The sequence below is a fragment of the Citrobacter sp. S39 genome (assembly GCF_009495675.1).
In the GTDB taxonomy this organism is placed as follows: Bacteria; Pseudomonadota; Gammaproteobacteria; order Enterobacterales; family Enterobacteriaceae; genus Citrobacter; species Citrobacter freundii.
Genome location: NZ_CP045555.1, coordinates 1,952,883 through 2,010,553, shown reverse-complemented (window position 1 = coordinate 2,010,553; position 57,671 = coordinate 1,952,883). Strand labels below are relative to the sequence as shown.

Here is a 57,671-nt window from a genome sequence, read left to right as displayed (position 1 = left end):
CTCACCAGCTTTATTTAAATGTGCACTTCTTACCGCAACCATCGTCCTCTCCTTAAGGGGCATGGCCTGTCGAAGTCGACAAGCCGAACCCATTGTCTTTCACACAGCATTACAAGGCGAAATCCAATGGGTATTAAGTTCATTACAAACGCTCAAACAGGACCATTGATTCCAGGTGTCCAGTGTGCGGGAACATATCGAGCATCGCCAGCCGCCGGATGGCATATCCCGCATTGAGCAAAGCATCGCTGTCACGAGCCAGCGTTGCCGGGTTACAGGATACATAAACAACGCGTATAGGTTCTAATTTTATAATATGTTGCATCACACCAGCAGCCCCCGCACGCGCAGGATCGAGCAAAACTTTGTCGAATCCGTTTTTCGCCCACGGCTGCCGGGTAACATCTTCCTCAAGGTTCTCATGAAAGAATGTCACATTGTGTAATCCGTTATTCAGCGCATTCTCCCGACCTTTTCCAACCAGCGCCGGAACACCTTCCACGCCAACCACGCTTGCTGCTCGAGTTGCCAGCGGCAGGGTAAAATTACCCATTCCACAGAACAGATCGAGTACGCGATCTTCAGGTTGCACATCGAGCCATTCCAGCGCACGGGCCACCATTTGTTGGTTTACCCCTTCGTTAACCTGAATAAAATCGCGCGGGCTGAAGGTTAACCGTAGTCCATTTGAGTCATACCAGGGCGATTCTTCTGATATTGATTCCAGTATCTCGCTTTGCGGGGCCAGAAACAAAGACAGCCCCTGAGAATGCGAAAAGCATTCCAGTTTTTCTTTATCCGCTGCACTTAATGGCGCCGTGTGGCGCAAAATCATCAGGGTTCCGCTCCCTGCCTGCACCAGTTCAACATGTCCAAGGTGGCGTAACCCTTGAAGACTTTCCAGACACGCCCTGAGATGGGGCAATAACGCTTCAAGCTGGGGCACCAAAACAGGGCATTGTTTGACATCGATAATGTCGCTGGAGCCTGATTTGCGAAACCCCATCTGCAATTTGTGTTCTTTTGGCCGATAGTTCAGGCTCAATCGGGCACGACGACGATAGCCCCACGGCGTATCAGCTATAACATCCGACACGTCACATTTCATTAAACGCGACAACGCCGCGCTTTTACTACGCTGCTGTAACGAGATGCTGGCATGCTGCTGCTGGCAACCGCCGCATACGCCAAAATGCGGGCAACGTGGCACTTCACGCTCAGGGCTGTTGTTCAAACGTCGTTTTACTTGCGCGCGGGCGAACTGTTTTTTATCTTCGGTAATCACCACCTCGGCGCTTTCCTTGGGTAGCAATTCCGGTATAAACAACGCTTTTCCGTTATGGCGAGCGACGCCCTGACCAAAAGGATCGAGGTCATTGACGGTAACGGTTATGATCTGACGCGTCGTCACGCGTCGTTTTGCAGAGTAGAATTGCGCCATCGACGAGATATTTCTCTATTTAACAGTGTGACCCTAATTGTCCCATAACGGAACTCCATGACCAACTACAGCCTGCGCGCACGCATGATGATTCTGATCCTGGCCCCGACCGTCCTGATAGGTTTGTTGCTCAGTATCTTTTTTGTTGTGCATCGCTATAACGACTTGCAGCGTCAACTGGAAGATGCTGGTGCCAGCATCATAGAACCACTCGCGGTCTCCAGCGAATATGGCATGAACCTGCAAAACAGGGAATCCATCGGCCAGCTTATCAGCGTGCTGCATCGTCGCCATTCCGATATCGTGCGGGCAATTTCTGTTTATGACGAAAATAACCGACTGTTCGTCACCTCTAATTTTCATCTCGATCCGTCTGAAATGCAGTTGGCGACAGGTTCACCGTTTCCCCGTAAGCTGAGCGTCACCCGGCACGGGGATATCATGATCCTGCGTACCCCGATTATATCGGAAAGCTATTCACCAGATGAATCCGCCGTAAGCGATGCGAAAAACACCAAAAATATGCTGGGGTATGTGGCGCTTGAGCTGGATCTTAAGTCCGTGCGATTGCAGCAGTACAAAGAGATCTTTATCTCCAGCGTAATGATGCTGTTTTGTATTGGTATTGCGTTAATTTTTGGCTGGCGTCTGATGCGCGACGTAACCGGCCCGATTCGCAATATGGTGAATACCGTTGACCGAATACGTAGAGGACAGCTCGACAGCCGCGTGGAAGGTTTCATGCTGGGCGAGCTGGATATGCTCAAAAATGGTATCAACTCGATGGCGATGTCACTTGCGGCTTACCATGAAGAGATGCAGCACAACATCGATCAGGCCACCTCTGACCTGCGTGAAACGCTGGAGCAGATGGAAATCCAGAACGTCGAACTGGATCTGGCGAAGAAACGCGCCCAGGAAGCGGCGCGTATTAAGTCTGAGTTTCTGGCTAACATGTCGCACGAACTGCGAACACCGCTGAATGGCGTGATTGGCTTCACCCGTCTTACGCTAAAAACCGAGCTCAACACCACGCAGCGCGATCACCTGAATACCATTGAACGCTCGGCTAACAATCTGCTGGCTATCATCAATGATGTACTCGACTTCTCCAAACTTGAGGCGGGCAAGCTGATTCTGGAAAGCATTCCCTTCCCGCTGCGCAGCACGCTGGATGACGTCGTTACGCTGTTAGCGCATTCATCCCATGATAAAGGGCTTGAGCTGACGCTAAATATTAAGAATGACGTGCCGGACAACGTCATCGGCGATCCGCTGCGCTTACAGCAGGTAATCACTAATCTGGTTGGCAATGCCATCAAATTTACCGAAGGCGGCAATATCGACATTCTGGTCGAGAAGCGCGCCCTTAGTAATACGAAAGTGCAGATTGAAGTACAAATCCGCGATACCGGAATTGGTATTCCTGAGCGCGATCAGTCACGCTTGTTCCAGGCCTTCCGCCAGGCGGATGCCAGTATTTCCCGCCGCCACGGCGGTACCGGACTGGGCCTGGTCATTACGCAAAAACTGGTCAACGAAATGGGCGGGGATATCTCCTTCCATAGTCAACCGAACCGGGGTTCCACGTTCTGGTTCCATATCAGCCTCGATCTTAACCCTAACGTTCTCATTGACCGCTCAACCACGCTCTGCCTGGCCGGTAAACGACTGGCCTACGTCGAACCGAACGCCACTGCCGCACAGTGCACGTTAGATATCTTGAGCGAAACGCCGTTGGAGGTGATTTACAGCCCTTCATTCTCTGGGCTGCCGAAGGATCACTACGATATTCTGCTGCTCGGCATTCCGGTCACTTTACGCGAACCGCTCACCATGCAGCATGAGCGGCTGGCAAACGCTGCGGCGATGACCGACTTTTTGTTACTGGCCCTGCCTTGCCATGCGCAGATTAACGCCGAGAAGTTAAAACAGGGCGGCGCGGCGGCGTGTCTGTTGAAACCTCTCACCTCAACTCGCTTACTGCCTGCGCTGACAGAGTATTGTCAGTTAAATCACAGCGCGGATCCGCTGCTGTTAGACGATAGCAAAATCGCGATGACCGTTATGGCGGTAGACGACAACCCTGCGAACCTCAAGCTGATTGGCGCACTGTTGGAAGATAAGGTGCAGCACGTCGTGCTCTGCGACAGTGGGCATCAAGCGGTGGATCGCGCCAGACAAATGCAATTTGATCTGATCCTGATGGATATTCAGATGCCAGACATGGACGGCATTCGCGCTTGTGAACTAATCCACCAGCTTCCTCATCAACAGCAGACACCGGTCATTGCGGTCACCGCACACGCCATGGCCGGGCAGAAAGAGAAGCTGCTCAGCGCCGGGATGAACGATTACCTGGCGAAGCCTATCGAGGAAGATAAGCTGCATAATCTGCTGTTACGCTACAAACCCGGCGCAAGCACAGCGCTTAGGGCGATCGCCGTTGAACCCGTTGAGCCGGTCGTCAATCCGAATACAACGCTCGACTGGCAACTGGCATTAAGGCAAGCTGCGGGTAAGAACGATTTGGCGCGGGATATGCTGCAAATGCTGCTCGATTTTCTGCCCGAAGTACGTAACAAAATTGAAGAACAGCTGGTCGGTGAAAACCCTGAAGGGCTGGTGGATATGATCCACAAGCTGCACGGCAGCTGCGGTTATAGCGGCGTTCCCCGCATGAAAAACCTGTGTCAGCTTATTGAGCAGCAATTACGTAGCGGGACCAAGGAAGAAGAGCTGGAGCCTGAGTTTTTAGAGCTTCTGGATGAAATGGACAACGTTGCGCGCGAAGCGAAGAAGTTGTTGGGGTAATATTCGCAGGAAGGCGGCGTGACCGCCTTATCCAACCTACAACTCAGCGTAATTGCTGCCCGGCTTTAAGCGTTGCGGCCACGTTTCGCGCCGTCATTCGTACGTTGTCGCTCGCGTTCTTTAGCGCCTCATCCAGGGTACAGATGGTATAGATGACACTGAAAACCGCATCCAGCCCATGCTCGTGGACCACACCGACATCCGCCGTCAGGCTACCGGCAATGCCGATAACCGGTTTGTTGTAACGCTTTGCGACCTTCGCCACGCCAACCGGAACCTTACCGTGAATGGTCTGACTATCAATGCGCCCTTCACCCGTTACCACTAAATCCGCATCCGCAACGCAGGCGTCAAGGTGCAACGCATCCGTTACTATCTCAATACCGCAGCGCAACTGTGCGCCGCAAAACGCATATAGCGCCGCCCCCATACCACCAGCGGCGCCACCGCCGGCCAGATCCAGCACGTTGACGTCCAGATCGCGGACAATGAGTTGCGCATAGTGCGTGAGTGCCCGATCCAGGCGGGAAATCATCTCCGGCGTCGCCCCTTTTTGCGGGCCAAAAACCGCAGAAGCGCCCTCTTCACCGGTCAACGGATTAGTCACGTCGCAAGCCACTTCAATACGACACGCAGCAAGTCGCTGGTCTAACTGAGAAATATCAATCCGAGCGAGCGATTCGAGGCCAGCCCCGCCATGGGCAATATCGTTATTTTGCGTATCCAGCAATTTTGCTCCCAGCGCTTGCACCATCCCGGCACCGCCATCATTGGTGGCACTTCCGCCAATTCCAATGATGATATGCTCAACGCCAGCGTCCAACGCATGACGGATTAACTCCCCGGTTCCCCAGGATGTCGTTTTCAGCGGATCGCGTAACCCCGCAGGAACCTGTTCCAGTCCGCTGGCGGCCGCCATTTCGATAAACGCCGAGCGCTCATCACCGGATAAACCATAAAATGCCTGAATTGTGTTGCCCAAAGGGCCGGTAACATCAACATGCACAAGGTGACCTTGCGTTGCGGCAACCATCGCTTCGACCGTTCCTTCACCGCCATCTGCAACCGGAATCTTCACGTAATCCGCATCAGGCCAGATCTCACGAAACCCCTGCTCAATAGCCGTTGCCACTTCAAGCGCACTCAAACTTTCCTTATAGGAATCCGGTGCGATTACTATTTTCATAAAGCATCCTTACGCATGTTGACTGTGTTAAGCATATACCAGGATAAAAACCGCCCCTCAATGGGAGCGGTCCCAGTTCACTTAGCGTACCATGCACGGACGCTTATTATCAAACGTCCAGTTCGGGATCAGATACTGCATTCCCATCGCATCATCACGCGCCCCCAGTCCATGTTGCTGGTACAGCTCATGCGCTTTCATGACCTGATCCATATCCAGCTCCACGCCCAGACCCGGTTTTGCCGGAACCTGCACCATGCCGCCTTTGATTTCAAATGGCTCTTTGGTCAGGCGTTGATTACCTTCCTGCCAGATCCAGTGGGTGTCAATCGCGGTAATTTTGCCCGGAGCCGCTGCCGCGACATGCGTAAACATCGCCAGCGAAATATCAAAGTGGTTGTTAGAGTGCGATCCCCAGGTCAACCCAAACTCATGGCACATTTGCGCCACGCGGACAGAACCCTGCATGGTCCAGAAGTGCGGGTCCGCCAGTGGGATATCCACGGACTGCAGCGACAGCGTATGCCCCATCTGACGCCAGTCGGTGGCGATCATGTTGGTGGCGGTCGGCAGACCGGTAGCGCGGCGGAATTCCGCCATCACTTCACGACCAGAGAAGCCCTGCTCGGCGCCACACGGATCTTCCGCATAGGCCAGAGAACCCTTCAGATATTTGCCGATCTTAATCGCTTCATTTAGTGACCACGCGCCGTTCGGATCCAGCGTGACGCGGGCCTGCGGGAAACGCTTCGCCAGCGCAACGATAGATTCCGCTTCCTCTTCCCCGGCCAGCACGCCGCCTTTCAGTTTAAAGTCGTTGAAACCATACTTCTCATACGCAGCTTCCGCCAGGCGCACTACCGCATCCGGGGTCATCGCCTCTTCATGACGCAGACGATACCAGTCGCACTTCTCATCCGGCTGACTCTGGTACGGCAGCGGCGTTGCCTTACGGTTACCGACAAAGAACAGGTAACCCAACATTTCAACTTCGCTACGCTGCTGTCCATCACCCAGCAGAGAGGCGACGTTTACGCCCAGATGCTGACCTAACAGATCCAACATGGCCGCTTCGATCCCAGTAACCACATGAATAGTGGTACGTAAATCAAACGTCTGCAAACCGCGACCGCCCGCATCACGATCGGCAAAAGTATTGCGTACCGCATTCAGCACGTTTTTGTATTCACCTAACGTTTTGCCTACCACCAGCGGGATCGCATCTTCCAGCGTTTTGCGGATTTTTTCTCCGCCGGGAATTTCACCCACGCCGGTATGACCGGAGTTATCTTTAATAATCACAATATTGCGCGTGAAGAATGGAGCATGTGCGCCGCTCAGGTTCATCAGCATACTGTCATGACCCGCAACCGGAATAACCTGCATAGAGGTAACCAATGGGGTAGAAAATTGTGCGCTCATAATTAAGTCCTTATTCAAAATTAGTGGCGGCCGAAAACGGGACGTTTACGGTCAAAAGTCCATCCGGGGATCAGATACTGCATTGGGCCTGCGTCATTACGCGCGCCGCCGGGCAGTCTCTTGTAGGCTTCATGAGCCTTGTTAACCTGATCCCAGTCCAGCTCTACGCCCAGTCCAGGCGCGTCAGGAACAGCAATTTTCCCGTTCTTAATCTCCAGCGGATTTTTGGTCAGACGGCAATCGCCCTCCTGCCAGATCCAGTGGGTGTCGATAGCCGTCGGGTTGCCCGGCGCAGCGGCGCCAACGTGGGTGAACATCGCCAGCGAAATATCAAAATGATTGTTAGAATGGCAGCCCCAGGTCAGGCCCCAGTCATCGCATAACTGTGCCACGCGTACCGCGCCGGAAAGGGTCCAGAAGTGCGGATCGGCCAGCGGAATATCTACTGAGTTCAGCATCACCGCATGGCCCATTTCACGCCAGTTGGTGGCTATCATGTTCGTTGCTACCGGTAGACCGGTTGCACGGCGGAACTCGGCCATCACTTCGCGGCCAGAAAAACCCTGTTCAGCGCCGCATGGATCTTCGGCGTAGGTCAGAACATCGTTCAGCCCTTTACACAGGGAGATGGCTTCATCCAGCAACCAGGCACCGTTGGGATCAACCGTAATACGCGCATCCGGGAAGCATTTTTTCAGCGCACGAGCGGTGTCGATTTCCTGCTCGCCAGGCAGTACACCACCTTTGAGTTTGAAATCTTTAAAGCCGTAGCGATCCTGCGAAGCCTGAGCCAGACGTACCACCGCCTCACTGTTCATCGCTTGCTGGTGACGCAGGTGATACCACTCATGGTTTCCCGGCGTGCTTTCCAGATACGGTAAATCGGTCTTTGTGCGATCGCCCACGTAGAACAGATAGCCGAGTACGGTGACCGCATCGCGCTGCTTGCCCGGCCCTAACAGTTCACAAACCGGCACGTTCAGCGCCTTACCCAGCAGGTCGAGCAGCGCCGCTTCCAGCGCCGCTACCGCATTGACCCGCAGTTCAAAGGTCCAGGCACCTTTGCCGAAGGTGTCAAAATCAGCGGCCTGGTTGCCTTTATGCACCTGCTGTACCACCTTATTCAGGCGCGCAACCTCCTGACCCAATACCATCGGGATAGCGTCAACCAGCGTCTGATAAATCACTTCGCCGCCCGGCGCTTCACCGACGCCGGTATTGCCGCCGTTATCGGTAAGAACCACAATATTGCGGGTGAAATATGCATTGTGCGCACCGCCAATATTGAGCAGCATGCTGTCATGACCGGCCACCGGGATGACCTTCATATCGGTAATAACGGGACTCGATTGTGTTGTCATCATCATTGTCCTGCGACAGGTTTCAGTTCGATACGTTTAATATCCCCCACCAGTACCAGATAGCTCACCACCGCAATCAACGCATGCACCCCGACGTAAATCAACGCGCCGTTAAACGAGCCGGTGGTCCCTACGATGTAGCCGATAGCAATTGGCGTGACGATGCCGGAGATGTTGCCAAACATGTTGAACAAACCGCCGCTCAGACCGCTGATCTCTTTAGGTGCAGTATCAGCCATCACCGCCCATCCCAACGCACCGATACCTTTGCCGAAGAAGGCCAGCGCCATAAAGCCGATGATCATCCACTCCACGTTGACGTAGTTACAGAACACCATCACCATCGACAGCAGCATGCCGAGTACGATTGGCGTTTTACGGGCGATATTTAGCGAACCGGTACGGCGCATCAGCCAGTCGGAAATAATGCCGCCGAGCACGCCGCCGGCGAATCCGCAAATGGCCGGGACCGAAGCGACAAAACCTGCTTTCAAAATCGACATACCGCGAGCCTGCACCAGATAAACCGGGAACCAGGTGATAAAGAAGTAGGTCAGCGCGTTAATGCAGTATTGCCCGATGTAAATACCGATCATCATCCGTGAGCCCAGCAGCTGTTTGATTTGCCCCCACTTCACGCTGAACGGCACTTTAGCTTTGGCGGCCGCCTGATCCATATTGATCAGCGCCCCGCCTTCAGCAATGTACTCCAGCTCTTTTTGGTTTACGCCCGGGTGCTGGTTTGGTTCATGAATCACCTTCAGCCAGATAAAGCTGATAACAATCCCGAGGCCGCCCATAAAGAAGAACACATGCGACCAGCCCACTTCGTGGGTCAGCCACCCCATGATTGGCGCAAAAATAACGGTGGCAAAGTACTGCGCAGAGTTAAAGATTGCGACCGCCGTGCCCCTCTCCTGTGCCGGGAACCATGCCGCAACTATACGACTATTGCCGGGGAAGGAAGGTGCTTCAGCTAAACCGACAAGGAATCGCAACGTAAACAGCGCAACGATAATGCCGAAGCCGCTAAAGATATCGACGAAGCCCTGCAGCAGGGTAAACATGGACCAAATAAAGATGGACCAGAAATAAACACGTTTTGAACCGAAGCGGTCGAGCAACCAGCCGCCAGGGATCTGGCCGATAACATAGGCCCATGAGAAAGCGGAGAATACATAACCCATCCCTACCGCATCCAGACCAATGTCTTTGGCCATCTCCGAACCGGCAATGGATAAGGTGGCGCGATCGCCGTAGTTGAAGGATGTGACGATAAACAACATCACCACTATCCAGTAGCGAGCGTTAGTGCGTTTTTCCGCGCTGCTCGCCGCCTGACTTAATGAACTCATTGTTGCACTCCTGAATCTTGGCTGTCGCCAGTTCATTCTGTACAGCACCTGTAGGGTGATCAGAATGAGAGGTTAGTGTGTGGCAGTTTTGGTACAGCTCAGGGCCGTTTTATTCTGACTCGCTGCCTTTTCGGGAACTGACGGGAAAAGTATATGAAGGAGTGCCACTTACCCTCACCGTGCAAAAACACAACATTGCGAGAGGTGAATGAGGTTGTTTATGGCATAAGCCTAATGGAATGGAAGATGCTTCACGAAATTGGCGTTTGGTGGGCGTTTTGTTGCCGCGTGGCGGCAACATCTAACCGGCGGTACCCATCTGGGTTTAAAGCGCTACTGCTTATGATGACTAACAGTTTGGGAAGCTGATCTCTTAGATTGCGCGCCAACTCCTAACGTGAACTCAAATTTTTTTAGTGGGTTATCACCTGCCACTACTTATGATGAGATTGTTGTTCAGGAATATGGAGCATTGAAATAAAAAAGGACTCTAGTTTATTCGAGCCACTATTAACATTCAGTTTCTCAGAAAAAATAATAAAGGATCGCCAAAAAAGCCAGAACAATAAATTCAACAAACCAGAACGCCGCTTCAACTTTAAACCCCGTGGTTAACTCTTTGGGTAAGGAACGAATAAAATGATATGCCTCAATACTCATATCATTATTAAAAACCCTATTATAGGGAAAAATCAGACTAGACATAATGAAATCTATCTTTGCAAAGTAGATACCGGGAGTACCAATTAAACTTGCTGTTCTCGCCAAACTTGCAGTGATAGGAAGACGACCAAGTTTGCCCTCGTATAATATTACTATTTTTTTATACTTCTCATCATTTATCACATAAGACATAAGTATTAAAATCAACGTTATAATAACCAGCATTATGCCAAGTCTAATATTAATGACATCTAGATTATCTGTTAAAAACTTTTTCATATATTAGAATACCTGCTGCTTCATTAAATGAATCTGGGTCATATAGTTTGAATTCTGAATTATCAAGTTCGTCATTCACTAATCCACCAAACCTATCACCTAGTTTCTCACCCACTTTTTCAAAATATATACCTCCTGCAATACTTGAAGCAATGCCACTTACCAGACATACACTTGCGCCAATACCTCCAGCTTCTGATGTAATCAATCCCAAAACCCATGTACAAGCGGCTCTTCCCATAATTCCCCTGGCAGCTCCGCCAGCAATACTTGCTGTTTGTTTGAGGCCGAATTTACTGTACTCCGTTATTGCTGCCTTTCTACATTCGCTTTCACGTCCTTTTGCGCAAGCCTCATAAACGTTAGTGGTATAACTCGTAAAATCAAGACCAATACCTATATAGCCTGTTGTTCTCATTATTTTTATCAGTTTCGCTGATGTTTCTATGTAGCTTGCATACCCCTCAATATCCTTTACACCTGTTTGATCCCAGTTATGCATAATCGATTTGGTTGATAAACCTAATGCCTTCTTTTATCTCACTTATTCATCTCATTAATTCATTCACAAAATCCAGTTTTTTGAGCCTGTTTTTTATTAAAACATGATAACTGGGTTATTTGTTTGTGCTTTTGATCTCATAAATGATAAAAAACCAGAATTTAATTTTTATAAATTAGTGTTACAAATAAGACCATGCAATTATATTTATAATACAGATAAATTAAAGCAAATTTTCCTTATTGATCACTTCATGTCCATCATTTGTTACAGGTCCGTACAAGCAAAACACCACCAGGCGAGAGATTATTTAAGCAAGGTTCCCTAGTTTATACCGAAGTCGCCAAAGACATTGACGAAGCCCTGCAGTAGGGTAGATCATAGCCAGATAATGTGTAGCAGTTTTGGTACACCTGGATTGTTGATTAAATACATGGCGAATTGAAATAAAAGTAAAGAAGGAACTCTACAAGAATCCCTTCTTTATTTTTACACTATATTCTCCATGAAAATCAAGCAAGATATTAAGATAATCAATATGAACCAAACAACCGCTTCCACCCTAAATCCTGTAATCAGATAACCAGGTAAACTCCGGATAAAATTATACCCTTCGACACTCATATCATTATTTGTAATGCGATTATATGGAAATATGAGACTACCCATTATAAACCCAATTTTCGCATGATATGCAGCCGGCGAACTAATTAAACTTGCCCCCTTTGCCATACGTGCTGTTTGCGGTAGACGATCAAATTTCTTCTCATATAATTTTACTATTTGTTCATAATTGCATTTATTAATCACATATGAAATAAAAATCAAGATAACAAATCCAAACATAATAGCTATTATTAATAAAAATTTTAAATCATGGTAATTTTCTATCAAAAAGTTTTTCATAAATTAATAGACCTGATTCTTCATTAAACGTATCGGGATAATGGGTTAATTTATCTGGATTATTTTCAATAACATCATTAATAGCTTCTCCTAAGAATCCCCCCCATCCTTCACCTTCTTTCTCGGCTACTTTTCCCGCTACAATTCCTGTACTGATTCCAGTTGCCAGGCACAACCCCGCTCCAACTGCACCAATCTCTGATGTGAGAAGACCCAAAGCCCACATGCAAACTGCTCTTGCTGCTGGTCCAGCGACACCTCCCACAGTAATACCCACTGCTTGTTTACCACCAAATTTACTGTACTCCGTTATCGCTGCCTTTCTACATTCGCTTTCACGTCCTTTTGCGCAAGCCTCATAAACGTTAGTGGTATAACTCGTAAAATCAAGACCAATACCTATATAGCCTGTTGTTCTCATTATTTTTATCAGTTTCGCTGATGTTTCTATGTAGCTTGCATACCCCTCAATATCCTTTACACCTGTTTGATCCCACTTATGCATAATCGATTTGGTTGATAAACCTAATGCCTGCTTTATATCTTCATATTGTTTTAAATTTAGCCGTTCTTTTGAGAATTTATTCAAAATACCGTCTAATTTTTTAAATAGCCGTTCTCGTTGACCAAAAAACTCCTCTCCAGAAATACGACCAGAATTACTACTATATGTTTTCTTATAAAGCTCCTGTATTTCATTGAGTGTTTTATTTATTTCTTCATAATATCCACCACCAGCATCCTTTATGTAACCTAAGATATCCCCACTTTGTCCTAAAGCATCACTGTATAGTTGTGAAGAAAAAATATCCACGGAAGCTCTGTTTTCGTGTAACACACGGGCTTCTGGCAGTGTTAATGGTGCAAGCGCTTTATCAATTCTATCACGCGCTTTTTGCAATGTTTCAATCTGTTGCTGATCTTGCTTTTCAGGATCAACTACAAGCAGAATTGAACCCGGTTGTTTTTTTATATCTGGATTGAGCTTGTGATATAACTCACGTGTACCATCCGGAGGATTAATAAAAAACCTGGATTCGAAAGATGACGGTGTGGCCTCATAGGGCAGTACGCAAAATCCCGCATCTACAGGTTCACGGGACGATTTATCCTCTTCAACCGGACATGAAGGCCCTGGTACTACGGTAAGAGGTTTTAGTGTGGGTGCAATATAACCTGGTGCGCCATACTCAATCTTTTGAGTAGGTCTGGGTTTTCTCCCCTGCTCCCTGTCGAGCGTTTCCTGATAAGCTCTCCTTACGCTCTCTTCGAAGATGCTGTCGAATATATCGGGCATAAATGGTTCATAAACTAACTCTCCGTCCTCATCAAAATAAAAAGGATTTCTGTCCCAGGACCAATGCTCACCACAATCAATCGCTATTATCCCGCCCACATATAATTTGTGTTGTATCTCATCATAAATGGGATTACATCTACCAATGGGGGGTCTTTCATACGCAACGGAAGAATATCGGTTTACATTCCATTTTCTCTGTGGCAGGCCAACTATAGCTGAGCGCTGATTTTTATTATCATCAAGTTCATAATATATCCTTGCTAACCTAAGACCTTCTTTAGGTGACACTATTTTTTCAAAGACCTCTAATCTGGCACTTTGGCTAAAATCCCGAGTGTTATATAAAGTAAACAAGTTCCCCTCCTTAGCTTAATAATTTCCGTTATTATCATTTTATCTCATTTATTCATCTCATTAATTCATTCATAACTCTCAGTTGTTTGAGTCTGCTTTTTATTAAAACATGATGACTGGGTTACTTGTTTGTGCTTTTGATCTCATAAATAATAAAAAACCCGAATTTAATTTATATAAATTCGGGTTACAAATAAAACCATGCGATTGTATTTATAATACAGATAAATTAAAGCAATTTTTCCTTATTTATAATCAGATTGTTCTCTCCATGTCCATCATTTGTTACAGGCCCGTGCTAGCAAATCGCCGCCGGGCGAGAGATTATTTGAGCAAGGTTCCCCAGTTTTCTACCCAGGGGTTGGATTCGCTTTCTGGTTCAGGATGTTCGCTGGCGTCAATCAGCAACATTTCACCCACGCGCTGTGCGCTTTGCTCCTGTAACAGCGCATCAAACTGTTTGCCACCATTGCAGAAATTAACGTAGCTGCTGTCGCCCAGCGCAATTACCCCATAATGCAGATTTGGCTGGAAACCGAGATTATCTTTGATCCCCTGAAACAGCGGCACAATGCTATCGGGCAGATCGCCCTGCCCGGTCGTTGAGGTCACCACCAGCACATATTTATCCTGATATGCCTGCCAGTCGCTGAGCTCCGGATCTTCAAACACCGTGGCTTTATGACCCTGTGCCGTCAAAATGGCCTCGGCCTCTTCAGCAACCAGCAGTGCGTTTCCGTACATCGTGCCGACAAAAATTCCAATTTCCGCCATAACCGTAATCTCCTGGGACTTAAGAATCTATCTGCTCATCCTGACCTGACCGCTCGACGAACTCAACCCTTTCATTCTCAGGGAGAAGTCCACGCCAGCCAAATTGTGACAATGCCTGCATCCAGACGTCATCCAGCCCGGCGCGAATAACCAGCGGCTCACCGGTGAATGGATGCGTCAGCGCAAGCTGGCTGGCATGCAGCATCAACCGCTGACAGCCAAAATGCTCTGCGGCGCTGCGGTTTTGCCGTAAATCACCGTGCTTGCTGTCGCCAATTATCGGATGGCGTAAGTGGGCCAGATGGCGCCTGAGCTGGTGTTTCCGACCGGTTTTAGGATCCAGCTCCACCAGCCCGTAACGGGTGGTCGGATAACGTCCGGTCGCTACCGGCATTTCTACCGTTGCCAGGCCGCGATAATGGGTGACGGCAGGCTGCGGGCCTTTATCATCGCGGGCAAACTTATCGGCAATCTTATCCAGCTCTTCGACCAACGGGTAATCCAGCACGGTATCATCCATCAGCCAGCCACGCACAATCGCATGATAGCGTTTCTGAATTTGATGATGTTCAAACTGCTGAGACAACAAACGCCCGGCTTCGCTGGACAGTCCCATCAGCAGCACACCGGAGGTTGGTCTGTCGAGTCGATGGGCGGTAAAAACGTGCTGACCAATTTGGTCTCGCACCGTTTGCATCACCACCACTTTCTCATCCCGGTCGAGCCAACTGCGGTGAACCAACCAGCCCGAAGGTTTATTGACGGCAACCAGCCATTCGTCCTGATAAAGAATTTCCAGCATCAGGCGTTATCACTGGTAAACAGCGCATCCAGCTCCTGCAATGCCGCCAGGAGAATGTCGCGTTGCGGATGATCGGCTGCTAGCGCCATTTCGTAATACGGTGCAACGGCAAAAGCCTGCGGAAGCGGCTGCGCGTTATCGAGTAGCGTATGCATGCGGGGAATCAACACCCACTGCAGCCACTCGACCGGCTCCATGGTATCCATACAAAAAGGCTGCGTACTGGTAAACAGATGCTCTGCTGGCTCATCCATCCGCCAGTGATTATGTTCACGCAGTAGCGCTTCAAGTGCGTGTAACTGCTGGCGCACACGGTCATGAGTCGTCATGAAATAAACCTCAATGATGAAAAATCTGGCGCGAAGAATAGCACTAGTGGAAGGAAATAAAAAAAGGGAGCACTGTAAAAAAAACAGTGCTCCCGGTTCGTTTCGCAGCATTCCAGCTACTTTTAGTGCTCCCTGCTCATCCGTGACAACTTTTCCTGTGATCTTGCGACCTTGTTCATCCTGAACTTTTGCATCCTGCTCACATCACCCCGATGTGAAAACTTCATCCTGAAGTATCCTGGCCATCCTGACCCGCCGAACATCCTGACCGGCTCTCATTCTCCGTCCTGGAGGTGTCCTTTAACGCATCCAGCGTCTTCCTCTTTGCTTCGTCCTGAAGCCTGTCCTTGCAACACCATCCTGGTGTGTCCAAGTGAAGAGCCATCATCCTGATGTTCTCTTCGTTGTGCGACTCCTTGTCGACAGATATAGAATCGCCTGTTTCGCTTTGTCTTACAAGATGCTTACAGGCTTACCCTTACGATTATTTTCGTATGAAAGTTGACAATAAAAGACTAACCAATTGAATAATAATAAATTATTATTTTATTAATTCATTAAGTCTTTACTTATCACCTGGCAATGTCCTACAGGGTTTGTAAGAGATCTCTCACAAGATTCAGGGCAAACAGGATTACAGAACTGGCTTAAGTTGAGTGAGGAATTCCGCAAGTGAGGCCGCCAGCACCGTTCGTTTACGGGTTCCCAGCGTTTCTTTGCACACTTCACCGGACAGATTGCACACCGAAATGACGTCAAGCTCATTATCTTGTGTGGCAATAAAAAGCGTAGGCGAAAGCTTAAGTCGCTTTTGCGTAACCAAGTGACCAATCAGGTTTTCCTGAACGCGCCTGAAGTCATCTTCACTCCAGGTCTGCAGCAGCGTCAGCTTTTCATCCGCAAACTGCGCGTGCATATCCCCGGCAAACTGGGTGGTGTAAAAAGCGTGAACGGCAGGTTGTATCACAATATCAAATGCCCGTTCAACCGCATTGAGGTTTTTTTCGCCGACAAAAGGTTGAGGCTGCCAAAATACCGCATCGTCTGTGGAAGAAATGATGCACGGAGAAGGTACGCCATACAGCTCTTCACTGAGTGGCCAACTGTTGTTTTTTTCATGCCATGCGTCGCAATAACGCGTCGTAAAGGCTACCAACGCCTGCGCTGTCAATTCGTCCACTGATTTCTCTCTTCACAAAAGCCAGGATACACTTGTCGCATAGTGTATCTGGTTTATGACGGTGAAACATGTCCTCTTATGAAAATCATCAGGCGCTTGACGGCCTGACTCTAGGTAAATCAACGGATTACCGAGACAATTACGATGCAAGTCTGTTGCAGGGTGTTCCGCGCAGCCTGAACCGCGATCCGCTGGATTTAAAGGCCGATACCCTGCCTTTTCACGGTGCAGATATCTGGACGCTGTATGAACTGTCGTGGCTGAATACCAACGGCTTACCGCAGGTCGCAGTCGGTCACGTGGAACTGGATTACACCAGCGTAAATCTGATTGAATCGAAAAGCTTTAAGCTTTACCTGAACAGTTTTAATCAGACGCGTTTTGATTCCTGGGATGCGGTACGTCAGACACTGGAAAACGATCTTCGCGCCTGCGCTCAGGGCGATGTCAGCGTGGCGCTGTACCGCCTTGACGAACTGGAAGGGCAGCCGATAGCCCACTTTAACGGCACCTGTATCGACAATCAGGATATCGTCATCGATAACTACCAGTTCAGCACTGCGTATCTGGAAAATGCCGTGAGCGGTGAAAAGGCAGTGGAAGAGACACTGGTCAGTCATCTACTGAAATCCAACTGTCTGATTACCCATCAGCCCGACTGGGGCTCCATACAAATTCAGTATCGCGGACGGAAAATCGACAGGGAGAAGCTGCTGCGTTATCTGGTCTCCTTCCGCCACCATAATGAATTTCACGAGCAGTGTGTGGAACGCATTTTCAATGACATTCTGCGCTTCTGCCAGCCGGAGAAACTGAGCGTTTACGCACGCTACACGCGACGTGGTGGCCTGGACATTAACCCATGGCGCACCAACACCGATTTCACTCCGGCAACCGGTCGTCTGGTGCGTCAGTAATCTTTTTTCTCAATTTTGCGTGTCGGATTCCGCGCACAAGGTTGTGAAAGGTCATAAGCCAGGGCTATTGTAATCACAGGGAATGACGTGTTGCGTCCCATAAGGAGTTTACTTGATTACACATATTAGCCCGCTTGGCTCAATGGACATGTTGTCGCAGCTGGAAGTCGATATGCTTAAACGCACGGCCAGCAGCGACCTGTATCAACTGTTTCGTAACTGTTCGCTTGCCGTTCTGAACTCCGGCAGTTTGACCGACAACAGTAAAGAACTGCTGTCACGCTTTGAAAGTTTCGATATTAACGTACTGCGCCGCGAACGGGGCGTGAAGCTGGAACTGATCAACCCACCTGAAGATGCGTTTGTTGATGGACGCATTATTCGTGCGCTACAGGCTAACCTGTTTGCCGTGCTGCGCGACATTCTGTTCGTCAATGGCCAGATCCATAACGCCGGTCGTTTTCAGCATCTGGATCTCGAAAGCTCGGTCCATATCACCAACCTGGTATTCTCGATCCTGCGTAATGCCCGGGCGCTGCACGTCGGTGAAGCGCCGAACATGGTCGTCTGCTGGGGCGGTCACTCAATCAACGAAAATGAGTACCTGTACGCCCGTCGCGTCGGCACCCAGTTGGGCCTGCGCGAACTGAACATCTGTACCGGCTGCGGTCCAGGGGCGATGGAAGCGCCAATGAAAGGCGCTGCGGTAGGCCACGCCCAGCAGCGATACAAAGACAGCCGCTTTATTGGCATGACCGAACCGTCAATCATCGCCGCTGAACCGCCTAACCCGCTGGTAAACGAACTGATCATCATGCCGGACATTGAAAAACGTCTGGAAGCGTTCGTGCGTATCGCCCACGGTATTATCATCTTCCCGGGTGGCGTAGGGACAGCAGAAGAGCTGCTGTATCTGCTGGGGATCCTGATGAATCCGGCCAACAAAGATCAGGTACTACCACTGATCCTGACCGGACCAAAAGAGAGTGCGGATTACTTCCGCGTGCTGGACGAATTTATCGTGCACACGCTGGGGGAAGATGCGCGTCGCCACTATCGCATTATCATTGACGATGCAGCGGAAGTGGCGCGTCTGATGAAAAAAGCGATGCCGCTGGTGAAAGAAAACCGTCGCGACACAGGTGATGCTTACAGCTTTAACTGGTCGATTCGTATCGCGCCCGATCTGCAGATGCCGTTCGAACCGTCCCATGAAAACATGGCCAACCTGAAGCTGTACCCGGATCAACCCGTTGAAGTACTGGCGGCCGATCTACGTCGCGCATTCTCCGGTATTGTGGCTGGTAACGTGAAGGAAGTCGGCATCCGCGCTATTGAAGAGTTTGGCCCGTACAAAATCCACGGTGACCGCGAAATGATGCGCCGTATGGACGATCTCCTGCAGGGCTTTGTTGCACAACATCGTATGAAGTTACCGGGCACTGCGTATATCCCTTGTTACGAGATCTGCGCCTAACCTTCTACACCCGCTAGCAGCACTATAGCGGTGACAGTTTTGTCCATACCAAAGCCGGGTTTGGCGCATGCGCCTCCCGGCTTTTTTTAGTGATACCAGTCACATAGCCCTGACAATCACATAAATACCAGTGATGATTCATTAAAAACAGCGTGCCACGCAAACGATTACCTTGAAAAACCAACCGTGATTTATCTTAGTAAATTATTATTAGTCGCCGAAATCATCTAAAAACAACAGTTTTTACAGCTGAACACGCCTATCTTCGCGCCTTCGCTTTCATGAGATATGTCGTTAATGTTAGCCTTCGCGCCCGTAAATTCGCTTTGACTATTTTTTAACAGATTAATGGCCCAAATTTATCCACATAAAAGGTGGATTATTGCATTTGGGATCCCGATCACTGATACATTCATTACTAAAATGTATCTTTCCGCCCGAAAATTATTACGGCGAAAAATTATATAAAAATCGCTCAACGAATTTCGATTTACAGCCGGGTACTTTCTCATTGGATTGACCTCAAACCCGGCTTTTTAAGCTTCCTCCAGGAGAAATAGATGGAAAACACTCAAACCAGCACTATCGTTACGGGCCAGACCCGCAGCGCATGGCGCAAGACAGACACCATGTGGATGCTGGGCCTTTACGGCACGGCGATTGGCGCGGGTGTATTGTTCCTGCCGATCAACGCAGGCGTAGGCGGTATGATCCCGCTGATCATCATGGCGATCCTTGCCTTCCCAATGACCTTCTTTGCACACCGCGGTCTGACTCGCTTTGTGCTGTCCGGTAAAAATCCGGGTGAAGACATCACCGAAGTTGTAGAAGAACACTTCGGCGTTGGCGCAGGTAAACTGATTACCCTGCTCTACTTCTTCGCTATCTACCCGATTCTGTTGGTTTACAGCGTAGCAATCACCAATACCGTTGAAAGCTTCCTGACCCATCAGCTGGCGATTACTCCTCCGCCGCGTGCAATCCTGTCTCTGATCCTGATTGTCGGCATGATGACCATCGTGCGCTTCGGTGAGCAGATGATCGTTAAGGCGATGAGCATCCTGGTATTCCCGTTCGTTGCGGCTCTGATGCTGCTGGCGCTGTATCTGATCCCTCAGTGGAGCGGTGCGATTCTGGAAACCATGTCTTTTGACTCTGCGGCAACCACCGGGAACGGCCTGCTGTTGACCCTGTGGCTGGCGATTCCGGTAATGGTGTTCTCCTTCAACCACTCCCCGATCATCTCCTCCTTCGCCGTGGCGAAGCGTGAAGAGTACGGTGATGAAGCTGAGAAGAAATGCTCCAAGATTCTGGCATTCGCTCACATCATGATGGTACTGACCGTTATGTTCTTCGTCTTCAGCTGTGTATTCAGCCTGACCCCGGCGGACCTGGCAGCAGCAAAAGAGCAGAACATCTCGATTCTGTCTTACCTGGCGAACCACTTTAACGCGCCGATTATTGCCTGGATGGCACCGATCATCGCGATTATCGCTATCACCAAATCCTTCCTCGGCCACTACCTGGGCGCACGTGAAGGCTTCAACGGGATGGTGATTAAGTCTCTGCGCGGCAAAGGCAAATCCATCGAAATCAACAAACTGAACAAAATCACTGCACTGTTCATGCTGGTAACCACCTGGATTGTGGCGACACTGAACCCGAGCATCCTCGGTATGATTGAGACCCTGGGTGGCCCAATCATCGCGATGATTCTGTTCCTGATGCCGATGTATGCCATCCAGAAAGTACCGGCAATGCGTAAGTACAGCGGCCATATCAGCAACGTCTTCGTTGTGATTATGGGCCTGATCGCTATCTCCGCTATTTTCTACTCTCTGTTCAGTTAATTCCCCTGCGCCGCTCTTCGGGGCGGCGCATCTCGATACACAATGGACGCCTCATGATTAGCGTATTCGATATTTTCAAAATCGGCATTGGCCCTTCCAGCTCCCACACTGTTGGCCCGATGAAAGCAGGCAAACAATTCACGGATGACCTGATTGCACGCGGAATTCTCACTGACGTAACCCGCGTAGTGGTTGATGTCTATGGCTCCTTGTCTCTGACGGGGAAAGGTCACCATACCGACATCGCGATTATTATGGGCCTGGCGGGTAATCTGCCGGATACCGTAGACATTGATGCCATCCCTTCCTTTATCCAGGATGTGAATACTCATGGGCGTTTGCTGCTGGCAGACGGTCAACATGAGGTCGAGTTCCCGGTCGACAAGTGCATGAATTTCCATGCGGACAATCTGTCCCTGCACGAAAACGGGATGCGTATTACCGCACTGGCGGGCGAAAAAGCCATTTACAGCCAGACTTACTATTCCATTGGCGGTGGGTTCATCGTTGATGAAGAACATTTTGGTTTACCGAACAACTCTCCGGTAAACGTGCCGTATCCGTATAAATCCGCAGCTGATTTGCAACGTCATTGCCAGGAAACCGGCCTGTCACTTTCCGGTCTGATGATGCAAAACGAACTGGCCCTGCACAGTAAAGAAGAGCTGGAACAGCACTTTGCTAACGTCTGGGAAGTGATGCGTAGCGGGATTGAGCGCGGCATCACCACCGAAGGTGTATTGCCGGGCAAACTGCGCGTTCCGCGTCGTGCTGCTGCGCTGCGTCGTATGTTGGTCAGCAGCGACAAAACCACCACTGACCCGATGGCGGTTGTTGACTGGATCAACATGTTCGCGCTGGCCGTGAACGAAGAAAACGCAGCAGGTGGACGTGTAGTTACCGCGCCAACCAACGGTGCATGCGGGATTGTTCCTGCCGTACTGGCGTATTACGACAAGTTTATCCGTGAAGTGAACGCTAACTCTCTGGCACGCTATATGTTGGTCGCGAGCGCCATTGGTTCACTGTATAAGATGAACGCCTCTATCTCTGGTGCCGAAGTCGGCTGTCAGGGTGAAGTTGGCGTGGCCTGCTCCATGGCAGCGGCTGGTCTGGCTGAACTGCTGGGTGGTAGTCCAATGCAGGTGTGCATCGCAGCGGAAATCGGTATGGAACATAACCTGGGTCTGACCTGCGATCCGGTTGCCGGCCAGGTACAAGTACCGTGCATTGAACGTAACGCGATCGCGTCCGTGAAAGCGGTGAACGCCGCACGTATGGCGCTGCGCCGTACCAGTGAGCCACGCGTGTGCCTCGATAAAGTTATCGAGACCATGTACGAAACCGGTAAAGACATGAATGCCAAATACCGCGAAACATCTCGCGGCGGTTTGGCAATGAAAATTGTCACCTGCGATTAAGTCCCACCCCATTGCCGGATGGCGCAAGCTTATCCGGCCTACAGTGCCGTATTCATTTGTAGGCCGGATAAGGCTTCAGCCGCCATCCGGCAAAATGTTGTATCAGATCTTCGCCTCCACTCGCCGTGAATGTTACCCTACAGACTGATTTGTTAGGGAGAACACCGTGGCCGTCCATCTGCTCATTGTCGATGCACTGAATCTTATCCGCCGAATTCACGCCGTACAGGGCTCACCCTGCGTGGAGACGTGCCAGCACGCGCTCGATCAGTTGATTGTGCACAGTCAGCCCACACACGCCGTGGCGGTATTTGATGACGAAGCGCGCAACAGCGGCTGGCGTCACCAACGCTTACCTGACTACAAAGCCGGTCGCCCGCCAATGCCTGACGATTTACACAAGGAAATGCCCGCCTTACGCGCCGCTTTTGAACAGCGCGGTGTCTGCTGCTGGGAATCCAGCGGGAATGAAGCCGATGATTTAGCCGCAACTCTGGCGGTGAAAGTTAGCCAGGCCGGACATCAGGCAACCATCGTCTCAACCGATAAAGGCTATTGTCAGCTACTCTCCCCAACGCTGCGTATTCGCGATTATTTCCAGAAACGCTGGCTGGATGCGCCATTTATCGAGAAAGAGTTCGGCGTACTGCCGCAACAGTTGCCTGATTACTGGGGACTGGCAGGGATCAGCAGTTCTAAGATACCTGGGGTTGCCGGTATTGGTCCTAAAAGCGCCACACAATTGCTGACGCAGTTTCCAACGCTGGAAGCACTGTATGAACATCTGGATGACGTACCGGAGAAATGGCGTAAGAAACTCGAAGAACATCGGGAGATGGCGTTTTTGTGCCGCGATATCGCGCGGCTGCAAACGAACTTACATATCGACGGAAACCTACAGCAGCTACGGCTGGCACGGTAGTCTTATTTTCGGATGGCGCTGCGCTTATCCGGCCTACTTAACGTATAACCCTGTAGGCCAGATAAACGCCAGGTGATTACCAGGCAGTATGGTACAGCTCGACGATATCCCCAAGGCTCGCTTCACGCGGATTTCCCCCGGTACAAACATCGTCAAATGCGGCTTGCGCCAATGCAGGAATATCCTCTTTACGGACGCCAACATCGCGTAAGTGCAGTGGGATCCCTACATCGCGATTAAGGGCGAAGACAGCATCCACTGCCGCTTTGCGTGCTTGCGCCAACGTCAGTCCTTCAACCTTAACCCCCATTACCCGGGCAATATCGCGGAATTTTTCCCCAGTGAATTCGGCGTTATAGTGCATCACGTGCGGCAGCAAAATGGCATTCGCGATGCCGTGCGGCGTGTTGTAGAACGCGCCTAACGGGTGTGCCATGCCATGCACTAATCCCAGACCAACGTTGGAGAAGCCCATCCCGGCAACGTACTGGCCCAGGGCCATCGCTTCACCCGCCTGGCTGTCACCCGCAACGGAACCGCGCAATGACCCGGCAATAATTTCGATGGCTTTAATGTGCAGCGCATCGGTAAGCGCCCACGCTGCCCGGGTGATGTAACCTTCAATGGCATGAGTCAGTGCATCTACCCCAGTAGCCGCTTTTAATGCAGCAGGCATGCCGTCCATCATATCCGCATCGATGAACGCCACCTGCGGGATGTCATGTGGATCGACACAAACAAACTTACGCCGATTCTCTTCGTCAGTGATCACGTAGTTAATGGTCACTTCCGCCGCTGTTCCCGCGGTGGTTGGGATAGCCATAACCGGCACGCTCGGGAAGCGTGTCGGCGATAACCCTTCAAGGCTACGTACATCCGCAAACTCCGGGTTATTATTGATAATGCCAATCGCTTTACAAGTATCCTGCGGGGAGCCTCCGCCGATGGCTATCAGATAGTCTGCGCCGCTTTGCTGAAAGACACTCAATCCCTCCTGCACTACCGCAATGGTTGGATTAGGAATAACGCCTGAATAGATTTCCCATGCCAGACCTGCAGCATCCATTCGGGATGTCACTTTCTCAACAACGCCGCACTGCACCAGATTTTTATCAGTCACAATCAACGCCTTGCGATAACCGCGACGAATAACTTCATCGGTTAATGCGCCAACAGCCCCCCGGCCAAACCATGCCGTTTCATTCAGAATCATTCTGTTCGCCATTGTATTTCTCCTTTTCGCTATGCGAAATTACTCTTCAATGCGTAATCCGTAAGATTTGAATTTCTCCAGCACAATAGCGATCTCCTCGTCATCCAGCACCGGCACCGGGTCAACAATCGCCAGCGTGCTCAGGTACAGACGGGCCAGAACTTCCACTTCATGCGCCAACCACAGTGCTTTTTCCAAATTCGCTTCGCAAGCAATCAACCCATGGTGCTGTAAAAGCGTTGCCTTACGGTTTTTCAGGGCGACGCTCACATGCTCTGACAGCTCTCGTGTACCAAACGTCGCATAAGGCGCACACGGAATAGAGTTCCCCCCCGCCGCTGCAATCATGTAGTGAATTGCCGGGATAGGGCGATTAAGAATTGAAACGGCCGTGCAGTGTACGGCATGGTTATGGACAACCGCATTGGCATCCGGACGCGTCTGGTATGCCGCCAGGTGAAAACGCCATTCACTGGAGGGTAATTGTCCTTTATCATATTTCCCGTCGTTATCTACATACACGATCATGTTTTCAGTAAGTCTTTCGTAAGGAATACCGCTGGGCGTGATCAGCATCCCGTTTTCATAACGCGCACTCACATTTCCCGCCGTCCCCTGATTCAATCCAAGGCTGGTCATTTCCAGACAGGTTTCAATGATTTCTCGCGACAAACGCATTCTTTCCATAATGATTCTCCGGGTACAGTTTCCCCTCGTCTTTATTGCGAAAAATACAGCCGCAGAATAAGACGGGTCAGGTTTCAGGTACAGGCAGCCACTGAACGTATTTATTCAGATTCAGTTGGCCGATTTATTTATAGCGACATATTAAGGCTGTCTTACGCGCTTAATAAGTTTCATCTCAACTTTTACAGTTTCTTTAATTGGGTGATCATCAATAGCACTCATCATCATATCGAATGCTTTTTCCGCCCAGACATTTTCATCCTGTTGCATTGACCAGACATTATTGGCGAGGAATCCCAGCATTGGGTGTTCATCGAATGTCCCAATATTAATTTCCGGTGGAATTGTGCCCAAACGATTACGAATAGCGTTAATGGCCCCTTCCAGTACCGGTAATGATGAGGCGATAAACGCCTGCGGACAGCCCTGTTCGCCGATCAACTCATCCATCAGTCGATAACCACCTTCAGGAGTGTTGTCCGGACCTTCACGCACCCAATCTCTATGTGAAATGCCATTATTGTTCAATGCATTAAGATAACCTTGCAAACGATCACCAATGCTGGGTAATCCGGTATCCCCCACTAAAAACCAGATTGGCGACTTTCCAGCGTCAAACAGACTCTGCGTCAATTTCTCGCCGCCCAAGATGTTATGACTTTCTACCAGTGCGTTATCGGTATACTTAAAATCACGGTCAAGTAACACCATCGGTTTTCTGACCTGACGTAAATGGTGTTGCTGATTCTCTAACGTTGAGGGAACAATAAAAAGGCCATCGACATTACGGGCGATTAACGCTTTGGTCAGTTTATTTTCGTAATCAACATCGTCATAGGTACAGCTAATCGTTAACTGATAACCTGAACGACGACAGCGTTGCTCAAGTTTTTCTGCGAGTGTGGCAAAAAAGACGTTGGAAATATTGGGTACAATCAATCCCAAAGTATCCGTTTTATTTAATTTCAGGCTACGTGCTGAATGGTTAATGACGTAACCATAGCGCTCGACATATTCATTAATACGCGTTTGGGTTTTGACACTGATTCGATATTGCTCTGCTTTCCCGTTCAGCACCAGTCGTACGGTCGTAACCGATAAATTCAGATCGCTGGCTATCTGTTCTACTGTTTTAGCCATCTATATGCCCCAGTCCACATCCAAAAACGTCAATCTACAATCATAAAAGTATTTTAAACTTTTGTCTTACTGCATAAGTTGGTTAATCGCCTGCTGCTGATCCCACAGCATCAGATAAGCCTGGTATTTGCGATCATAGAAGTTCCGCCGCGCCGGGTTCGCCTTAATCACCTCGCCCGATCGAACCATCGCCTGACATGCGGATGGAATAGTTGCCCACGCGCCGCATGCTACCGCGCCAGTGATAGCCGCACCTAACGTCACCGCATCCTCTTCCTGAATAAGATGAATATCGCATCCGGTAGCATCGGCATATTCTCTCATCCACAGTGGGTTATGCGTTGCGCCGCCGCACAGCGTCAGTCGGGAAATGGTGTGACCGTTTTCACGCATCACTTCCATAATATGCCGCGTACCGCAGGCGATCGCCTGTAATGTCGCCAGGTACAGACGAGCTACCTGCATCTCACCTCGTTCCAGCGTCAAACCACAGATGCTGCCTCGAGCATCGGGCCGTGCGCGCGGCGAACGATTACCGTGGTGATCGGCAAGCACATGCAGATAACGACCAGGCTCAGACTCCTGCTCCTCAAGTGCGGCAACCCATTCATTAACTAAAACAATGGGATGGCAGCCCCGGGCCTCAGCTTTGTGAAACAGCTCAGCACTGGCTCCTGATTCCTGAAGCGTCCAGTCGACTAACGCCCCAGCAGCACTCTGCCCTCCTTCCGTCAGCCAGTAGCCTGGCAGCATGGCTGACCAATAAGGCCCCCAAACACCTGGCGTATGAATTTCCTGCTCGCTGCACAGCATATGGCAATTTGACGTTCCGCTAATCAGCGCCAACGTCCCCTCAGGCTCAACCCCGGCAAGCGCAACTCCGCCAGCATGGGCATCAATCATACCGCTGGCGACGACCACTGCAGTCGTCAGCCCCAGCGCCTGGGCCGAATCGCTGCTAAGCGTTCCAACGCCAGCGCCTGGCGGAAGAATACGCGACGGGATTTTGCCCAACAAATCCGTTAATTCAACGGCGTCTAGCAGGGAGTGGCTAAAGCGTTGTTCATGTGCCAGATAGTTCCATTTACAGGTCAGCGTGCACAAACCGGCAACATCAGTGGCGGTAGCTTTAGAGACCAGAAAGTCCGCAAGATCATAGAAACGATGTGCACTCTGCCACGTTGCGGGAAAATGATTTTTCAGCCACAGCACCTTGGGAAGTTCCATCTCTACGCTGACTTCGCCGCCGACATAGCGCAGAGCCGGATCTTGCGTGGCATTAATGCGTTTGGCCTCATCTACCGCGCGATGATCCATCCACATGATGATGTTATGGTCTGGCGATTCACCAGGCGAAACCGCCAGTCCCTGCCCGTGTTCATCGAGGGCAACTAAGGAGCAGGTGGCATCAAATCCCAGTGAACGAATCTCCTCGACGGGAACCCCCGCTGACGACACAGCTTCTCTCACCGCATGGCAAACCTGCTGCCAGATTTCTGCAGATGACTGCTCAACCCGCTCAGGACCGGGTCGAAACTGCGAGATGGGGCGTGTCGCAAAAGCCAGCCGTGTGCCACTGGCATCAAAGACACCAGCCCTGACGCTGGCGGAACCGACATCCACACCGAGGAAATATCCACTGCCCATAGTAACTCCCTGACGCTGGCTAATGATGGGGCGAGCACCTCGCCCCAACGGTCTTATTTTTTACCGAATGGGTGTAACAATTTGTCAATTTCTGGGGTATCAATGTTCTTCGCACTGACAAATTTCACCGGAATATCAATCTCTTTCGGTACAGACTGACCCGATACCGCTGCATTCAGCGTCTTGATACCCTGGTAGCCAATCTGATAAGCGTCCTGCACCACAAATCCCTGAATCACTCCGGACTTCAGGAAGGCAATGATTGCCTCTGTGCTATCAAAACCAATCACCTTCACTTTGCCTTTCAGATTTTGGCTATCAATAGCGTTTGCTACGCCAAGCGTTGAGCCTTCATTTGTGCCATAAATTCCTGCAATATCCGGGTTGGCCTGGATCATATCGATGGTTTTATCCATCGCTTTTTGCGGATCGCCATCACTGTACTGGACCGGTAGCACCTGAATATCCGGATATTTCTCCTTCATACGGGCAATAAACCCTTCCGAACGTTCAATCGCAGAAGAGGTCCCCGCTACGTGCGCAATAATGCCCACTTTCCCTTTACTGCCCACTTCCGCTGCCAGCGCGTCTGCGGCTTCAGCACCGGCTTTACGGTTATTCGTGGCGACAAAGCTCACCGGGATATCAGAATTCACGCCGGAGTCAAACGTCACAACTTTAATACCGCGTGAATTTGCGGTCTCAACTAATGGCGCAAGCGCGTTGGCATCTAACGCAGCCAGTAATAATCCATTGGGTTTTTGCGCCATCGCGTTTTCAACCAACTGAATCTGCTCGGCAATCTGAGTTTCATCCGCCGGGCCAACATAGCTGGTTTTATCGCCCAACTCTTTTGCTGCTGCTTCCGTCCCCATTTTTACGGTTTGCCAGAATTCATGCTGGAAACCTTTACTGACCACCGGAAGGTTCATATCTTTAGCCAATACGCTGGATGTCATACAGGCCAGCAGGGATAACGCATAGACAAAATTCCTGGTTCTCATTGTTTTACTCCGTTCTGAGTGAGTCACCCTAAACGTCAGGGTTATGATGCCCCGTGACTTCCGGGAGCGTAAATCAACGAATTTTTTTGCGTAATGTATCGAGATAAACCGCGGCAATGACCACCACGCCCATGGCTACCATTTGCCAGAACTGGGAAACGCCCATCAGGTTCAGACCATTCTTCAGCACGCTCATAATGAATGCGCCGATGATCGTGCCGCCGATGGTACCAATTCCGCCCATCAAGCTTGTACCGCCAATAACAACCGCTGCAATGGCTTCCAGCTCATACCCCACGCCGACCGTTGGTTGTCCTGAGTTCAAGCGAGAGGCCAGAATCACCCCGGCAATCCCAGTCAGCAGACCACAAAAGGCGTAGACGAAAATTTTGACGCGCTGAACTTTAATACCGGAAAGATGTGCGGCTACCTCATTGCTACCCACGGCGTAAACATAGCGACCAATCACCGTTTTCTTCAGGATGTAGGCGGCAATTAACGCCACCACCACCAGGTAAAAAACGGGATAAGGCAGCACATCAAACAAACGTCCCTGGGCCAGCATTTTGAAGGTGGGGTAATCAGCGAAATAAATCGCACGACCATCGGTCATCACCATATTGATGCCTCTGACTGACATCATCAGGCCCAGCGTGGCGATAAAAGGCGGGATAGTCATTTTGGTGACCAGAAGGCCGTTGATATAGCCGCATAATCCCCCGGCCAGCACCCCCGCCAGAATACATACAGGCAGAGGCAATCCCAGCGTGGCGCTGATGCCTACCGCAACACCAGAAAAGGCCACTACCGAGCCAAGAGAAAGATCGATTCCTGAAGTGATAATGACAAAGGTAACGCCAATTGCCATGATGCCAATCACTGACGTTTGCAAGGCAATTGTCATGATGTTTTCAGTGTTAAAGAAAAATGGCGAACCAAAACTAAAAAATATTACTAAAATAATCAGACTCAAAAGCGGCGCAAGGCGCATTAAAAGTTCTTTGTTAATTTTTATTTTCTTATTATTGCTGTCTGAAGAGGTTACAGAGATAGTCATAAATTAGTCCTCTAACGTCGCGTATTGCATGATTTTTTCTTGTGTGGCGTCATCAGAAGCTAACTCCCCGGTAATACGTCCATTACGCATCACTAAAATGCGGTCGCACATACCCAGCACTTCCGGTAATTCAGAGGAAATCATGATAATTGACTTCCCTTTTGCCACCAATCGATTCATTAATTCATAAATTTCAAGTTTAGCCCCCACATCAATACCGCGAGTGGGTTCGTCAAAGATGAGAATATCGGTATCTTTACATACCCATCTGGCAATAATAATTTTCTGCTGATTACCGCCACTTAAATTCAGTGCCGCCTGCTCTAAATGTGGTGTTTTAATCCGTAGGGCTTTAACCTGTTCCTCGCTGGTTTTCTGACAACGTTTGCTGTCCACATTGCCATAGCGGTCGGAATATTCAGGATAATTGCCCAACATAATATTACGCTCAACGGACAGTCCTAATGCCAGCCCCTCTTTTTTTCTGTCCTCGGTTAAATAGCTGATACCCTGTTGGATAGCATCAGGAATATCTTTAATTACCGTCACTTTTCCGTTTAGCTTGAGGGTACCGCCATCAATGGGATCCGCGCCAAAAATCGCCCGCGCCAGCTCGGTACGCCCTGCGCCCATCAGACCAGCGAAACCCAATATTTCGCCCTGATACAGGGTGAAATCAATGTTGTTCAGTACACCATTGCGAGTCAGACCGCTGACTTCCAACACCGGCTTACGTTGAGCCAAAGGTCCACGACGAGGATAGATATTGCCGAGGTCCCACCCAACCATCATGGCAATCAGGTCGCTAATTTTAACCGCATCATAATCTACAGTGGCAATAAACTGACCATCACGCATCACCGTCGCACGATCGGCTATCAGCGCCAGTTCCTCCAGCCTGTGCGAGATATAAACAATGCCCGTCCCCTGTTCTTTCAGCAAACGGGTTACCTGAAATAAACTGTCGATTTCCGTTTCCGTCAGTGCCGCCGTCGGTTCATCCATAATAAGGATCTTAGCATTCACCGATATCGCTTTAGCAATCTCAACCATTTGTTGTTGCGCGACGGTCAGATCGGCCACCAGCGTTTCTGGGGAGATATTCAGGTTTAATTTTTGCAAAATATCGATAGCAGCCTGTCGCTGTTGTTTTTCATCCAGACGCCAGCGGTTATTTTTGCAAAACTCCCTGCCAATAAAAATATTTTCTTCTACCGTGAGTTCAGGGAAAAGATTAAATTCCTGGTGAATAATCGTGATACCTGCGCTTTGTGCGCTCAACGGGTTCGCAAAAGAAACAGATTGCCCTTCAAAAATAATATCTCCTTCATCAGGCTGATAAACACCGGATAAAATCTTCATCAACGTAGACTTTCCTGCGCCATTCTCACCCAGCAGCGCATGAACCTCGCCTTTGCGTAAAGCAAAATCCACATTACTCAACGCTAATACGCCGGGAAAACGTTTCGTAATATGACTCATCTGTAAAAATGTTTCAGACATTGCTGCTTTCCTCAATATACAGAAACTGCAATCAGTGAATCAGGCGAAAAAACGTTGCCAGGAAGCCATCGTCACCGTTAATGCGAATACTACCTATACGTTCATATGCGTTTTATCAATCATGCTAACTCGAGTTAGCGAAGTGCCTTTTAAAGCTATTTTAGCTACTCAAATTAGCCAAATCATTTGGTTTAAATCTGTGACGCTGAACAAACATTTTATTGCAAATACTTAATTTAAAAGGATTTATACAAAAATATGCGTTCTGGTTTATTTGACGCAGATCGAATTTTAACCACTTCTCGTGAAGCCTCTCACAGTTCCACAACAAAAAAGTTGTGCAAAAAACTCTCTAATACCTAAGCTAACTCGAGTTAGCAAAAATGAGTTATTCAGCCAACTGCGACGGTGGTGTTCAACATCCGCTTTTGCAGCACGGCATAAAGTGAGATGAGGAACCTCGAATGAAAAAAAATAGCTTACCGAAGATTGGCATTCGTCCGGTGATAGATGGGCGCCGTATGGGTGTTCGTGAATCGCTCGAAGAGCAAACCATGAATATGGCTAAAGCCACCGCTGCGCTGATCGCTGAGAAACTTCGTCACGCCTGCGGAGCGCAAATTGAATGTGTCATTGCCGACACCTGTATCGCCGGGATGGCGGAATCTGCCGCCTGCGAAGAAAAATTCAGCAGCCTGAATGTGGGCGTGACCATCACCGTGACCCCATGCTGGTGCTACGGTAGCGAAACCATCGACATGGATCCAATGCGGCCGAAAGCTATCTGGGGTTTCAACGGTACAGAACGTCCGGGGGCCGTTTATCTGGCTGCCGCGCTGGCTGCGCATAATCAAAAAGGACTTCCTGCCTTCTCTATTTACGGCCATGACGTACAGGACGCCGGCGACACCACGATCCCTGCCGATGTGGAAGAAAAATTGCTGCGCTTTGCCCGCGCGGGCTTAGCCGTCGCCGGTATGAAAGGCAAAACCTACCTGTCCGTAGGCGGCGTTTCAATGGGCATTGCTGGCTCTATTGTCGATCATAACTTCTTTGAATCCTGGCTGGGAATGAAAGTTCAACCCGTTGATATGACCGAACTGCGTCGTCGCATCGACCAAAAAATCTATGACGAAGCTGAGCTGGAAATGGCGCTGGCGTGGGCGGACAAAAACTTCCGCTACGGCGAGGATCAGAACGCGCAGCAATATAAGCGCAACGCAGAGCAAAGCCGTGCGGTGCTGAAAGAGAGCCTGCTGATGGCCATGTGCATTCGCGACATGATGCAGGGTAACCAGAAGCTGGCCGACAAAGGTCGGGTTGAAGAGTCGCTGGGATACAACGCGATTGCCGCAGGCTTCCAGGGCCAGCGTCACTGGACCGATCAATATCCGAATGGTGATACCGCCGAAGCGCTGCTCAACAGCTCCTTTGACTGGAATGGCATACGCGAACCGTTCGTTGTCGCCACCGAAAACGACAGCCTGAACGGCGTGGCGATGCTGTTTGGTCATCAACTTACCGGCACGGCGCAGGTCTTTGCCGATGTGCGCACCTACTGGTCGCCAGAGGCGGTGGAGCGTGTCACGGGTAAACCGCTGACCGGGCTTGCTGAGCACGGCATTATTCACCTGATCAACTCGGGATCGGCTGCACTGGATGGTTCCTGCAAACAGCGCGACGACGCAGGGAAACCGACCATGAAACCGCACTGGGAAATCTCGCAAAAAGAGGTCGATGATTGCCTGGCGGCAACCGAATGGTGTCCGGCTATTCACGAATACTTCCGCGGCGGCGGCTACTCCTCTCGCTTCCTGACCGAGGGCGGCGTGCCGTTCACCATGACTCGCATCAACATCATCAAGGGCCTGGGGCCGGTACTGCAAATCGCAGAAGGCTGGAGCGTGGAATTACCGGAAGATATGCATGACCAGCTCGATGCGCGCACCAACTCTACCTGGCCGACTACCTGGTTTGCCCCGCGCTTAACCGGTAAAGGCCCGTTCAGCGATGTCTATTCGGTTATGGCTAACTGGGGTGCAAACCACGGAGTGCTGACGATTGGTCACGTGGGCGCAGACTTTATCACTCTGGCCGCCATGCTGCGTATCCCGGTTTGCATGCACAACGTGGAAGACGAGAAAATTTACCGTCCTTCAGCCTGGGCAGCCCACGGAATGGATACGGAAGGCCAGGATTATCGTGCCTGCCAGAACTACGGTCCGCTGTATAAGCGTTAAACATCGAGCAATTGCCTGATGGTGGCGCTTACGCGTCTTATCAGGCCTACGAAGCGCACGGTTTTGTAGGCTGGATAAGGCGAAGCCGCCATCCGGCAATAGGTAATCTCCCAGGAGCAATTATGAAACAAGAGGTTATCCTGGTCCTCGACTGTGGCGCGACCAACGTGCGGGCCATAGCCGTTGACCGTCAGGGAAAAATTATCGCCCGCGCCTCTACGCCCAACGCCAGTGATATTGCCGCGGAGAACAGTATCTGGCATCAGTGGTCGCTGGAAGCCATTTTGCAACGCTTCGCCGGCTGCTGTCAGCGGCTCTCCACGCAACTGGCCAATTGCCGTATCTGCGGGATCGCCGTCACCACCTTCGGCGTAGACGGTGCGCTGGTCGATCAACACGGCAGGCAGTTATATCCGGTAATCAGTTGGAAGTGCCCGCGAACCGCAGCAGTAATGGAAAATATCCATCGCTACATGTCACCGCAGCAGTTGCAGGAAATCTCCGGCGTCGGCGCGTTTAGCTTTAACACGCTGTATAAACTGGTGTGGCTGAAAGAAAACCATCCACAATTACTGGAACAGGCGCACGCCTGGCTGTTTATCTCATCGCTTATCAACCACCGTTTAACCGGCGAGTTCACCACAGATATCACCATGGCGGGCACCAGCCAGATGCTGAACATCCAGCAGCGCGATTTCAGTGATGACATTTTGCAGGCGACCGGCATACCGCGCCGACTGTTTCCACGTCTGGTGGAAGCGGGCGAACAAATTGGGGTACTGCAACACGAGGCCGCCAGCCTGCTCGGGCTACCAGTGGGTATTCCTGTGATATCTGCCGGGCACGACACGCAGTTTGCGCTCTTTGGCGCGGGAGCTCAGCCAGACGAACCGGTGCTCTCTTCCGGTACATGGGAAATTCTGATGGTACGCAGCGCACAGGTGGACACCTCTCTGCTCAGCCATTATGCGGGTTCCACTTGTGAATTAGACAGTCATGCCGGGCTGTATAATCCCGGCATGCAGTGGCTGGCTTCCGGCGTGCTTGAATGGGTGCGTAAGCTGTTTTGGACTGCCGAATCGCCCTGGCAGACGCTGATTGACGAAGCCCGGTCCATTCCTGCTGGCGCAGAAGGCGTCAAGATGCACTGCGACCTGCTGACCTCTCAGAATGCGGGCTGGCAAGGGGTTACGCTCAATACCACCCGCGGGCATTTTTATCGCGCCGCACTGGAAGGACTGACAGAACAGTTGCAGCGGAATTTACACACGCTGGAAAAAATCGGTCATTTCCAGGCCACTGAATTGTTATTGGTTGGCGGGGGAAGCCGTAACGCATTGTGGAACCAGATTAAAGCTAATGTTCTCGGGATCCCTGTCAAAGTGCTGGATGACGCCGAAACCACCGTCGCAGGCGCCGCGATGTTTGCCTGGTCAGGCATTAGAGAATTTACCTCACCGGAACAGGCCCGTGCGCAGGTGCGCTACCAGTACCGTTACTTCTATCCGCAAACCGAATCCGAACTGACAGGAGTCGAGTAACATGCTCAAAACAATATCCCCCTTAATTTCCCCCGACCTGCTGAAGGTGCTGGCTGAAATGGGTCACGGCGATGAGATTATCTTTTCCGATGCTCATTTTCCGGCTCATAGCATGGGACCGCAGGTGATTCGCGCCGACGGTCTGCTGGTTAGTGACCTGCTGCAGGCGATTATTCCGCTTTTTGAACTGGACAGCTACGCCCCACCGCTGGTGATGATGGCCGCAGTAGAAGGCGACTCTCTCGATCCTGACGTCGAGGCTCGCTATCGACAGGCGCTTTCATTGCAGGCCCCCTGTCCAGACATCACGCGTATTGACCGTTATGCCTTTTACGAACGAGCGCAAAAGGCGTTTGCGATCGTTATCACAGGAGAGCGGGCAAAGTACGGGAATATTCTTTTAAAAAAAGGGGTAACGCCGTAATCTCTGGTCAGAATGCCCGTCTGGTACGGGCATTTATCATCAGATGAGGATCTGAACATGAAAGCGGCGCGCCAGCAGGCAATCGTAGATCTGCTTACCCACCACAAAAGCCTGACAACTGAAGCCCTGTCTTTGCAGCTAAACGTTAGCAAAGAGACCATCCGCCGCGATCTCAGTGAATTACAAACCCAGGGCAAGGTGCTACGCAATCACGGGCGGGCCAAGGCTATTCATCGGGAAAATCAGGACAGTGGCGACCCGTTTCATATTCGACTAAAAAGCCACTATGCCCACAAAGCAAATATTGCCCGCGAAGCGCTGGCATGGATCGAAGAAGGTATGGTGATAGCTTTAGACGCCAGCTCAACCTGCTGGTACCTGGCGCGACAGCTACCGGACATCAACATTCACGTTTTTACCAACAGCCAGCCCATCTGCCAGGAATTGGCTAAACGTGAACACATTCAGCTTATCAGCTCCGGCGGTCGCCTTGAGCGCAAATACGGTTGCTACGTTAATCCCTCGCTTATCTCGCAGCTTAAATCCCTCGATATTGACCTGTTTATTTTTTCCTGCGAAGGGATCAATAGCGACGGCGCGCTCTGGGACTCAAATGCAACCAACGCAGACTTCAAATCCATTCTGCTTAAGCGCGCATCGCAATCTTTATTGTTGATCGATAAAAGTAAATTTAATCGTTCGGGAGAGGCCAGAATTGGGCATCTGGATGATGTGACGCATATTGTTTCAGATACACAGCTGATTGAATCAATCCAGGCCGAATAGGGCGATTTCGCCGCCATCCGACCTGGATTGTAGCCTTATCGCTCGTCGCGACGACCGCCGACGGCCGCCCACAGACGACGTACGTGAACGGTTACTTCTTCACGGTCATGATACAGCTGACGCGCCTGAATTTGGGCATTTACGCCATGTTCATCAAGCTGGGCCTGAATGTAAGCCAGGTTCTGTGATACCTCTTCGTAGCGTTTTTTCATTGGCAGCTTGAGGTTGAATATCGTCTCACGACACCAGCCGTTGACCAGCCATTGTGCCATCAGCGCGGCGACCTTCGCCGGCTTCTCCACCATATCGCAGACCATCCACGAAATATTGTTCCGATTCGGACGGTATTTAAATCCGTCTTCACGCAGCCAGGTGACCTGTCCGGTATCCATCAGGCTTTGTGCCATTGGACCGTTATCCACGGAGTAAACCCACATGTTGCGTTTAACCAGCTGATAGGTCCATCCGCCCGGGCAGGCCCCTAAATCCACCGCATACATTCCGTTCGCCAGACGCTCATCCCATTCATCGGCAGGGATAAACACGTGCAGCGCTTCTTCCAGTTTCAGCGTTGAGCGGCTCGGCGCATCGGCCGGGAATTTCAGTCGCGGAATACCCATGTAGAACGGTGAGTTATTGTCAGGCCAGGAATAACCGGTATAACAACAGCCAGGGGCGATAAAGAAAACATGAACCACCGGACGTTTCGGCGTTTCATATTTTGCCAGTACGCCCGCTTCACGCAGCGCCGCGCGCAGCGGTACGGTAAATTTACGGCAGAACTTAACCAGCTCTTTGCTTTCATTGGTGTCGGCGACTTCGACACGCAGATCGCCACCCTTTTCCACCACGCCCTGCAGCATGCCAACGATCGGCGTAATGCGGTCTTCCGGCGGTAAATATTGCAGCAGTTCGCCCACCACAAACATTTGACGGGCAAAAATCAGTGAGCTAAACGGCAGCTCTTTCACTAGCTTTTCGGCATCATCCTGCTGATAGCATTCGAAGATGACGTAACCCGCATTGTCTTTCACACGGGCAAAACCGAAGATTTCCCGGCGCCCTGCTTTATCCGTAATTTCTGCGGCGCACTCTTTTTCAAAACCCGGGCGACACAACAACACAACCTTATTCATGGCTAACGCCCTTACGTTTCAATCTAATAGCACCCACTAACATCAGCGCCCAGCCCACAAGGAAGCTGAAACCGCCGACGGGGGTAACAAACGCCCACAGGCGTAAATGAGAGAGTGCAAGGCAATACAGGCTGCCGCTAAACAGCACCGTTCCTAATGCCAGAAACACGCTACTCCAGTAAAACCAAATGCTAATGCGTCGCTGCATGGCGACGGCCAGGCCAAAGATAGCCAACGTATGGAACGCTTGATACTCAAGGCCAGTCTGGATCCACCCCATCTCAACGACACCGAGGGTTTTACTCAGAACATGTGCCCCAAAGGCACCCAACGCCACAAAGATAAAGCCACTTACGGCGGCAAAAATCAGCATAAAACGGCTGGTCATGTGAATACCCTACGTAAATTATTGTTCATAACGAAAGCGGAATTTTTCTTGTTCCGTGGCCGCTTTAGCCAAAATCCACTGACGGAAGGCGGCTATTTTACCCAGTTCTGCCTGACTGTCATGACAAACCAGATAAAATGCGTTTTTGCTGACCAGAACATCGTTAAACGGACAGACCAGACGTCCGGCTTCTATTTCGGACTGCGCCATGACGTTATTCGCCAGCGCAATCCCCTGTCCGTGGATAGCAGCCTGTAGCACCATGGCGCTATGGCTGAAGATAGGTCCCTGCTGTACGTTGATATGATTCAGGCCAAGCTGGCGCGTATAGGCTTGCCAGTCACGGCGCGACGCATCGTGCAATAATGTGTGTTTAGCCAGATCGTCGGGCGTCTTCAACGGTTTATCACCGGTGAGTAATAGCGGCGAGCAGACCGGCAATAAATATTCTGCGTACAATTTTTCAACGCGCAGACCCGGCCAGTTGCCGCGTCCGTAGAAAATCGCCACATCTACATCGTCCGCCAGTTTGTCTTCCTGACGGTCCACCGCCTGGATCCTGACATCGATTCCCGGATAAGCTGAGTTAAAGCTAGAGAGTCTGGGCACCAGCCATTGGATCGCAAAACTGGGCAATAAACTGACGGTAAGTGCACCTTTTGCACTACGTGCCTGAAGTTTACGCGTCGCGTCTGTTAATTGCGAAAAAATCTCTTTGATGTCGAGGAAGTAGCTTTGGCCTTCTTCCGTTAACAGCAAAGATCGATTGCGTCGACGAAACAGCTTCAGCCCCAGGAAATCCTCAAGAGACTTGATTTGATGACTTACTGCGGCCTGCGTCACAAAAAGCTCTTCTGCTGCGCGAGTAAAGCTCAAATGACGCGCTGCAGCATCAAAAACACGCAACGCATTTAAGGGTGGTAATCGTTTTGACATGACTTTTAGGCTTTGATGTTAAATGAATTTAACAATTGACTAACAGGCTGTAACCTATTAGTTTTTTTTATCTGAGCCATTATAAATTGTCCGTTGAGGTTCTACCAGCAAATACCTATAGTGGCGGCACTTCCTGAAGCCGGAACGAAAAGTTTTATCGGAATGCGTGTTCTGGTGGGCTTTTGGCTTACGGTTGTGATGTTGTGTTGTTGTGTTTGCAATTGGTCTGCGATTCAGACCATGGTAGCAAAGCTACCCTTTTTCACTTCCTGTACATTTACCCTGTCTGTCCATAGTGATTAATGTAGCACCGCCAAATTGCGGTGCTTTTTTTTGTCCGACTCTTTGTCGATGGATGACCGGTTAGTTATCCAGTTCTACCATCTCTTTCACGTCAGTGCGGTTAATCTGCTGTTTGTTGCCGTTAGCGTCTTTATACGAAATCATCCCCGTTTCACTATCGGTCTGTGGCTTACCGTCAGCTACGATTGATCGACCATCGTTGGTGTGCATCACGTAATTCGAACCGGAACAAGCGCTCAGGGCAAAAGTCAGCATACAGGCAGAAATTATGGCGGCAGTCTTTTTCATCTTCTTCTCCTTAAAGCGATTTATGCTATTAAAAACATACTCCGTAACAGGCAAAATTGTTCGCCTAACGCTATTTAGCATAAGACACTGAGCGGGCTTTGCCAGGATATCCAGAGTATTCCGATGGTTAGCGCAACCCTTGTATCAATGCCCTTTTTGCGCCACGATCGGTTTACTGAACTGAGGAATACCATGAACGCTTTTAACCCCGCGCAGTTTCGCGCACAATTTCCCGCACTCAACGATGCTGGCGTCTATCTCGACAGCGCTGCTACGGCGCTGAAGCCACAGGTGGTGATTGAGGCTACCCACCAGTTTTATAGCCTGAGCGCCGGAAACGTCCATCGCAGCCAGTTTGCTGAAGCCCAGCGCCTGACCGCACGCTATGAAGCCGCGCGGGAAAAAGTCGCAAGGCTGATTAATGCGCCGGATGACAAAACCATCGTCTGGACCCGCGGCACAACGGAAGCGATCAACATGGTTGCTCAAAGCTATGCGCGTCCACGCCTTCAGCCGGGTGATGAGATTATCGTTAGCGCAGCGGAACATCACGCCAACCTCGTGCCCTGGCTGATGGTCGCGGAGCAAACGGGGGCTAAGGTCGTCAAACTCCCACTCACCCCCGATTTATTGCCAGACGTTGAGCGCCTTACGCAACTCATTACCCCGCGCAGCCGCATTCTGGCACTCGGGCAAATGTCGAACGTCACCGGTGGCTGCCCGGATCTGGCCCGCGCCATCACGCTCGCCCATGCGGCTGGCATGGTGGTGATGGTTGATGGTGCCCAGGGGATTGTCCATTTTCCTGCCGACGTACAACAGTTAGATATTGATTTCTATGCGTTCTCGGGCCACAAGCTGTATGGCCCAACCGGTATTGGCGTGCTGTACGGTAAGCCTGAATTACTGGAAGCTATGTCACCGTGGCTCGGCGGCGGAAAGATGATTAGCGAAGTCAGCTTCGACGGTTTCACCACCCAGGCAGCCCCATGGAAGCTGGAGGCCGGTACGCCTAACGTTGCTGGCGTTATCGGGCTAAGCGCAGCGCTCGAATGGCTGGCGGACGTCGACGTTGCACAGGCCGAAAACTGGAGCCGGGGTCTGGCGACGCTGGCAGAAGATGCGCTGGCGAAACGCCCCGGCTTTCGGTCCTTCCGCAGCCAGGATTCCAGTCTGTTAGCCTTTGATTTCTCGGGTGTTCATCACAGCGATATGGTTACGCTATTGGCCGAATATGGCATTGCGCTGCGCGCGGGGCAACACTGCGCGCAACCGCTACTGGCAGAACTGGGCGTATCCGGGACACTACGCGCTTCATTTGCCCCTTATAATACACAAAGCGATGTGGATGCGTTGGTCGCAGCCGTCGACCGCGCGCTGGAAATATTGGTGGATTAATGACAAGCCCTTTGTTCGCCGGACACCCGTTTGGCACAACCGTAACCGAAGAGACGTTACGCAATACCTTTATCCCGCTCACTCAGTGGGAAGATAAATATCGTCAGCTGATACTGCTGGGTAAGCAGTTGCCGGCACTTCCGGATGCGCTAAAAGCACAGGCCAAAGAAATCGCGGGCTGTGAAAACCGCGTCTGGCTGGGGCATACTCTTCATGCGAATGGCACTCTGCATTTCTTTGGTGACAGCGAAGGTCGAATAGTACGCGGGCTGTTGGCGGTATTACTCACCGCGGTCGAAGGTAAAACGGCCGCCGAGTTACTGGCGCATTCACCAATGGAATTATTTGACGAGCTGGGTTTACGCGCGCAGCTTAGCGCCTCGCGTAGCCAGGGGCTACATGCTCTTAACGAGGCGATTCTTGAGGTTGCTCAGAAAGCCGGATGACGGCGCTGATACGTCTTATCCGGCTTACAACACCGCACAAACCGTAGGTCGGATAAGCATAGCGCCATCCAATACAATCAGGGCTGGCGCGCCGCTTTGGCCATCATCTTCTTCAGCGCATGGGAGACGGCAACAAAACCAAAGGTGGCGGTCACCATCGTGGCCGCGCCAAACCCGGATGCGCAATCCATACGTTTCGGCCCTTCCGCCGTCGCTTTCATCGCACACACCGAGCCATCTGCCTGCGGGTACACCAGCGCTTCGGTCGAGAACACACAGTCCACGCCCAGCTTGCCTTTGCTGTTTTTCACCACGCCAAAATCGCTTTTCAGCCGCTCACGTAGCTTGGCCGCCAACGGATCCTGGATGGTTTTTGCCAAATCAACGACCTGAATCTGCGTAGGATCGATCTGTCCGCCCGCACCACCGGTGGTCACCAGAGGAATTTTGTTACGCCGACAGTACGCGATCAGTGCCGCTTTTGGGCGCACGCTATCAATCGCATCAATGACATACGAAAATCCCACACTCATATATTCAGCAACGTTATCCGGCGTGACAAAATCATCGACCACGTTCACCCGGCACTCCGGGTTAATCTGGCGGATACGTTCAGCCATCACTTCAGCTTTTGCCAGGCCGACGTTATCGCGTAAAGCATGGATCTGGCGGTTAGTATTGGTGACACACACATCATCCATATCGATGAGCGTGATGGCGCCAATGCCGGTTCGCGCCAGCGCTTCCGCCGCCCATGACCCCACTCCGCCAATCCCAACCACGCAAACGTGCGATTGAGCAAACAGTTGCAGCGCATTTTCGCCATACAGACGCGCCGTACCGCCAAAACGCTGACGCCAGGCATCACTTATAACCACAGACATAGAACCTCAGATATAGAAAACAAAAAGGGCGGACAAATACCGCCCTTGATGACTGCATCACTGCCTGATGGTGGCTACGCCTTATCAGGCCTACTCAATAATTCAGGCTTGATAAGCGAAGCGCCATCCGGCAATTAACCGCTGAACACGTTACCCGCACCCGGCGCTGTTTTTAGTACCCATACGCGACCGTAATGATTATACCACCCGGCACGGTGTCCGGCGTCTGCGCCAATACCCTGATAGATGTCGAAGTGCTGTCCTTTTATCGCCCCGCCCACATCCAACGCCACCATCAGACGCAGTTCGTACTGGCCGGTAAACTTGCCGTTATTGTCCAGTAACGGGACTTCCGCCAGTAACGTTGTGCCCGCAGGAATGATACTGCGGTCAGAAGCCACGGATGCGCGGCCAATCAACGGTACCGCGCTGGCCCCTTTCACCGGAGCAAAAGATTGTGGTTTAAAGAAGACAAACGATGGGTTCTGCTCCAGCAGCTCACGCACTTCGGCTTCGCTGTGTGTTTCACCCCAATGACGAATAGCCTGCATCGACATATCTTCTTTTTTCACTTCGCCACGGTCGATAAGCACTTTACCGATACTGCGATAGGCGTGGCCGTTTTTCCCGGAATAGCTAAAGAAGTTGAGCGGGCTGCCATCGCCAAAATCGATGTAACCACTGCCCTGAACATCCATAATGAAGTTATCCATCAGGGAATTACTGTATGCCAGAATATAATTGTCGCTTAGCGCGCCCGCGTAGATCTCGGCACGGGATGGTAAGCGCCCACGTTTTGGCGGCATACGATAGATAGGATACTGAAACTCGCCCTGGCGCGTATGCCGCGCCTGGATAACCGGCGTGTAGTAACCGGTAAACTGGACGTTACCGTAGTTATCAGCCCCTTCCATTTGCCATGCATCAATACCAAACTGACGCATACTGCGCGTATCACCGCCCGCGCGTAACCATTGCTGGATAGCGTTGTAGACGTTGCTCTGGTTACCGTACAAACGTGGCGAAGCGCTACGAATTTGATTAACCTGCTCGGCGAAATCACCGGCATTGATTGGTGCGCCAACCGCATCAGGCTGGTTCACCAGTGAGAAAGGCTGGGTAAATTTCCCGTCTTTATACTGCTGCCCACGATCGGTGGGTTTTGAGGAACACGCGGCGAGCATCGCAACTACTGCTCCCGCCAGAAGATATTTTGCCCAACGTCCTTTCATTGTTCTCGTCTTATGTTGCCTGAATGCGAGACGAAGATAACAAACCCCCGAACCTAATGAAATGCGTATACATACCCGAACGCAAATTTTGAGCAAAAAATAATCCAGAATGCGTTGTTTTTGTTCATTTTCACCCTAAAAACGTGATCAAGGTGAAAAAAGGGTTGCATGAAAATGCGAGCAGAGTATAGTGCGCATCCACGGACGCGGGGTGGAGCAGCCTGGTAGCTCGTCGGGCTCATAACCCGAAGGTCGTCAGTTCAAATCTGGCCCCCGCAACCAATTAAAATCAGAAGCAGTAACGTTACTCGATGGAAGAGTAATGACGGACGCGGGGTGGAGCAGCCTGGTAGCTCGTCGGGCTCATAACCCGAAGGTCGTCGGTTCAAATCCGGCCCCCGCAACCAATATAATCTGATACAAGTTTACTCGATGAAGAGTAAAGACGGACGCGGGGTGGAGCAGCCTGGTAGCTCGTCGGGCTCATAACCCGAAGGTCGTCGGTTCAAATCCGGCCCCCGCAACCAACATTATGAACACCCTGACGGGTGTTTTTTTGTATCTGCGGTCCGTAAAAAAAGCGCTTTTCAGCGCTTTTTTGTTATCCCCTTCTCGCCAGTGTCGCCCCATCGGCAAAATAGGCTTTAATCCCTGCCAGAATCGACTCTGCAACTTCCTGCTGGAAGGTCGCCGTTTTGAGTTTGCGCTCTTCCTCAACGTTACTGATAAATGCCGTTTCGACCAGAATGGACGGGATATCCGGCGCTTTTAGTACCGCAAACCCGGCCTGTTCAACCTGATTCTTATGCAGGTTGTTGATTTTACCAAGCTTATTCAATACCGCTTTACCAAACTTCAGGCTGTCGGCGATGGTCAGCGACTGCACCATGTCAAACATGGTGTGGTCGACGTAACGGTCACCGCTCTTACTGACGCCACCGATGAGATCCGAGGCGTTCTGGGTCTGCGCCAGATATTTCGCTGCGGTACTGGTCGCACCTTTGGTCGAGAGCGCAAACACCGAAGAACCGCTGGGTTGTCGACTGGTAAAGGCATCAGCGTGAATAGAAACAAACAGGTCTGCACGCTGCTTCTGCGCTTTCGCCACGCGGACTTTAAGCGGAATGAAGATATCTTCATTTCGTGTCATAAAGACCTTCATGTTGCCCTCTTTCTCTATGAGGGCTCGCAGGCGGCGGGCAATCTGCAGCACCACATCCTTTTCACGCGTCTTGTATTTCCCCACCGCACCGGAGTCTTCTCCGCCGTGGCCCGGATCCAACATAATGACAATGGGACGATCGCGCCCCGCTTTACCCGGCTGCGGGCCACTTTGTGCAGGTGGCACCTGTTTATCCAGATCGCCCTTGTTGTAATCTTCCAGCAATGCCAGCAGCGGGTCCTGAACGTCCTGGGCATTCGCGGGATAGAGATCCATCACCAGACGTTCTTTAAAGCCTGCCACCGGAGCCAGCGCAAAAAGTTGCGGCTTCACATTCTGTTTCAGCTCGAACACCATCCGCACGGTCTTTGGATCAAACTGGCCAACGCGCGCCGACTTAATATACGGATCGTCAGGACGAATCTGCGTCCCAATGCCCTTGAGCACCGAGTTCAAATTAACGTCTTCAATATCCACAACCACACGCTCAGGATTACTCAGGGCAAACTGTTTGTATTTCAGCAGACGGTTAGATTCTACCGTGACGCGAGTGTAGCTGGACGCAGGCCAGATACGTACGGCAACGACCTGACTCACGGCCGCCAGACCCACCTGGCTGACGCTCAAAAGCCACATAGCACCCGCACCTTTCAATAAACGGCGGCGACTGATTGCTGAATTGGATCCCGACATGCTTCTCCCGAGCAAAAGAAATCTTTTTAGAGGTAATACGTAAAACGTCCGAATTGACCGGAAACTTTAGCGAATGACGCATAATCTGTCATCTATAAAAGGGTAAACATTCTTTTTATATTCACGGTATTACTGATAAAAATCTTCAGCATGGGTAAAAATTACGCTTGCGCACAGAACCAAAACAGAATAAAAATACACAAATTACGAATAATCATGCAATGAGGGTGTGCCGTGGTGAAGGAGCGTAGAACCGAACTGGTACAGGGATTCCGCCATTCTGTTCCCTATATTAATACCCATCGGGGAAAAACGTTTGTCATTATGCTGGGCGGCGAAGCCATAGAGCATGAAAACTTTTCCAGTATCGTCAATGACATTGGTCTTCTTCATAGCCTCGGCATCCGCCTGGTCGTAGTCTATGGCGCACGACCGCAGATTGATGCCAATCTTGCGGCGCATCATCATGAGCCGGTGTACCATAAAAATACGCGCGTCACCGATGCGAAAACTCTGGAGCTGGTCAAACAGGCTGCGGGGCTACTTCAGCTTGATATTACCGCCCGCCTGTCGATGAGCCTGAATAATACGCCATTGCAGGGTGCACACATCAATGTGGTCAGCGGTAATTTTATTATCTCCCAGCCGCTGGGCGTTGATGACGGCGTAGATTACTGCCATAGCGGGCGTATTCGTCGCATCGATGAAGATGCCATTCACCGCCAGTTAGATAGCGGCGCGATTGTGCTGATGGGCCCAGTCGCCGTTTCCGTCACTGGTGAGAGCTTTAATCTGACGTCAGAAGAGGTCGCCACGCAGCTGGCTATCAAACTGAAGGCAGAGAAAATGATCGGTTTTTGCTCGTCTCAGGGTGTCACCAACGATGATGGCGATATTATTTCCGAGTTGTTTCCTAACGAAGCTCAGGCTCGCGTTGAGTTGCAGGAAGAGAAAGGCGATTACAGCTCCGGTACGGTGCGCTTCCTGCGCGGAGCAGTGAAAGCCTGTCGCAGTGGTGTACGCCGCTGCCATCTGATCAGCTATCAGGAAGATGGTGCATTGCTGCAAGAACTGTTCTCCCGTGACGGCATCGGTACGCAGATCGTGATGGAAAGCGCCGAGCAGATCCGTCGCGCTACCATTAACGATATCGGCGGGATTCTGGAGCTTATCCGCCCGCTGGAACAGCAAGGTATTCTGGTCCGCCGCTCGCGCGAGCAGTTGGAAATGGAGATCGACAAATTCACGATTATTCAGCGTGATAACCTGACTATCGCCTGTGCCGCTCTGTACCCTTTCCCGGAAGAGAGAATTGGCGAAATGGCATGCGTAGCGGTACATCCGGACTACCGTAGCTCGTCGCGCGGGGAAGTGTTGCTGGAACGGATCGCCGCGCAGGCCCGGCAAATGGGGCTGAGCAAGCTGTTCGTGCTGACCACGCGCAGCATTCACTGGTTTCAGGAGCGAGGCTTCACGCCGGTAGATATCGACCTGCTGCCGGAAAGCAAAAAAGAGATGTACAACTATCAGCGGCGGTCAAAAGTGCTGATGGCGGATTTGGCATAGGCGTGGTTGCCGGATGCGGCATAAAGTTCGCTGGCACATCTTTGGTATGCAGATCGTAGGCCTGATCAGACGCGATAGCGTCGCCATCAGGCACACAGCCGGATGGCGCTGACGCTTATCCGGCCTACATCATGCCATCATTAAACAACGCCGACAATCCGCTGCGGCGTTCGGTTCGGGTGGCAATGGCGCCACTCAATATCCGCTCATCGGCATACAGCGACAAACGACGGCGCGCGCGGGTAACGGCGGTATAGACCAGCTCGCGAGTCACCACAGGTGAATGCTGGTTGGGTAAAATCAACGCCGCGTGGTCAAACTCAGATCCCTGCGATTTGTGCACCGTCATTGCCCAGGTGGTTTCATGTTCAGGCAAGCGGCTGGGCTGGACCGATTTGATAGAACCGCCCGGCAGCGCAAACCACACCCTCAGACCCTGCCCACGATCCAGGGCAATGCCAATATCACCGTTAAATAATCCCAGCGAACTGTCATTGCGCGCGATCATCACTGGCCTTCCCTCATACCAGCGGCTATGCGTCGAACGGTGAATTTTGCGTTTTTGCGCCATCACCTGCTCAATGCGTTCATTCAAACCACCCACGCCAAACGGACCTTCCCGCAGGGCACACAATAGCTGATACTCATTGAAGGCCTGAATGACAGCATCCGGCTCGGCGCGCTCGCGCAGTAAATCCAGATAGTGACCATAACCCGCCAGCGCTTCCTCCAGCATCGCAGCGTAATCTTCGCTGCTGTGCAGAGCGCGTTTTTCGATGTCGCCAAATCCCTGCTGGAAGACCGTTTTTATCGCGGCTTTGTCACCACGATTAATCGCCGCAGCCAACTGACCGATTCCGGAATCGCTACCGAAACGGTAGCTCTTTTGCAGCAGGCACAAACTGTCGCGCAGAGCAGCCGCCTGAGTTCCCGAACCAGCCGGAATAGTGGTTTCAGTCAGGCGACTAAGCTGGCGGGCACGCTCCGGGGTAAAACCATCACCGACGAAAGCACAGATATCCCCCAGTACCGCCCCCGCTTCAACAGAAGCGAGCTGGTCGCGATCGCCCAGAAAAATCACCCGCCCGTGTGGCGGTAGCGCATCGATAAGGCGCGACATCATCGGCAAATCGATCATCGAGGCTTCATCCACTACCAGCACGTCAAGATGCAGCGGGTTTCCTGCATGATGCCGCAAGCGTTGGCTACCAGGCTGAGCGCCTAATAATCGATGCAGCGTACTGGCATCATCGGGAATGCGCTTCTTTTGCTCATCGGTCAGCGGCAGTTCACGCAACGCCGCGCCCAGCGAGGCGGTCAGACGTGCTGCTGCTTTTCCCGTGGGCGCCGCCAGGCGAATACGACAGCGTTCACCGTCCGCCATCTGAATCAACGCCGCCAGAAGCCTCGCCACCGTTGTTGTTTTTCCGGTCCCCGGTCCGCCGGAGATCACCGATATACGCCGGGTGAGCGCGACAGCAGCGGCCACTTTTTGCCAGTTAACGCCTTCAACGGGCGGAAACAGCGCTGCCAGCGTGTGGGTCAGCCGTTGTTCATCCACCTCAATGGCGTAGTTAACTTCACCGAAAAAGCGCGCCACCGCGCGTTCGTTATGCCACATCCGGTTCAGATACAAACGATCGCCGTACAGCACCAGCGGTGTGGGCTGCTCGCCACGGCTTACCGCCCCGGAGGCCAGCAGGCATTCCGCCCAGTCTTCGGGCTCTCCCGCTTCAGCGAGCCAGGCGCTTAACAGAGGATGGGCGTCCTCACTTCGGGATAGACGCGAAAGCGGTAAGCAGACGTGCCCTTCTCCTGCTTCACGGCTGAGCAACGCCGCTGCCAGCGCAACGGCAGGGTTATCATTTCCAGCAACCGCCAGCGCGAACTGGGCATCCAGAGGGCGGAGTTGCTTTTGCTCAACGGCTTCCAGTAATCGTTTCTGGATTGTCATGACATCTCCTCCAGCGGCACACCGGCAAACAACTCGTCCATCAAAGCGATCAACTCTCCGTCAGGTCGGGTCGCATAAATTCCCTGCTGCGGATTTTCACGGTCAACGCCACGCAGGAAGAGATAGATAACTCCGCCAAAATGGCGTTCATAATCGTAATCAGCAATGCGATGGCGCAAGTAGCGATGCAGCGCCAGGGTATAAAGTTGATACTGCAGGTCGTAGCGATGCGCCTGCATGGCAGAGGCCATCGCCTGCTGCGTATAGGCGGAGCTGTCTTCACCCAGCCAGTTCGATTTGTAATCGAGCAGGTAATAGCGCCCCTGATGGCGGAATACCAGGTCAATAAAGCCTTTTAGCATGCCGCGCACCTGCATAAAGTCCAACGCAGGGCACCCCGCCGAGAGCGGATCGTACTGACGAATCAACGCATCAAGTTGGCTGGCCATCAGCGGCTGCGAAATCGGCAGATAAAACTCCATCTCCACCTGTTTTTCTCGCGCGGAAAGCTGACTCAAACTCACGCCCGTCTCGTTGAGAGGCGCCTGCAAAATGGCGTCCAGCCATTGGGCCAAAACCGGCGTCCAGTGCGCGTCATAACCGCCCAACGCCAGTTTCTCCTCGACCCAATGCGGATCCACCGGTTGCGTAAAATCGAGATTTTCAAACAGGCTATGCAAGAACGTACCCGGCGAAGCGCCGCGCGGGAACTGATGCGGTGTGAGTCCTGATTCTTCAATAACCTCACCGACGCCTGCGGCATCGATATCCAGTCGTGGGATCAGATCCTGCGCGATACCATGTCCACGCTGTTGCAGACCGGAATAACTGGTCACGCGCCAGCTATCGCCGGGCGTACGCCGCAGTATTTTTGCACTCAGTTCACTGCTAACAGACTGCGCAACCTGCCAGGGTTCGCCGTCAGGCTGCCCGGGAGTCTGGCAGGCAATATCGTTGCTGCAAAGCGCTTCAATCGCGCCACGCAGACCCGCGGCATCCATCGGCTCACCTTTTTGTAACAGGCGACCAAGGGCGCTCTGATGCACATCGGTATCCCCTTTTTTATCGCCCCGACGTCGTACCAACGGCGCAACGCCAAGGCTGCAGTGCCATACCGAACGGGTTAGCGCGACATACAGCAAACGCAGGTCTTCCGCCAGACGTTCCGCTTCTGCCAGCTCAACGCTCTCCTCGGCATCGCTGAGATCCAGCACCGCTTCAAAGGAGCTGCGATCGTGGTAGAAAGCCTGATCCTGGACGCGGAAATTGGTGATAAATGGCAGCCAGACCAGCGGATATTCCAGCCCTTTCGATTTATGGATGGTGACGATTTTAACCAAATGCTTGTCGCTTTCGAGCCTGAGCTGCTGACTGGACGCATTGCTGTCGGGTTCAAGAATATGCTGGGACAACCAGCGCACCAGCGCATGCTCGCTTTCCAGCTGCGAGCCCGCTTCCTGCAACAGTTCGCTGATATGTAAAATGTCAGTCAGTCGACGTTCGCCCCCCGCCGTCGCCAGCAGGTTCTCCGCAATCTGGCGGGCAGCCATCAGCGCGCGCAGCATCGGCATCACGCCGCGTTTATGCCAGATCTGACGATAACCATCGAACTCTTCGACTACCGCATCCCAGGCATTTTCGTCGTTATTTAACGCATCAAGATCCTGCGCATTCATCCCCATCATCGAGGTCGCCAGCGCGCTACGCAACGTGTTCTCACGTTCCGGTGTCATCACCGCCTGCAGCACCCACAGCAACTCCTGCGCTTCCAGCGTTTCAAATACGCTGTCACGGTTAGAGAGGTAGACGGAGGGAATTGCCAGTTGGGTCAGCGCATCACGGACCAGCGCCGCTTCCTGGCGGCTACGAACCAATACGCTGATGTCCGACGCGCGTACCGGGCTGGATGCTTTGCCACTGACCAGTTGCGCAGCGCCAGAATGCCCTGCCTTAAGCCAGTCGCGAATTTGCGTGGCGCACACCTGCGCCATGTAGTTCTGATAGTCGCCGACGCCACAGCTTTCCCCTTCCATCAGCCACATACTCATGGCTGGCTGCGTTTCACCGTGTAAAACAAACTGAAGCGACTGGTTTTTTTCTGCGAATTTTACCGGGCTGAAGGGGATTTCGCGGAACATAAAGGCGTCGTCCATCTGGCTGAAAAGCGTATTCACACTATTGACCATGCCGGGGGCCGAACGCCAGTTGGTATCAAGCGTATAGTGTGCGCTGACTTCGCTGCGCGCCTTCATATAGGTGAAGATATCCGCGCCGCGAAACGCGTAAATCGCCTGTTTTGGATCGCCAATCAGCAGAAGTGCGGTATCCGGCTGATGCTGCCAGATCCGGCGAAAAATACGGTACTGCTGCGGATCGGTATCCTGGAATTCATCGATCATGGCAACCGGAAAACGGGTGCGAATAGCCGTCGCCAGCGCATCGCCGCTTTCACTGCGCAACGCTGCATCCAGACGGCTGAGCATATCGTCAAAACCCAGCTCGCCGCGGCGGCGTTTCTCCTCGGCAACCGCCGCGCGGATCTCCGCCAGCGCCCGGGTGATCACCAGATCGCGCAGGGTTAACGGTTCGCTAAGCAGTTCATCAATAGCGACGAAAAGCGGGTGCTGAGGCGTTACGCCGCCCGCTTTGGTTCGCTCTTCTAAAAAGCGCTGGGAGAATTTCTCCAACGCATCAGGCAACTGATAGCTTTGGGTTTCTTCCTGCGCCCATGCGCTGATCTTTTCGATCCACTTACCCTGGTTAGCGCGATTAAATTTACGCCGATCGATCCCGGAGGCTTCCAGCAGACCATCCAGATCATCAACAGAATCACGCCATTGCTGCTTGATCTGGTTAATGCGCGCGAGAATGTGTTCATGCCGGGAGGCCAGCGTTTCGTCATCGGGCGGAGGAGCCTTGATAACCGGTACTTCCCCTTGCAGATAGCGATCGATATCTCTCAGCAGCGCCTGCGGCCCTTTCCACGTTTCAAAAACCACCTGCGCAATGTCGCGGGGCAACGGGTAGCAGTGCCGACGCCAGAAGTCCGCGCAGGCCTGATAGCGCAGCAGCGATTCATCCTCTATCAGCTGCTGTTCGAACAGCATGCCAGACTCAAAGGCGTTAAGGCTGAGCATACGCTGACAAAAACCGTGGATGGTAAACACCGCCGCTTCATCCATCTGTCTTTCAGCCAATAACAGCCACTGAGCAGCCTGTTTTTTATCGGCAATTTCATCTAACAAACGGGCATATAGCGGGTTGTCGGTGGTTTCACGCAGGCAGGCAATTCGCAGTTCATGAATGTTGCTACGAATTCGACCGCGCAACTCTTCGGTAGCCGCCTCAGTGAAGGTGACTACCAGCAGTTCTTCGACGGTCAGAGGACGAGGAAAGGCGGCAGAGCCGCCCAGTCCAAGCAGTAAACGTAAATACAGGGCGGCGATGGTAAAGGTTTTACCGGTGCCCGCAGAGGCTTCAATCAGACGCTCGCCCGTCAGGGGCAAACGCAGTGGATCAAGGGACTCAGCGGCATCATTCATTCTTATCACTCATCAGGGGTAAGGTTTGCTGCAACGCGCTGACGGTCTGCCACACTTTCCAGCCTTCCGGGTGCACATATTCTGCTTGCCCGTTCTGACTGCCGGAAACCTGTGACAATATCGCCATGCCTTGCGGCTCAACCACCGCCTGATGGAAGAAGTCGGCAAGTTTTTGCGGCGTCAGCAGTTTAATCTGAGCCACTATTTTATCACGTGAATCGAAGCGCATATTGCCGCGATCAAAATCTTTGCTTAACTGTGAGGCTTCTGCCCCCAGCGTTTGCGGCGCCTGCAGCATTTGCGCAATAATCGCCTGCTGAATTTGCGCGAACTCTTCAGGTTTCATCGCCCGCAGCTTCGCTTCCGCCGTCGGGAAGAACGCTTTATAACGCTCCCAGAGGTAAGACGGCTGCTTATCACTGCTTTGCAGCAGGAACCCCATTCCCCACTGACGGCCAACGCTCATCGGGAAAGCAAATACGGCGTAACCTAACTGCTCTTCAGTACGCAGCTGATTGTAGAACCACGGCTGAACAATCTGCCCCAACATGGCACTGTAGGCTGAACTGGCGTATTCATCGTATCCGGTTGGCACAAATACCGCCGCCAGTGCTGAATCCGTGCTGCTGCCTGCTTTTTCAAAGATGACGGACTGCTTCTTGTCCACCACCACATCTTTGTTGCGACACCACTGTGACCCGTTCGCACCAAGCTGTTTTTGGATATCCCGCGCCATGCTCGTTGTCTGAGCTTCGCTCATATTACCAATGACCAGGAATTCAGGTCGCGCACCGGTTTTTAAGGCGTCGCGGTAGGTCATCACCTCTTTCAGGGTGATGGAAGGCAGCAACTGACGGCGCTCATCACGTGAAAAATAAGGCACCTGAGAAAGCATCTGCACCGGCATAATAGCCTGATCGTAGGCTTTACCCTTTTCTGCGGAATCCATCATCTGGGCATACCAGGATTTCGCCTGTTCCAGTTGTTCATCCGTTGAGGTATAGCTGAAATAGCCGCTCAGCAGCGCCTGAAAAAGCTGCGGCAAACGTTGGGTGTAGCCGTTGGCGTTAAGCATCAACCCATTGTTAGCGTTGGTAGAGAAACCAATTCCACCTACCGATGCCTGGTTACTTAACTGATCGAGCGCAATCCCCGCCAGGTAATCGTTAAGTGCGAATAAGACCTGGTTGCGGGCGCTGTCCATGGCTTTCGGGTTACGCAGGATCACGCTGACGTCAGCCTTCGGCTCGCTGGCAAAATACTGGCTCGGGGCATACACCACGCGTAAATCCGGCTCATCAACAATCAGCTCCGGATGAGCGTATTTTTTATCCGTCTTAATCAGCGTGAAATCATCCGGAATGTAGGGGTTCACCTCCGGTAACGACAGCGCAATGCCCTGTGCTTTTTGCTGCCAGTCGGCAAAGGTTTTGTCGCTGATTTTATCCACCTGGTAAGGCGCATCGACAAAATAAGCGGTTTTATTATGCGGCTCTTTCGCGCTGATATACCAGATACGCGCATTCTGCGGCGTCATCATTGCCAGACGTTGCTCAACAGCTTTCGCATCGTACTGGTCAGCAATATTCACCGCATCCAGCGTATGCTCGACGGGAACGCGGATCATGGTATCAGCCAGCCATTCCACGTAGTCCATATCACGGGTGATGGAGGGATAACGGAAATCGAGATCCAGCACATGCGCCAGCTCGTCAAAATAGCGTTTATCGACGCCTTTCTCGCGTAACAAATTGAGGTAGCTAAAGATTGCCGCGACAACTTCATCGCGATTCGCCAGCCCCTTGTCGGTTAACGTCGCGGAAATGGCTAACACGCCGCTGTTCCCGTTGACCACCGGATCGGAGTCTGCGCGAATACCTTCAACCAGGCCCTGCTTTTGCAGCCAGTCAGACAATGTGCCCGGACTACGATTGCCAATCAGGTAGGTCACCAGTTCATCGGTTTTACTGCGGAACTGCGCGCTGTTGTTATCGATACGAAACTCGACGCGCAATACTTTACGCGGCATTGCCGGAACATAGTGGATGATGATGCCCTTTTGCGCGTCAGTGACGACCGGTACGGTAATTTCAGGCTTTTCGATATTTCTGTTCGGCACGCGCCCAAAGGTGTCAGCCGCTATACGCGCCAGCTCTGGCAGTGGTTTATTGCTATAAATCACCGCCTTCATCAGGTTCGCGGAGTAGTACTTTTCATGAAATTTTTGTAACGCCTGTACCACCGGATTGCCCGGTTTGTCGCTTAATGTCTCTAGATTCCCGCCAGAGAAACGAGAGCCAGGGTGCGCCGGGTTGATAGTCTCAGCGCTCACCTGCGCCATACGCATCCCGTCTCGGGTACGCGCCAGCGTCAGCTCGGAGTTAACCGCGTTACGCTCACGGTCGGCATATTTTTTATCCAACAATGGATCGGCAATAGCATCCGCCAGGCGATCCACCGCCCCCACCAACGCGTCGTTTTCGACTTCAAGATAGAAGGCCGTACGATAAGGCGCAGTGCTGGCATTGTGGCTACCGCCGTGCATTTTCAGAAATTCAGCCAGGCTGTCCGGCTGCGGGTATTTTTTCGAGCCCATCAGGCACATGTGTTCGAGATAGTGTGCCAGCCCCTGATGATCGTCCGGATCTTCCAGCGAGCCCACGGGGACTACCAGTGCAGAAAGGGATTTCACGGCCTGAGGATCGGATACCAGCAGCACAACCATGCCGTTATCAAGGCGCACGGCCTGATACTGACGGGTATCTTTATCGCTTTTACGGATGGTTTCAGCTAAAGGCTGCCAACCGGTATCTGCCTGACTTACGGGAACCCAAAGGGCGACGAACAACAGTAATGCGCTGAACCAGGTGCTGCGGGGCATTCACAAACCTCATCATTAACGTATTCACCTGTTCACTACAAACCACGCATAAATACATGGTCTGAACAGGGCAAGACTATGTGCTGAACGAGCCAGCATCTTCTCTTTGTAAGAATCAGTCCGTGACAGAATGCGCATCATAGTGGAAGCCACCGAATTGCGCAATTTTTATACAGTCATCATGACTGATTGAAGCGAAAAATCGGTAACAGGTAGCGTTGAGACTGTAAAACAATAGTCTCCAGCGTATCAGCATCCAGTTGACGCCAAAGACGTTGATACCAGATATCATCACCTTCGCCACGTACTATCATGTTGCCTTCATAGGCTTGCAGAAACTTACTGCGCGCTTTTTGCAACGTTGCATCGTCATCTAACATGGCATCATTTGCGGCGTCATAACAGGTTTTTATCCATGCACCGCCGCTTTCGGGCAATACCAGCAATGGTGACGACATGCCTTCCCGATACCCCTCAATGAGTTGCGACAGATACAGCAACGCCTGTTCTGCATCCAGCGGCGGAAAACGCCATTCCCCGTCTTTACGCAGGAATAATCGGCTCTCTCCCGTACCGCCACTCGCACAATAGACAAGATGTTCCAGCCAAAGTTGCACGCCCTGCGCAATGCTGATCAAAGATGGGCGCCAGCGCAACAAACCGTCCTCTTGAACCTGCGGCAACCAACCGGTGATTTGTACGCCGTTACAGTTAAGATCGATTTCCATGCTCTGACAGGGCTGACGACTGGCGATAATACGCTCAGCCAGCGACTGCATCTCCTGACGCTGCGTATCCCACAGAATTTCGCCAAACGGCCCATAGGGTAGCGTGCCCGCCGCACGAAAACGACGAAACAGTCGTTCAACGTCGTTCTCTTCAACCAGTGTATTAAGTAATTGCTGATTAAGCTGATAGCGGGTTAATCCTTCAAGGGTGAAAGGCTCCGTGTCCGGGATCTCACTCTCTTCAGAGCGGAAGTTGACCCTCAAACGCATCTGGAAAAAGGCGCGTACCGGATGTGCCCAAAATCGCTGCAGTGTTTCCAGCGTTAGCGTTTCTGGCATTTCAAAAGGAAGAGGCTGCACAAAATCCGTGTGCGCTTTTCCTGACAGACTCGCCGCAGGCAGCCATTCCCGGGCATAGCTTTGCTGTTCGCCCGGCAAATAGTTTTGTGCATCAAAGGGCATACGGGTATGCAAACGGGTAATGTGCGCTTTTACCCTTGCCTCGCTTTGATCGCAGGTTAACAATTCGTCACCCGGCAGATAATGGCTTTGCCCGATGTAGTCCATCAGTTCTTGCACCAGCACCGACGGGAAGCGCTCGCTGTTATCCTGGATAGAGCGGCCAATGTAGCTGATGTAGAGCGTCTGCTGTGCCGAAATCAATGCTTCGAGGAACAGATAGCGGTCATCATCGCGACGGCTGCGATCGCCCCGCATCGGTTTTTGACTCATTAAATCAAAGCCCAGCGGCGCAAGCTGGCGTGGATAAACCCCATCGTTCATACCCAGCAGGCACACCACTTTGAACGGAATGGAGCGCATCGGCATCAGCGTACAAATGTTAACGGGACCCGCCAGGAAGCGCTGGCTGATGCGTTCCTGATCAAGGCGCTGGGCCAGCTCATCACGCAACAGAGAGAGCGGTATAGCATCGCCGTACTCGGCCCCTAAACCTTCGGTGATAATAGCCTGCCACTGCTGTTCAATCAGCGTCATCGCCGCTTCGGTATCCGCGTCCGGCAGGAAGAAATCATTGAGCATTTCCCGACAAACAGGTAGCCACTCTTCCAGCGGTCGTTCCTGCGCTAACCCTCTACGCCAAAGATTAAGCTGCATCAGCAACGAGGCCAGATGCCCTACCAGCTCGGCAATCAAACCGCTGGACTCATCGTAAGGCAACACCGATTGCCACTCGCCCTGCGCACTTTCCATCGCGTAGCCGAGCAGCATACGCGTTAAACCAAATTGCCAGGTATGCTGACCTGTAGGCGGAAGTTCCAGTTCACGCACGTTATCGTCGTCAATTCCCCAACGAATCCCGGATTCATTGACCCATAAGCGAAGATAGCGCAACCCTTCTTCATCAATGTTGAAACGCGCCGCCAGCACGGGGACATCCAGTAACGCCAGAACATCCTCTGAGACAAAACGGCTATCCGGTAGAGACAGCAGACTAATAAAAGCCTGTAAGACGGGATGAGACTGACGTGCCCGACGGTCGGAAATCGCATAAGGTAAGTAACGCTCGGCTGGTGCACTGCCAAAGACCGACTGAATGAATGGGCTGTAGCTGTCGATGTCCGCCACCATCACGATAATATCGCGCGGCGTCAGCGTTGGGTCCGCTTCCAGCATGG

At 51.6% G+C, this 57,671-nt stretch carries 45 protein-coding genes and 3 tRNA genes (2 of these 48 cut by a window edge); 16 read left to right on the top strand and 32 right to left on the bottom strand.

From position 1 onward, the window contains the following. A protein-coding gene (gene relA, locus GFB57_RS09540; RefSeq protein WP_003034123.1) for a GTP diphosphokinase crosses the window boundary here: on the bottom strand, window positions 1-42 show its 5' portion. The gene continues 2,193 nt to the left of window position 1, outside the view; only the first 42 of its 2,235 coding nucleotides appear in the window; its start codon is at window positions 40-42; its stop codon lies off the left edge, out of view. A 100-nt stretch (window positions 43-142) separates the two neighbouring features. Next, the gene (rlmD, locus tag GFB57_RS09535) at window positions 143-1,441 is read right to left on the bottom strand and encodes a 23S rRNA (uracil(1939)-C(5))-methyltransferase RlmD (protein WP_003034120.1); all 1,299 of its coding nucleotides are present in this window, start codon (window positions 1,439-1,441) and stop codon (window positions 143-145) included. A 57-nt stretch (window positions 1,442-1,498) separates the two neighbouring features. Between rlmD and barA the strand changes: the two genes are divergently transcribed. Continuing rightward, window positions 1,499-4,255, top strand: a complete 2,757-nt coding sequence (gene barA / locus GFB57_RS09530; RefSeq protein ID WP_003034117.1) for a two-component sensor histidine kinase BarA — start codon at window positions 1,499-1,501, stop codon at window positions 4,253-4,255. A 43-nt stretch (window positions 4,256-4,298) separates the two neighbouring features. Here barA and GFB57_RS09525 read toward each other — a convergent pair whose 3' ends face one another. From GFB57_RS09525 to syd, 12 genes are all read right to left on the bottom strand, one after another. Further along, window positions 4,299-5,441 (bottom strand): glycerate kinase, encoded by a 1,143-nt coding sequence (locus GFB57_RS09525; RefSeq protein ID WP_003034114.1) that lies wholly within the window; start codon window positions 5,439-5,441, stop codon window positions 4,299-4,301. A gap of 81 nt (window positions 5,442-5,522) precedes the next feature. Continuing rightward, a complete protein-coding gene (gene gudD / locus GFB57_RS09520) occupies window positions 5,523-6,863 on the bottom strand; it encodes a glucarate dehydratase (RefSeq protein WP_003034111.1) in 1,341 nt (446 codons plus the stop codon). A 20-nt stretch (window positions 6,864-6,883) separates the two neighbouring features. Next, window positions 6,884-8,224, bottom strand: a complete 1,341-nt coding sequence (locus GFB57_RS09515; protein ID WP_003034108.1) for an enolase C-terminal domain-like protein — start codon at window positions 8,222-8,224, stop codon at window positions 6,884-6,886. A gap of 2 nt (window positions 8,225-8,226) precedes the next feature. Then, window positions 8,227-9,579 carry a galactarate/glucarate/glycerate transporter GudP gene (gene gudP, locus GFB57_RS09510; protein WP_003034105.1) on the bottom strand — a complete coding sequence of 451 codons (1,353 nt, stop codon included), beginning with the start codon at window positions 9,577-9,579 and terminating at the stop codon, window positions 8,227-8,229. A gap of 525 nt (window positions 9,580-10,104) precedes the next feature. Continuing rightward, the gene (locus GFB57_RS09505; RefSeq protein ID WP_003034102.1) at window positions 10,105-10,521 is read right to left on the bottom strand and encodes a hypothetical protein; all 417 of its coding nucleotides are present in this window, start codon (window positions 10,519-10,521) and stop codon (window positions 10,105-10,107) included. Then, a complete protein-coding gene (locus GFB57_RS09500) occupies window positions 10,499-11,023 on the bottom strand; it encodes a hypothetical protein (RefSeq protein ID WP_071524454.1) in 525 nt (174 codons plus the stop codon). Before GFB57_RS09500 ends, GFB57_RS09505 begins: the two co-directional genes overlap by 23 nt. 489 nt (window positions 11,024-11,512) lie before the next feature. Continuing rightward, window positions 11,513-11,929: a hypothetical protein gene (locus tag GFB57_RS09495; protein ID WP_003035066.1), complete on the bottom strand. Its 417-nt coding sequence runs from the start codon at window positions 11,927-11,929 to the stop codon at window positions 11,513-11,515. After that, window positions 11,898-13,583: a hypothetical protein gene (locus GFB57_RS09490; RefSeq protein WP_075262475.1), complete on the bottom strand. Its 1,686-nt coding sequence runs from the start codon at window positions 13,581-13,583 to the stop codon at window positions 11,898-11,900. The genes GFB57_RS09495 and GFB57_RS09490 overlap by 32 nt, the downstream gene beginning before the upstream one ends. A 324-nt stretch (window positions 13,584-13,907) precedes the next feature. Further along, window positions 13,908-14,357: a flavodoxin gene (locus GFB57_RS09485; RefSeq protein WP_003034096.1), complete on the bottom strand. Its 450-nt coding sequence runs from the start codon at window positions 14,355-14,357 to the stop codon at window positions 13,908-13,910. Window positions 14,358-14,376: 19 nt separating this feature from the next. Further along, the gene (gene truC / locus GFB57_RS09480) at window positions 14,377-15,159 is read right to left on the bottom strand and encodes a tRNA pseudouridine(65) synthase TruC (protein ID WP_003034092.1); all 783 of its coding nucleotides are present in this window, start codon (window positions 15,157-15,159) and stop codon (window positions 14,377-14,379) included. Beyond that, the gene (locus GFB57_RS09475) at window positions 15,159-15,488 is read right to left on the bottom strand and encodes a YqcC family protein (protein ID WP_003034091.1); all 330 of its coding nucleotides are present in this window, start codon (window positions 15,486-15,488) and stop codon (window positions 15,159-15,161) included. The genes truC and GFB57_RS09475 overlap by 1 nt, the downstream gene beginning before the upstream one ends. A 634-nt stretch (window positions 15,489-16,122) precedes the next feature. Next, window positions 16,123-16,668: a SecY-interacting protein gene (gene syd / locus GFB57_RS09470; protein ID WP_003034087.1), complete on the bottom strand. Its 546-nt coding sequence runs from the start codon at window positions 16,666-16,668 to the stop codon at window positions 16,123-16,125. A gap of 68 nt (window positions 16,669-16,736) precedes the next feature. On the opposite strand from syd, the gene queF reads away from it, so the two are divergent. The 5 genes from queF to xni all read left to right on the top strand — a co-directional run bounded on the left by queF (window position 16,737) and on the right by xni (window position 23,255). Then, window positions 16,737-17,585, top strand: coding sequence for an NADPH-dependent 7-cyano-7-deazaguanine reductase QueF (gene queF, locus GFB57_RS09465; RefSeq protein WP_003034084.1), 849 nt, complete (start codon window positions 16,737-16,739; stop codon window positions 17,583-17,585). Between the two features lie 112 nt (window positions 17,586-17,697). Then, window positions 17,698-19,062, top strand: coding sequence for a nucleotide 5'-monophosphate nucleosidase PpnN (gene ppnN, locus GFB57_RS09460; protein WP_003034076.1), 1,365 nt, complete (start codon window positions 17,698-17,700; stop codon window positions 19,060-19,062). 560 nt (window positions 19,063-19,622) lie between these two features. Further along, window positions 19,623-20,912, top strand: a complete 1,290-nt coding sequence (locus GFB57_RS09455) for an HAAAP family serine/threonine permease (protein ID WP_003034073.1) — start codon at window positions 19,623-19,625, stop codon at window positions 20,910-20,912. A 53-nt stretch (window positions 20,913-20,965) separates the two neighbouring features. After that, window positions 20,966-22,333 (top strand): L-serine ammonia-lyase, encoded by a 1,368-nt coding sequence (locus GFB57_RS09450; RefSeq protein WP_003034070.1) that lies wholly within the window; start codon window positions 20,966-20,968, stop codon window positions 22,331-22,333. A 166-nt stretch (window positions 22,334-22,499) separates the two neighbouring features. Beyond that, window positions 22,500-23,255 carry a flap endonuclease Xni gene (xni, locus tag GFB57_RS09445; RefSeq protein WP_003034067.1) on the top strand — a complete coding sequence of 252 codons (756 nt, stop codon included), beginning with the start codon at window positions 22,500-22,502 and terminating at the stop codon, window positions 23,253-23,255. A 76-nt stretch (window positions 23,256-23,331) separates the two neighbouring features. Here xni and fucO read toward each other — a convergent pair whose 3' ends face one another. The 7 genes from fucO to GFB57_RS09410 form a co-directional block, all read right to left on the bottom strand. Beyond that, window positions 23,332-24,480, bottom strand: a complete 1,149-nt coding sequence (gene fucO / locus GFB57_RS09440) for a lactaldehyde reductase (RefSeq protein ID WP_003034064.1) — start codon at window positions 24,478-24,480, stop codon at window positions 23,332-23,334. A 27-nt stretch (window positions 24,481-24,507) separates the two neighbouring features. Then, window positions 24,508-25,155: an L-fuculose-phosphate aldolase gene (gene fucA / locus GFB57_RS09435; protein WP_003034062.1), complete on the bottom strand. Its 648-nt coding sequence runs from the start codon at window positions 25,153-25,155 to the stop codon at window positions 24,508-24,510. A 141-nt stretch (window positions 25,156-25,296) separates the two neighbouring features. Continuing rightward, a complete protein-coding gene (locus GFB57_RS09430) occupies window positions 25,297-26,295 on the bottom strand; it encodes a LacI family DNA-binding transcriptional regulator (protein ID WP_003034060.1) in 999 nt (332 codons plus the stop codon). A gap of 66 nt (window positions 26,296-26,361) precedes the next feature. Next, the gene (locus tag GFB57_RS09425; protein ID WP_003034058.1) at window positions 26,362-27,942 is read right to left on the bottom strand and encodes an FGGY-family carbohydrate kinase; all 1,581 of its coding nucleotides are present in this window, start codon (window positions 27,940-27,942) and stop codon (window positions 26,362-26,364) included. A 53-nt stretch (window positions 27,943-27,995) separates the two neighbouring features. Beyond that, window positions 27,996-28,946: a substrate-binding domain-containing protein gene (locus GFB57_RS09420; protein WP_003034057.1), complete on the bottom strand. Its 951-nt coding sequence runs from the start codon at window positions 28,944-28,946 to the stop codon at window positions 27,996-27,998. A gap of 73 nt (window positions 28,947-29,019) precedes the next feature. Then, complete coding sequence (locus tag GFB57_RS09415; RefSeq protein ID WP_003034055.1) at window positions 29,020-30,003, bottom strand: ABC transporter permease; 984 nt, start codon at window positions 30,001-30,003, stop codon at window positions 29,020-29,022. Window positions 30,004-30,006: 3 nt separating this feature from the next. Then, window positions 30,007-31,506: a sugar ABC transporter ATP-binding protein gene (locus tag GFB57_RS09410; protein ID WP_290366965.1), complete on the bottom strand. Its 1,500-nt coding sequence runs from the start codon at window positions 31,504-31,506 to the stop codon at window positions 30,007-30,009. Between the two features lie 464 nt (window positions 31,507-31,970). Between GFB57_RS09410 and fucI the strand changes: the two genes are divergently transcribed. The 4 genes from fucI (at window position 31,971) to fucR (ending at window position 36,497) form a co-directional block, all read left to right on the top strand. Beyond that, on the top strand, window positions 31,971-33,746 hold the full coding sequence (gene fucI / locus GFB57_RS09405) for an L-fucose isomerase (RefSeq protein ID WP_003034050.1): 1,776 nt from the start codon (window positions 31,971-31,973) through the stop codon (window positions 33,744-33,746). A 122-nt stretch (window positions 33,747-33,868) separates the two neighbouring features. After that, on the top strand, window positions 33,869-35,287 hold the full coding sequence (gene fucK, locus GFB57_RS09400; protein WP_003034048.1) for an L-fuculokinase: 1,419 nt from the start codon (window positions 33,869-33,871) through the stop codon (window positions 35,285-35,287). A 1-nt stretch (window position 35,288) separates the two neighbouring features. Continuing rightward, entirely contained in the window at window positions 35,289-35,711 is a 423-nt protein-coding gene (fucU, locus tag GFB57_RS09395; RefSeq protein ID WP_003034046.1) for an L-fucose mutarotase, read from the top strand. A 57-nt stretch (window positions 35,712-35,768) separates the two neighbouring features. Continuing rightward, window positions 35,769-36,497 carry an L-fucose operon activator gene (gene fucR, locus GFB57_RS09390; RefSeq protein ID WP_003034043.1) on the top strand — a complete coding sequence of 243 codons (729 nt, stop codon included), beginning with the start codon at window positions 35,769-35,771 and terminating at the stop codon, window positions 36,495-36,497. A gap of 35 nt (window positions 36,498-36,532) precedes the next feature. On the opposite strand, the gene rlmM is transcribed toward fucR, so the two are convergent. The 4 genes from rlmM to GFB57_RS09370 all read right to left on the bottom strand — a co-directional run bounded on the left by rlmM (window position 36,533) and on the right by GFB57_RS09370 (window position 39,548). Then, entirely contained in the window at window positions 36,533-37,633 is a 1,101-nt protein-coding gene (gene rlmM, locus GFB57_RS09385; protein ID WP_003034040.1) for a 23S rRNA (cytidine(2498)-2'-O)-methyltransferase RlmM, read from the bottom strand. Continuing rightward, window positions 37,626-38,021, bottom strand: coding sequence for a DUF423 domain-containing protein (locus GFB57_RS09380; protein ID WP_003034037.1), 396 nt, complete (start codon window positions 38,019-38,021; stop codon window positions 37,626-37,628). Before GFB57_RS09380 ends, rlmM begins: the two co-directional genes overlap by 8 nt. An 18-nt stretch (window positions 38,022-38,039) precedes the next feature. Continuing rightward, window positions 38,040-38,957: a glycine cleavage system transcriptional regulator GcvA gene (gene gcvA / locus GFB57_RS09375; protein WP_003034035.1), complete on the bottom strand. Its 918-nt coding sequence runs from the start codon at window positions 38,955-38,957 to the stop codon at window positions 38,040-38,042. A 363-nt stretch (window positions 38,958-39,320) separates the two neighbouring features. After that, window positions 39,321-39,548 (bottom strand): YgdI/YgdR family lipoprotein, encoded by a 228-nt coding sequence (locus tag GFB57_RS09370; protein WP_003034032.1) that lies wholly within the window; start codon window positions 39,546-39,548, stop codon window positions 39,321-39,323. Between the two features lie 192 nt (window positions 39,549-39,740). Between GFB57_RS09370 and csdA the strand changes: the two genes are divergently transcribed. Next, window positions 39,741-40,946 (top strand): cysteine desulfurase CsdA, encoded by a 1,206-nt coding sequence (csdA, locus tag GFB57_RS09365; protein WP_003034028.1) that lies wholly within the window; start codon window positions 39,741-39,743, stop codon window positions 40,944-40,946. Continuing rightward, complete coding sequence (csdE, locus tag GFB57_RS09360) at window positions 40,946-41,392, top strand: cysteine desulfurase sulfur acceptor subunit CsdE (protein WP_003034025.1); 447 nt, start codon at window positions 40,946-40,948, stop codon at window positions 41,390-41,392. The genes csdA and csdE overlap by 1 nt, the downstream gene beginning before the upstream one ends. A 77-nt stretch (window positions 41,393-41,469) precedes the next feature. Here the strand turns inward: csdE and tcdA are convergent, their stop codons facing one another. Both tcdA and mltA read right to left on the bottom strand, forming a co-directional pair. Then, window positions 41,470-42,276, bottom strand: a complete 807-nt coding sequence (gene tcdA, locus GFB57_RS09355; protein ID WP_003034022.1) for a tRNA cyclic N6-threonylcarbamoyladenosine(37) synthase TcdA — start codon at window positions 42,274-42,276, stop codon at window positions 41,470-41,472. A gap of 134 nt (window positions 42,277-42,410) precedes the next feature. Continuing rightward, a complete protein-coding gene (gene mltA, locus GFB57_RS09350) occupies window positions 42,411-43,508 on the bottom strand; it encodes a murein transglycosylase A (RefSeq protein ID WP_003034021.1) in 1,098 nt (365 codons plus the stop codon). 205 nt (window positions 43,509-43,713) lie between these two features. Between mltA and GFB57_RS09345 the strand changes: the two genes are divergently transcribed. The 3 genes from GFB57_RS09345 to GFB57_RS09335 all read left to right on the top strand — a co-directional run bounded on the left by GFB57_RS09345 (window position 43,714) and on the right by GFB57_RS09335 (window position 44,035). Continuing rightward, window positions 43,714-43,790, top strand: a tRNA-Met gene (locus GFB57_RS09345). A 48-nt stretch (window positions 43,791-43,838) separates the two neighbouring features. Further along, a tRNA-Met gene (locus GFB57_RS09340) sits at window positions 43,839-43,915 on the top strand. A 43-nt stretch (window positions 43,916-43,958) separates the two neighbouring features. Further along, window positions 43,959-44,035: transfer RNA gene (locus GFB57_RS09335), tRNA-Met, on the top strand. Between the two features lie 74 nt (window positions 44,036-44,109). Here the strand turns inward: GFB57_RS09335 and amiC are convergent. Next, a complete protein-coding gene (gene amiC, locus GFB57_RS09330; protein ID WP_003034016.1) occupies window positions 44,110-45,363 on the bottom strand; it encodes an N-acetylmuramoyl-L-alanine amidase AmiC in 1,254 nt (417 codons plus the stop codon). A 234-nt stretch (window positions 45,364-45,597) separates the two neighbouring features. On the opposite strand from amiC, the gene argA reads away from it, so the two are divergent. Further along, window positions 45,598-46,929 carry an amino-acid N-acetyltransferase gene (gene argA / locus GFB57_RS09325; RefSeq protein WP_003034012.1) on the top strand — a complete coding sequence of 444 codons (1,332 nt, stop codon included), beginning with the start codon at window positions 45,598-45,600 and terminating at the stop codon, window positions 46,927-46,929. A gap of 124 nt (window positions 46,930-47,053) precedes the next feature. Here the strand turns inward: argA and recD are convergent, their stop codons facing one another. From recD to recC, 4 genes are all read right to left on the bottom strand, one after another. Next, window positions 47,054-48,883: an exodeoxyribonuclease V subunit alpha gene (gene recD, locus GFB57_RS09320; RefSeq protein ID WP_003034009.1), complete on the bottom strand. Its 1,830-nt coding sequence runs from the start codon at window positions 48,881-48,883 to the stop codon at window positions 47,054-47,056. Continuing rightward, a complete protein-coding gene (recB, locus tag GFB57_RS09315; RefSeq protein ID WP_003034006.1) occupies window positions 48,880-52,425 on the bottom strand; it encodes an exodeoxyribonuclease V subunit beta in 3,546 nt (1,181 codons plus the stop codon). Before recB ends, recD begins: the two co-directional genes overlap by 4 nt. Then, window positions 52,418-55,306: a pitrilysin gene (gene ptrA, locus GFB57_RS09310; RefSeq protein ID WP_003034003.1), complete on the bottom strand. Its 2,889-nt coding sequence runs from the start codon at window positions 55,304-55,306 to the stop codon at window positions 52,418-52,420. Before ptrA ends, recB begins: the two co-directional genes overlap by 8 nt. A gap of 179 nt (window positions 55,307-55,485) precedes the next feature. Continuing rightward, a protein-coding gene (gene recC, locus GFB57_RS09305) for an exodeoxyribonuclease V subunit gamma (RefSeq protein ID WP_003034001.1) crosses the window boundary here: on the bottom strand, window positions 55,486-57,671 show its 3' portion. 1,183 nt of this gene lie beyond the right edge of the window; only the last 2,186 of its 3,369 coding nucleotides appear in the window; its start codon lies off the right edge, out of view; its stop codon occupies window positions 55,486-55,488.

What these genes read in the sequence shown, in the direction of transcription:
- csdA (WP_003034028.1), top strand. Translation starts at nt 39,741, where the DNA reads ATGAACGCTTTTAACCCCGCGCAGTTTCGCGCACAATTTCCCGCACTC.
- fucO (WP_003034064.1), bottom strand. Translation starts at nt 24,480, where the DNA reads ATGGCGAACAGAATGATTCTGAATGAAACGGCATGGTTTGGCCGGGGG.
- GFB57_RS09410 (WP_290366965.1), bottom strand. Translation starts at nt 31,506, where the DNA reads ATGTCTGAAACATTTTTACAGATGAGTCATATTACGAAACGTTTTCCC.
- recD (WP_003034009.1), bottom strand. Translation starts at nt 48,883, where the DNA reads ATGACAATCCAGAAACGATTACTGGAAGCCGTTGAGCAAAAGCAACTC.
- gcvA (WP_003034035.1), bottom strand. Translation starts at nt 38,957, where the DNA reads ATGTCAAAACGATTACCACCCTTAAATGCGTTGCGTGTTTTTGATGCT.
- fucK (WP_003034048.1), top strand. Translation starts at nt 33,869, where the DNA reads ATGAAACAAGAGGTTATCCTGGTCCTCGACTGTGGCGCGACCAACGTG.
- recB (WP_003034006.1), bottom strand. Translation starts at nt 52,425, where the DNA reads ATGAATGATGCCGCTGAGTCCCTTGATCCACTGCGTTTGCCCCTGACG.
- gudP (WP_003034105.1), bottom strand. Translation starts at nt 9,579, where the DNA reads ATGAGTTCATTAAGTCAGGCGGCGAGCAGCGCGGAAAAACGCACTAAC.
- GFB57_RS09500 (WP_071524454.1), bottom strand. Translation starts at nt 11,023, where the DNA reads ATGCATAACTGGGATCAAACAGGTGTAAAGGATATTGAGGGGTATGCA.
- gudD (WP_003034111.1), bottom strand. Translation starts at nt 6,863, where the DNA reads ATGAGCGCACAATTTTCTACCCCATTGGTTACCTCTATGCAGGTTATT.
- GFB57_RS09380 (WP_003034037.1), bottom strand. Translation starts at nt 38,021, where the DNA reads ATGACCAGCCGTTTTATGCTGATTTTTGCCGCCGTAAGTGGCTTTATC.
- fucR (WP_003034043.1), top strand. Translation starts at nt 35,769, where the DNA reads ATGAAAGCGGCGCGCCAGCAGGCAATCGTAGATCTGCTTACCCACCAC.
- GFB57_RS09525 (WP_003034114.1), bottom strand. Translation starts at nt 5,441, where the DNA reads ATGAAAATAGTAATCGCACCGGATTCCTATAAGGAAAGTTTGAGTGCG.
- GFB57_RS09370 (WP_003034032.1), bottom strand. Translation starts at nt 39,548, where the DNA reads ATGAAAAAGACTGCCGCCATAATTTCTGCCTGTATGCTGACTTTTGCC.
- GFB57_RS09450 (WP_003034070.1), top strand. Translation starts at nt 20,966, where the DNA reads ATGATTAGCGTATTCGATATTTTCAAAATCGGCATTGGCCCTTCCAGC.
- fucI (WP_003034050.1), top strand. Translation starts at nt 31,971, where the DNA reads ATGAAAAAAAATAGCTTACCGAAGATTGGCATTCGTCCGGTGATAGAT.
- queF (WP_003034084.1), top strand. Translation starts at nt 16,737, where the DNA reads ATGTCCTCTTATGAAAATCATCAGGCGCTTGACGGCCTGACTCTAGGT.
- rlmD (WP_003034120.1), bottom strand. Translation starts at nt 1,441, where the DNA reads ATGGCGCAATTCTACTCTGCAAAACGACGCGTGACGACGCGTCAGATC.
- GFB57_RS09420 (WP_003034057.1), bottom strand. Translation starts at nt 28,946, where the DNA reads ATGAGAACCAGGAATTTTGTCTATGCGTTATCCCTGCTGGCCTGTATG.
- ptrA (WP_003034003.1), bottom strand. Translation starts at nt 55,306, where the DNA reads ATGCCCCGCAGCACCTGGTTCAGCGCATTACTGTTGTTCGTCGCCCTT.
- mltA (WP_003034021.1), bottom strand. Translation starts at nt 43,508, where the DNA reads ATGAAAGGACGTTGGGCAAAATATCTTCTGGCGGGAGCAGTAGTTGCG.
- GFB57_RS09485 (WP_003034096.1), bottom strand. Translation starts at nt 14,357, where the DNA reads ATGGCGGAAATTGGAATTTTTGTCGGCACGATGTACGGAAACGCACTG.
- rlmM (WP_003034040.1), bottom strand. Translation starts at nt 37,633, where the DNA reads ATGAATAAGGTTGTGTTGTTGTGTCGCCCGGGTTTTGAAAAAGAGTGC.
- GFB57_RS09495 (WP_003035066.1), bottom strand. Translation starts at nt 11,929, where the DNA reads ATGAAAAACTTTTTGATAGAAAATTACCATGATTTAAAATTTTTATTA.
- GFB57_RS09430 (WP_003034060.1), bottom strand. Translation starts at nt 26,295, where the DNA reads ATGGCTAAAACAGTAGAACAGATAGCCAGCGATCTGAATTTATCGGTT.
- tcdA (WP_003034022.1), bottom strand. Translation starts at nt 42,276, where the DNA reads ATGTCTGTGGTTATAAGTGATGCCTGGCGTCAGCGTTTTGGCGGTACG.
- fucU (WP_003034046.1), top strand. Translation starts at nt 35,289, where the DNA reads ATGCTCAAAACAATATCCCCCTTAATTTCCCCCGACCTGCTGAAGGTG.
- truC (WP_003034092.1), bottom strand. Translation starts at nt 15,159, where the DNA reads ATGCTGGAAATTCTTTATCAGGACGAATGGCTGGTTGCCGTCAATAAA.
- barA (WP_003034117.1), top strand. Translation starts at nt 1,499, where the DNA reads ATGACCAACTACAGCCTGCGCGCACGCATGATGATTCTGATCCTGGCC.
- GFB57_RS09425 (WP_003034058.1), bottom strand. Translation starts at nt 27,942, where the DNA reads ATGGGCAGTGGATATTTCCTCGGTGTGGATGTCGGTTCCGCCAGCGTC.
- csdE (WP_003034025.1), top strand. Translation starts at nt 40,946, where the DNA reads ATGACAAGCCCTTTGTTCGCCGGACACCCGTTTGGCACAACCGTAACC.
- GFB57_RS09415 (WP_003034055.1), bottom strand. Translation starts at nt 30,003, where the DNA reads ATGACTATCTCTGTAACCTCTTCAGACAGCAATAATAAGAAAATAAAA.
- amiC (WP_003034016.1), bottom strand. Translation starts at nt 45,363, where the DNA reads ATGTCGGGATCCAATTCAGCAATCAGTCGCCGCCGTTTATTGAAAGGT.
- GFB57_RS09455 (WP_003034073.1), top strand. Translation starts at nt 19,623, where the DNA reads ATGGAAAACACTCAAACCAGCACTATCGTTACGGGCCAGACCCGCAGC.
- GFB57_RS09515 (WP_003034108.1), bottom strand. Translation starts at nt 8,224, where the DNA reads ATGACAACACAATCGAGTCCCGTTATTACCGATATGAAGGTCATCCCG.
- GFB57_RS09475 (WP_003034091.1), bottom strand. Translation starts at nt 15,488, where the DNA reads ATGACGACTCATGACCGTGTGCGCCAGCAGTTACACGCACTTGAAGCG.
- fucA (WP_003034062.1), bottom strand. Translation starts at nt 25,155, where the DNA reads ATGGAAAGAATGCGTTTGTCGCGAGAAATCATTGAAACCTGTCTGGAA.
- GFB57_RS09505 (WP_003034102.1), bottom strand. Translation starts at nt 10,521, where the DNA reads ATGAAAAAGTTTTTAACAGATAATCTAGATGTCATTAATATTAGACTT.